45 protein-coding genes are annotated in these 57,405 nt (G+C 67.6%); 32 read left to right on the top strand and 13 right to left on the bottom strand.

Annotated elements, in window-relative coordinates:
• Positions 1-239: 239 nt before the first annotated feature.
• Complete coding sequence (locus ACVOME_RS13075; protein WP_053518946.1) at positions 240-788, bottom strand: Dps family protein; 549 nt, start codon at positions 786-788, stop codon at positions 240-242.
• Between the two features lie 87 nt (positions 789-875).
• Between ACVOME_RS13075 and hrpA the strand changes: the two genes are divergently transcribed.
• Positions 876-4,958 (top strand): ATP-dependent RNA helicase HrpA, encoded by a 4,083-nt coding sequence (hrpA, locus tag ACVOME_RS13070; RefSeq protein ID WP_481505166.1) that lies wholly within the window; start codon positions 876-878, stop codon positions 4,956-4,958.
• Positions 4,959-5,004: 46 nt separating this feature from the next.
• On the opposite strand, the gene ACVOME_RS13065 is transcribed toward hrpA, so the two are convergent.
• The gene (locus tag ACVOME_RS13065; protein ID WP_065174777.1) at positions 5,005-5,541 is read right to left on the bottom strand and encodes a hypothetical protein; all 537 of its coding nucleotides are present in this window, start codon (positions 5,539-5,541) and stop codon (positions 5,005-5,007) included.
• A gap of 129 nt (positions 5,542-5,670) precedes the next feature.
• On the opposite strand from ACVOME_RS13065, the gene ACVOME_RS13060 reads away from it, so the two are divergent.
• The 8 genes from ACVOME_RS13060 to tsaB all read left to right on the top strand — a co-directional run bounded on the left by ACVOME_RS13060 (position 5,671) and on the right by tsaB (position 17,452).
• The gene (locus tag ACVOME_RS13060; protein ID WP_053518941.1) at positions 5,671-7,827 is read left to right on the top strand and encodes a bifunctional (p)ppGpp synthetase/guanosine-3',5'-bis(diphosphate) 3'-pyrophosphohydrolase; all 2,157 of its coding nucleotides are present in this window, start codon (positions 5,671-5,673) and stop codon (positions 7,825-7,827) included.
• A gap of 30 nt (positions 7,828-7,857) precedes the next feature.
• Entirely contained in the window at positions 7,858-9,429 is a 1,572-nt protein-coding gene (locus ACVOME_RS13055) for an ATP-binding protein (protein ID WP_481505165.1), read from the top strand.
• Between the two features lie 68 nt (positions 9,430-9,497).
• Positions 9,498-10,490 (top strand): glycosyltransferase, encoded by a 993-nt coding sequence (locus tag ACVOME_RS13050; protein ID WP_277381010.1) that lies wholly within the window; start codon positions 9,498-9,500, stop codon positions 10,488-10,490.
• Positions 10,487-11,431, top strand: a complete 945-nt coding sequence (locus tag ACVOME_RS13045) for a glycosyltransferase family 2 protein (protein WP_262218571.1) — start codon at positions 10,487-10,489, stop codon at positions 11,429-11,431. Before ACVOME_RS13050 ends, ACVOME_RS13045 begins: the two co-directional genes overlap by 4 nt.
• Before the next feature lie 75 nt (positions 11,432-11,506).
• On the top strand, positions 11,507-13,948 hold the full coding sequence (gene mrcB / locus ACVOME_RS13040; RefSeq protein ID WP_065174782.1) for a penicillin-binding protein 1B: 2,442 nt from the start codon (positions 11,507-11,509) through the stop codon (positions 13,946-13,948).
• Positions 13,945-14,484: a hypothetical protein gene (locus ACVOME_RS13035; protein ID WP_128989731.1), complete on the top strand. Its 540-nt coding sequence runs from the start codon at positions 13,945-13,947 to the stop codon at positions 14,482-14,484. Before mrcB ends, ACVOME_RS13035 begins: the two co-directional genes overlap by 4 nt.
• A gap of 202 nt (positions 14,485-14,686) precedes the next feature.
• Positions 14,687-16,729 (top strand): DNA repair helicase YoaA, encoded by a 2,043-nt coding sequence (gene yoaA / locus ACVOME_RS13030; protein WP_481505164.1) that lies wholly within the window; start codon positions 14,687-14,689, stop codon positions 16,727-16,729.
• A 9-nt stretch (positions 16,730-16,738) separates the two neighbouring features.
• Positions 16,739-17,452, top strand: a complete 714-nt coding sequence (gene tsaB / locus ACVOME_RS13025) for a tRNA (adenosine(37)-N6)-threonylcarbamoyltransferase complex dimerization subunit type 1 TsaB (protein WP_065174785.1) — start codon at positions 16,739-16,741, stop codon at positions 17,450-17,452.
• A gap of 150 nt (positions 17,453-17,602) precedes the next feature.
• On the opposite strand, the gene ACVOME_RS13020 is transcribed toward tsaB, so the two are convergent.
• Positions 17,603-18,487, bottom strand: a complete 885-nt coding sequence (locus ACVOME_RS13020) for an energy transducer TonB (RefSeq protein WP_053518928.1) — start codon at positions 18,485-18,487, stop codon at positions 17,603-17,605.
• A complete protein-coding gene (gene gshB, locus ACVOME_RS13015) occupies positions 18,487-19,434 on the bottom strand; it encodes a glutathione synthase (RefSeq protein ID WP_053518927.1) in 948 nt (315 codons plus the stop codon). Before gshB ends, ACVOME_RS13020 begins: the two co-directional genes overlap by 1 nt.
• Before the next feature lie 241 nt (positions 19,435-19,675).
• Here gshB and pilG point away from each other — a divergent pair, with 241 nt between their 5' ends.
• From pilG to ACVOME_RS12980, 7 genes are all read left to right on the top strand, one after another.
• On the top strand, positions 19,676-20,077 hold the full coding sequence (pilG, locus tag ACVOME_RS13010; RefSeq protein ID WP_005418455.1) for a twitching motility response regulator PilG: 402 nt from the start codon (positions 19,676-19,678) through the stop codon (positions 20,075-20,077).
• Positions 20,078-20,095: 18 nt separating this feature from the next.
• Positions 20,096-20,458 carry a response regulator gene (locus tag ACVOME_RS13005; protein ID WP_053518925.1) on the top strand — a complete coding sequence of 121 codons (363 nt, stop codon included), beginning with the start codon at positions 20,096-20,098 and terminating at the stop codon, positions 20,456-20,458.
• Positions 20,458-20,988, top strand: coding sequence for a chemotaxis protein CheW (locus ACVOME_RS13000; RefSeq protein ID WP_053518924.1), 531 nt, complete (start codon positions 20,458-20,460; stop codon positions 20,986-20,988). The genes ACVOME_RS13005 and ACVOME_RS13000 overlap by 1 nt, the downstream gene beginning before the upstream one ends.
• Before the next feature lie 41 nt (positions 20,989-21,029).
• Entirely contained in the window at positions 21,030-23,066 is a 2,037-nt protein-coding gene (locus tag ACVOME_RS12995) for a methyl-accepting chemotaxis protein (RefSeq protein ID WP_053518921.1), read from the top strand.
• A gap of 100 nt (positions 23,067-23,166) precedes the next feature.
• A complete protein-coding gene (locus ACVOME_RS12990) occupies positions 23,167-29,700 on the top strand; it encodes an Hpt domain-containing protein (RefSeq protein WP_481505163.1) in 6,534 nt (2,177 codons plus the stop codon).
• Positions 29,687-31,003 (top strand): chemotaxis protein CheB, encoded by a 1,317-nt coding sequence (locus ACVOME_RS12985; RefSeq protein ID WP_253118626.1) that lies wholly within the window; start codon positions 29,687-29,689, stop codon positions 31,001-31,003. Before ACVOME_RS12990 ends, ACVOME_RS12985 begins: the two co-directional genes overlap by 14 nt.
• The gene (locus ACVOME_RS12980; RefSeq protein WP_053518915.1) at positions 31,000-31,464 is read left to right on the top strand and encodes a chemotaxis protein CheW; all 465 of its coding nucleotides are present in this window, start codon (positions 31,000-31,002) and stop codon (positions 31,462-31,464) included. The genes ACVOME_RS12985 and ACVOME_RS12980 overlap by 4 nt, the downstream gene beginning before the upstream one ends.
• A gap of 69 nt (positions 31,465-31,533) precedes the next feature.
• Here the strand turns inward: ACVOME_RS12980 and ACVOME_RS12975 are convergent, their stop codons facing one another.
• Positions 31,534-32,271 (bottom strand): 16S rRNA (uracil(1498)-N(3))-methyltransferase, encoded by a 738-nt coding sequence (locus tag ACVOME_RS12975; protein ID WP_111186719.1) that lies wholly within the window; start codon positions 32,269-32,271, stop codon positions 31,534-31,536.
• Entirely contained in the window at positions 32,262-33,653 is a 1,392-nt protein-coding gene (bioA, locus tag ACVOME_RS12970; protein WP_481505162.1) for an adenosylmethionine--8-amino-7-oxononanoate transaminase, read from the bottom strand. The genes ACVOME_RS12975 and bioA overlap by 10 nt, the downstream gene beginning before the upstream one ends.
• A 77-nt stretch (positions 33,654-33,730) precedes the next feature.
• Here bioA and nudE point away from each other — a divergent pair, with 77 nt between their 5' ends.
• The 10 genes from nudE (at position 33,731) to ACVOME_RS12920 (ending at position 41,081) form a co-directional block, all read left to right on the top strand.
• Positions 33,731-34,294, top strand: coding sequence for an ADP compounds hydrolase NudE (gene nudE / locus ACVOME_RS12965; RefSeq protein WP_053520252.1), 564 nt, complete (start codon positions 33,731-33,733; stop codon positions 34,292-34,294).
• The gene (gene cysQ, locus ACVOME_RS12960; RefSeq protein ID WP_053520253.1) at positions 34,291-35,094 is read left to right on the top strand and encodes a 3'(2'),5'-bisphosphate nucleotidase CysQ; all 804 of its coding nucleotides are present in this window, start codon (positions 34,291-34,293) and stop codon (positions 35,092-35,094) included. The genes nudE and cysQ overlap by 4 nt, the downstream gene beginning before the upstream one ends.
• Before the next feature lie 12 nt (positions 35,095-35,106).
• On the top strand, positions 35,107-35,946 hold the full coding sequence (gene mazG, locus ACVOME_RS12955; protein WP_053520254.1) for a nucleoside triphosphate pyrophosphohydrolase: 840 nt from the start codon (positions 35,107-35,109) through the stop codon (positions 35,944-35,946).
• A complete protein-coding gene (locus ACVOME_RS12950; protein WP_065182615.1) occupies positions 35,943-36,269 on the top strand; it encodes a YnfA family protein in 327 nt (108 codons plus the stop codon). Before mazG ends, ACVOME_RS12950 begins: the two co-directional genes overlap by 4 nt.
• A 68-nt stretch (positions 36,270-36,337) precedes the next feature.
• The gene (locus tag ACVOME_RS12945) at positions 36,338-36,640 is read left to right on the top strand and encodes an Mpo1-like protein (RefSeq protein WP_065182616.1); all 303 of its coding nucleotides are present in this window, start codon (positions 36,338-36,340) and stop codon (positions 36,638-36,640) included.
• A gap of 66 nt (positions 36,641-36,706) precedes the next feature.
• Positions 36,707-37,666 carry an SPFH domain-containing protein gene (locus tag ACVOME_RS12940; RefSeq protein ID WP_053520257.1) on the top strand — a complete coding sequence of 320 codons (960 nt, stop codon included), beginning with the start codon at positions 36,707-36,709 and terminating at the stop codon, positions 37,664-37,666.
• A gap of 1 nt (position 37,667) precedes the next feature.
• A complete protein-coding gene (locus tag ACVOME_RS12935; protein ID WP_053520258.1) occupies positions 37,668-38,102 on the top strand; it encodes an NfeD family protein in 435 nt (144 codons plus the stop codon).
• Positions 38,103-38,204: 102 nt separating this feature from the next.
• A complete protein-coding gene (gene gcvT, locus ACVOME_RS12930) occupies positions 38,205-39,317 on the top strand; it encodes a glycine cleavage system aminomethyltransferase GcvT (RefSeq protein ID WP_053520259.1) in 1,113 nt (370 codons plus the stop codon).
• A gap of 93 nt (positions 39,318-39,410) precedes the next feature.
• A complete protein-coding gene (gene gcvH, locus ACVOME_RS12925; protein WP_053520260.1) occupies positions 39,411-39,806 on the top strand; it encodes a glycine cleavage system protein GcvH in 396 nt (131 codons plus the stop codon).
• 774 nt (positions 39,807-40,580) lie between these two features.
• A complete protein-coding gene (locus tag ACVOME_RS12920; RefSeq protein ID WP_065174792.1) occupies positions 40,581-41,081 on the top strand; it encodes a histone in 501 nt (166 codons plus the stop codon).
• Positions 41,082-41,221: 140 nt separating this feature from the next.
• Here the strand turns inward: ACVOME_RS12920 and ACVOME_RS12915 are convergent, their stop codons facing one another.
• Positions 41,222-42,622 (bottom strand): serine hydrolase domain-containing protein, encoded by a 1,401-nt coding sequence (locus ACVOME_RS12915; RefSeq protein ID WP_053520262.1) that lies wholly within the window; start codon positions 42,620-42,622, stop codon positions 41,222-41,224.
• 284 nt (positions 42,623-42,906) lie between these two features.
• Between ACVOME_RS12915 and ACVOME_RS12910 the strand changes: the two genes are divergently transcribed.
• Complete coding sequence (locus ACVOME_RS12910) at positions 42,907-44,235, top strand: NTP/NDP exchange transporter (RefSeq protein ID WP_481505161.1); 1,329 nt, start codon at positions 42,907-42,909, stop codon at positions 44,233-44,235.
• Positions 44,236-44,310: 75 nt separating this feature from the next.
• Positions 44,311-44,661 (top strand): DUF1304 domain-containing protein, encoded by a 351-nt coding sequence (locus ACVOME_RS12905; RefSeq protein WP_053520264.1) that lies wholly within the window; start codon positions 44,311-44,313, stop codon positions 44,659-44,661.
• Positions 44,662-45,130: 469 nt separating this feature from the next.
• On the opposite strand, the gene ACVOME_RS12900 is transcribed toward ACVOME_RS12905, so the two are convergent.
• From ACVOME_RS12900 to ACVOME_RS12890, 3 genes are all read right to left on the bottom strand, one after another.
• Positions 45,131-45,598, bottom strand: coding sequence for a hotdog fold domain-containing protein (locus ACVOME_RS12900; RefSeq protein WP_065174794.1), 468 nt, complete (start codon positions 45,596-45,598; stop codon positions 45,131-45,133).
• Between the two features lie 74 nt (positions 45,599-45,672).
• Positions 45,673-48,150, bottom strand: coding sequence for an acyl-CoA dehydrogenase (locus ACVOME_RS12895; RefSeq protein ID WP_065174795.1), 2,478 nt, complete (start codon positions 48,148-48,150; stop codon positions 45,673-45,675).
• Positions 48,147-49,064, bottom strand: a complete 918-nt coding sequence (locus ACVOME_RS12890) for an alpha/beta fold hydrolase (RefSeq protein WP_065174796.1) — start codon at positions 49,062-49,064, stop codon at positions 48,147-48,149. Before ACVOME_RS12890 ends, ACVOME_RS12895 begins: the two co-directional genes overlap by 4 nt.
• Before the next feature lie 141 nt (positions 49,065-49,205).
• Between ACVOME_RS12890 and ACVOME_RS12885 the strand changes: the two genes are divergently transcribed.
• Positions 49,206-49,808, top strand: coding sequence for a TetR/AcrR family transcriptional regulator (locus ACVOME_RS12885; protein WP_053520195.1), 603 nt, complete (start codon positions 49,206-49,208; stop codon positions 49,806-49,808).
• A gap of 139 nt (positions 49,809-49,947) precedes the next feature.
• On the opposite strand, the gene ACVOME_RS12880 is transcribed toward ACVOME_RS12885, so the two are convergent.
• The 3 genes from ACVOME_RS12880 to hslO form a co-directional block, all read right to left on the bottom strand.
• Entirely contained in the window at positions 49,948-52,692 is a 2,745-nt protein-coding gene (locus ACVOME_RS12880; RefSeq protein WP_053520196.1) for a TonB-dependent receptor, read from the bottom strand.
• A gap of 384 nt (positions 52,693-53,076) precedes the next feature.
• A complete protein-coding gene (locus tag ACVOME_RS12875; protein ID WP_414487991.1) occupies positions 53,077-53,925 on the bottom strand; it encodes an XOO1806 family protein in 849 nt (282 codons plus the stop codon).
• A gap of 117 nt (positions 53,926-54,042) precedes the next feature.
• Positions 54,043-54,936 (bottom strand): Hsp33 family molecular chaperone HslO, encoded by an 894-nt coding sequence (gene hslO / locus ACVOME_RS12870; RefSeq protein WP_414487990.1) that lies wholly within the window; start codon positions 54,934-54,936, stop codon positions 54,043-54,045.
• A gap of 77 nt (positions 54,937-55,013) precedes the next feature.
• Here hslO and mtgA point away from each other — a divergent pair, with 77 nt between their 5' ends.
• Genes mtgA through ACVOME_RS12855 form a run of 3 tightly spaced genes read left to right on the top strand, consistent with a single transcriptional unit; the run spans position 55,014 to position 57,219 of the window.
• A complete protein-coding gene (mtgA, locus tag ACVOME_RS12865) occupies positions 55,014-55,763 on the top strand; it encodes a monofunctional biosynthetic peptidoglycan transglycosylase (protein WP_053520199.1) in 750 nt (249 codons plus the stop codon).
• Between the two features lie 45 nt (positions 55,764-55,808).
• The gene (locus tag ACVOME_RS12860) at positions 55,809-56,828 is read left to right on the top strand and encodes a glycosyltransferase family 2 protein (protein WP_065174800.1); all 1,020 of its coding nucleotides are present in this window, start codon (positions 55,809-55,811) and stop codon (positions 56,826-56,828) included.
• Complete coding sequence (locus ACVOME_RS12855) at positions 56,788-57,219, top strand: CBS domain-containing protein (RefSeq protein WP_053520201.1); 432 nt, start codon at positions 56,788-56,790, stop codon at positions 57,217-57,219. The genes ACVOME_RS12860 and ACVOME_RS12855 overlap by 41 nt, the downstream gene beginning before the upstream one ends.
• The last annotated feature ends 186 nt before the right edge of the window (positions 57,220-57,405 follow it).

Raw genomic sequence — 57,405 nt, 5'->3', positions numbered from 1 at the left:
TCTGACCCCAAGCGCATTTCCGACAGATCGTGGAAAACTGTCGAAGGCGGGGTGGGTCCGGTTGCGGGGGCGTGAGCGCCAAGGATGGCGCGACCGAGCCTACAGGGACGTACTTGCGGCGTCCCCCGCAACCGGACCCACCCCGCCAACCCACAGGAAACCCGCTTTTGCTCCGGCCGTTGCCGTTGCAGTTGCCTCTGCGGGTGCAGGGCGCAGCCCTGCCGAACACCCCCCAACCCTTACTGGAGCAGGGAGCGCAGCATCCACGCATACTTCTCGTGGGTCTGCAGGCGCTGGGTCATCAGATCCTCGGTCGGGGCATCATCGCCCTTGGCCGCCACCTCCAGCACTTCACGCGCCGTACGGCAGACCGCTTCGTTGGCGACCACCAACTGGCGTACCATTTCCCGCCAGTCCGCACTGTCGGTCAGGCCTGGCTCCTCGGCGATCGAGGTCAGCGCAGCGAACTCCCGGTAGGAGCCCGGGGCATTGAAGCCCAGCGCGCGGATGCGCTCGGCCACATCGTCCAGGGCCGCCCATTGCTCGGTGTACTGTGTTTCAAACATGGTGTGCAGCGAGTTGAACATCGACCCGGTCACGTTCCAGTGGAAGTTGTGCGTCTTCAGGTAGAGCGTGAACGCGTCAGCCTGGAAGCGCGACAGACCGTCGGCGATCTTCTTGCGGTCGCCCTGGGTGATCCCGATATCGATATTGGGGGCCGACGGCGCCGCAGCGGCAAGCTTCTGCTTGCCGGTCTTGGCCTTGGTCGGGCTCTTGGTCTTCGCCATGGGGTTCCTCCTTTGTGGAATCGTTGGTCTTCACAATAAATCAGTCTTGACGACTGTTTGCTTTCAAAGTTTTAAACGAACCGATTGATGAACGCTATCGACAAAATGCCGCAGTCCCGCCTGCGCCAACAGCGCGCCGCCATCGACGGCGCAATGAGCCGCGACCGGGGCCGTTTGCTGGGGATGCTCTCGCGTTGCCAGGCCAAGCCACAGGATGCGGCACTGGCTGCTACCTTCGAGCAGGCCTTGCAGGCGTCGGTGCAGCGCCGGCAGAAACGGGCGCAGCAGCAACCAGCCATTACTCTGGACCCCCAGCTGCCGATTGCGCGTGAAGCCGATGCCATCATCGCGCTGATCCGGGATCACCAGGTGGTGGTGATCGCGGGCGAAACGGGCTCGGGCAAGACCACCCAGCTGCCCAAGCTGTGCCTGGCCGCCGGCCGTGGCCAGGCCGGCATGATCGGTTGCACCCAGCCGCGCCGGATCGCCGCACGCGCGGTGGCCAGCCGCGTGGCACAGGAGCTGCACAGTGAGCTGGGCCAGCTGGTCGGCTACCAGGTGCGCTTCAACGACAAGGTCAGCGAGGACAGCCGCATCAAGTTCATGACCGACGGCATCCTGCTGGCGGAGATCGCCAGCGACCGCTGGCTGTCGAACTACGACACGATCATCGTCGATGAAGCGCATGAACGCAGCCTCAACATCGACTTCCTGCTCGGCTATCTGAAGCAGCTGCTGCGCAAGCGGCCGGACCTGAAACTGATCGTCACCTCGGCCACCATCGACACCGACCGTTTCGCCCAGCATTTCGACGACGCGCCGGTGATCAGCGTAGAGGGCCGTACCTATCCGGTCGAGGTGCGCTACCGCGCGCTGGAAGGCGAGGGCGAGCAGGAGGGCGAACGCACCGTCAACGATGCGATCGTGTCGGCGATCGACGAGATCACGCGCCTGGACGCGCGGGGCGATGTGCTGATCTTCCTGCCGGGTGAACGTGAGATCCGCGACGCCCACCAGTCGCTGGAGCGACGCCGGTACCGCAATACCGAGGTGCTGCCGTTGTATGCACGGCTGTCCAACCAGGACCAGGACCGGGTGTTCAACCCCGGGCCGAGCCGGCGCATCGTGTTGGCCACCAACGTGGCCGAGACCTCGCTGACGGTGCCGCGTATCCGTTATGTGGTCGATCCGGGCTTCGCCCGCGTCAAGCGTTACAGCCCGCGCAACAAGCTTGACCGCTTGCACATCGAGCCGATCTCGCAGGCCAGCGCCAACCAGCGCAAGGGCCGCTGCGGCCGTATCGCCGAGGGCATCTGCTACCGCCTGTATGCGGAGGCCGATTTCCAGGCCCGGCCGGAGTTCACCGATCCGGAAATCCGCCGCTCCAGCCTGGCCGGGGTGATCCTGCGCATGCTGCAGTTGGGTCTGGGCCGCATCGAGGATTTTCCTTTCCTGGAAGCACCGGACGAACGTGCGGTGGCCGATGGCTGGCAGCAGCTGACCGAGCTGGGCGCGATCGACAGCGAGCGGCGCATGACCGCGATCGGCAAGCAGATGGCGCGCCTGCCGGTGGATGTGAAGCTGGCACGCATGCTGGTGGCGGCACAGGCGGCCGGCTGCCTGCGGCCGATGCTGGTGATCGCCTCGTTCCTGGGCATCCAGGACCCGCGCGAGCGACCGGCCGAGGCACGGGGGGCCGCCGACACCGCGCATGCCCAGTTCGCCGACGGCCGCTCCGAGTTCGTCGGCGTGCTGCGCCTGTGGGATGCCTACCGGCAGGCCCATGAAGACCTGACCCAGTCCAAGCTGCGCGACTGGTGCGGGCGGCATTTCCTTGGATTCCTGCGTATGCGCGAGTGGCGCGAGCTGCATCGCCAACTACGCCTGCTGTGCGAGGAGCTGGGCTGGAAGGAAGAGCCCGTGGAAGCATCGATGGCACCGTTGCTGGCGGGCAGCAGTGCGCCGGCGGCCGCACGTGATGACGCGGCAGCGGTGAAAGCCACGCGGGGCCAGCTGCACCGCGCTGCCCGCCTGGCCCGCGAGGGCAAGGCAGAGGCTCTGCCGGCGCCGGTGGCGGCGCGGGCGCAGAAAGAGCAGGCGCCTGCCGGCGGCGGCTTCAGTGAACGCGTGCGGGCTTCGGCCTATCAGACGCTGCATCGTGCACTGGTGGCGGGCCTGCCTACGCAGATCGGCCATCGCACCGAGAAGGGGGATTTCCTCGCGCCGCGCCAGCGCCGCTTCCTGCCGTTCCCCGGTTCCGTGCTGTCCAAGCGGCCACCCCCCTGGTTGCTGGTGGCCAACCTGCTCGACACGCAGAAGGTGTGGGGCATGACCCTGGCGGCGATCGAGCCGGACTGGGTGATTGCCGAGCTGCCGCACCTGCTTCTGCGCAAGCACTTCGACCCGCATTGGTCGCGTGCGCAGGGCCAGGTGCTGGCATCGGAACAGATCAGCCTGTTCGGTCTGGTGCTGGCGCCGAAGAAGCCGGTGCATTACGGACGCATCGCACCCGGCGAGGCGCACGACATCTTCGTGCGGCAGGCGCTGGTGACCGGCGAGATCAACACCCGCGCCAGTTTCGTGGCAGACAACCAGAAGGTGCTGGAGGTGGCGCGCGAGGAAGAAGCGAAGCTGCGCCGGGCTGGCATCGTTGCCGATGAAAACTGGCAGGCGCGCTGGTATCTGGACCGGGTTCCCCCCCACATCCATTCGGCATCCGGCCTGGACGCGTGGTGGAAGGAACTGCCGCCCGCACAGCGCAAGGGGCTGCACTGGACGCTGGCGGACCTGCTGCCGGGCGAAGGCAGCGAACAGGAGCGTTATCCGAAGTATCTGCCGCTGGGCCAGGCAAGGCTGCCGCTGCACTACCGTTTCGAGCCGGGTGCCGAAGATGATGGTGTCACCCTGGAGGTGCCGCTGCACCTGCTCAACGCGCTCGATCCAGTGCAGTTGGGCTGGCTGGCGCCAGGCTTCGTCGCCGACAAGGCGGCAGCGCTGATCCGCAGCCTGCCCAAGGCGATGCGCCGCAATTATGTGCCGGCCCCGGATTTCGGCCGTGCGTTCCATGAGGCGTTCCCCAATGCCAGTGCCGATGCGATCACCGGCGAACTGGCACGCTTCCTGTCGCGCGCAACCGGCGCCCCGGTCGCGGCGACTGATTTCGAGCCGGATTCCATCGAGCCGCATCTGCACATGAATCTGCGACTGCGCGACGAGCAGGGCAAGGTGCTGGCCACCTCACGCGACCTCGACGCGTTGCGGGCGCGATTCGGCGGCCGAGCCGGTGATGCCTTTGCCGCGCGTGCCGGTCGCGAGATGGCGGCCGATGGGCTGCGCACCTTCCCGGCTGCGCCGATTCCACTGCAGGTACCCGGTGAGGCGGGCGTGCCCGCCTATCCAGCGCTGCTGGACGAGGGTGACAGTGTGGCCCTGCGCATCTTCGCCGACCGCCAGCAGGCCGAGGAGGCCCACCCACTGGGCGTGCGCCGCCTACTGGAGATCGCGCTGGCCGACAAGGTCAAGCAGGCCCGCAAGCAGCTGCCGGTCGGTGCCAAGACGGGCCTGTTGTATGCGGCGATCGAATCGCAGGAGCGCCTGCGAGGCGATCTGGTGGATGCGGCGATGAACGCCGTGCTGGCCGAAGGACTGGAAGACATTCGCGATGCGGCGGCCTTCGAACAGCGCCGCGAGCATGCAGCCAAGGCCCTGTTTGGCGAGGCGATGTCGCGGCTGAAGCTGGCCGAGACCATCCTGGCGCTGGTGGCGGAACTGAAGCCGATGCTGGAAGCGCCGTTGATGGGCTGGGCACGGGGCAACCTGGACGACATGGAAGCGCAGCTGGCGGGACTGATCCACCCCGGCTTCCTGCGCGACACACCGGCTGATGCGCTGGCCCAGTATCCCCGTTACCTGAAGGCGATGATCCTTCGCACCGAACGTGCCAAGCGTGACCCGCCACGTGACCAGGCGCGCATGCTGGAACTGCATCCGTTCCTGGAGGCGCTGGCTGCCGGTGAACAGCAGGGCCTGCGCGAGCGGCCACAGTGGCAGGCGCTGCGCTGGGATCTGGAGGAGCTGCGGGTTTCGCTGTTCGCCCAGGAACTGGGGGCGCGCACCGGCATCTCGGCCAAGAAGCTGGCACAGCGGGTGGCGGCACTGCGCCAGGCATGAAGCGTGCAGCCGGGCAGTGCCCGGCTGCATTCGGACGGGTTGCGCGTTACTTGGTGCGACGGACCTTGGGCTGGGTATTGACGCCCTCGACCTTCAGGTACCACACACCCATCACGCCCGGGGTGATGCTGACCTTGGGCGATTGCCTGCGGACACCGGAAATTGACGTCGTGTCGGTCTGTTCCCATTGCTGGCCGTTGTCCAGCGAATAGACGCGGCCCTTGCCGAAGCCGCGGAACTCGCCCTGCAGCACACCGGTGATCGGCTCATTGCTGCCGAAGTCGAAGAAGCCACGGTTCTTGCGGATCACTTCCTGTCGCCCCTCCTCGCGCGCTTCCTCGCGCACGGCGGCGACCGCCTCGGTGGCAGCGGCTTCGACCTTGCCCTGCAGCCAGCGGTTGAGCGAGGCCAGTTCGGCGGCGCTGAGCTTGTCCAGGCCGGCGGCCTTGAACTCGGCCGGTGACATCTGCTGCTGCAGATCGCCCTCCACCACGCGCTGCGCCAGGGCGGGCGCGGACAGGGACAACAGCACGGCGGCACAGGCCAGCAGCCGTGGACGGGCGCGCAGGACAATGGAAGGCATGACAGGTCTCTCCGGGGTTTGCCCGCGAGTGTAGCGGCATGTGCTCATGCCCGGCGATGCAGCGGTGGCGATTGTCCCTGAACGGTGCCGGCGCTAGTGTAGGGGCCTCTGTCTTGCCTGCTCGATGCTGTGAACCGCGCTTCCGTCCCCGGCCTGGATGCCTTGTTGAACCGTCCCTCGGCAGCGGTGCTGCCCGCTCCGCTGCGCCAGGCCCTGCGCGAGTACTGGGAAGCTGCCGGGACTGACACGCAGATGCGCGCCAGCTGGTCGGTGCTGGGCGACACCCTCGATGCCCTGTCAATGCTCTCGGCGGACGAAGGCGCGGTGGTCGCGGCCCTGCTGTTCGACCTGCCCGGCCTGCGCGCCCACCTGGAGCAGTTGCCGCTTGGCAGCCACCGGGCGGCGGTGATCGGCCTGCTCGACGGCCAGGACGCAGCCGACCCGGTATGGGCGCTGCACGCCGGTCGCGAGGCCGGACGCAACAGTGAGGGCCTGCGCCGGCTGCTGTTGGCGATCATCCGCGACCTGCGGGTGGTGCCGATCCTGCTGGCGCGGCAGCTGGCGCGCATGCGCGCGGCCGACAGGCTGGAGGAGGAGCAGCGCCGCGCGCTGGCCCAGCTGACCCGCGACATCCATGCCCCGCTGGCCAACCGCCTGGGCATCTGGCAGCTGAAGTGGGAGCTGGAAGACCTGGCGTTCCGCCATCTGGAGCCGGACACCTACCGACGCATCGCCCGCGAGGTGGATGAAACGCGCATCGCCCGCGAGCGTTACGTCGAGAACGTCAAGAAGGTGCTCTCGCGCGAACTGTCGGCCCAGGGCATCAAGGCCGAGGTCAGCGGGCGGCCGAAGCACATCTACAGCATCTGGCGGAAGATGCAGAAGAAGCGGCTGGCGTTCGACCAGCTGTATGACATCCGTGCGGTGCGGGTGATGGTCGACGACGTTGCGGCCTGCTACGCCGTGCTGGGCGTGGTGCACGCGCTGTGGGCGCCGGTGCCGAGCGAGTTCGATGATTACATCGCCCGACCCAAGGCCAACGACTACCGTTCGCTGCACACCGCCGTCGTCGGCCCGGAAGGGCGCACAATCGAAGTGCAGATCCGCACCCACGAGATGCATGCGCAGGCCGAACTGGGCGTGGCTGCGCACTGGAAGTACAAGGAAGGTGGCAAGGGCGCCGAAAAGTCCTTCGACCGCAAGATCACCTGGATGCGCCAGCTGCTGGAGCAGGCGCAGGACGGGCAGGGCAATGAACTGGCCGGGGCACTGGATGCGGAGCTCACCGAAGACCGCGTCTATGCGCTGAGCCCGAAGGACGAAGTGCTGGATCTGCCGCAGGGGGCCACGCCACTGGACTTCGCCTACCAGGTGCACACCATGGTGGGACACCGCTGCCGCGGCGCCAAGGTGAACGGCCGCATCGTGCCGTTGACCTACCGCCTGCGCAGCGGCGACCGGGTGGAGATCCTTACCGGCAAGGAGGCCGATCCGCGCCGCGACTGGCTGATACCGGCCAACGGCTTCCTGGCCAGCAACCGCTCGCGCGAGAAGGTACGCAGCTGGTTCCACAAGCTTGACCGCGCGCGCAACGTGCAGGCCGGCCGCGAACTGCTGGAGCGCGAGCTCAAGCGGCTCGGGCTGCAGCATTCGGATCTGGCGGCCGCGGCGAAGAAGTTCCATGCCGACAGCGTCGACGACCTGTACATCCAGGTCGCGCTGGGCGATACCGGCCCCAACCAGATCAGCCGCGCGCTGCTGGAGGCCGAACGTGCGGCCAGCCAGCCAGCGCCGCCGCCGACCCTGCCACGCCCGACCGCACGGCGCGAGAACCTGGGCAAGTCCAAGTTCACCGTGCAGGGCGTGGGCAACCTGCTGGTGCAGCTGGCACGCTGCTGCCAGCCGGTGGCGGGCGAACCCATCGTCGGCTACCTGACCCGTAGCCGGGGTGTCACGGTGCATCGCGCAGACTGTGCAGCGCTGGCCCGCCTTGCCGCGGCCAGCCCGCAACGCATCCTGCCGGTGGAATGGGGGCAGGCGGGCGGCGGTTACGAAGTGGACGTGGTGGTCGATGCGGTCGATCGCCGCTGGCTGCTGAAGGACATCACCAACCTGATCGCCCAGGAAGACGCCTACGTGCTCGACATCCACAGCGACAACGTGCGCAACAGCGGCCGCGCCCACCTGCGCCTGCGGCTGAAGGTGAGCGATTACGGACAGCTGTCGACGCTGCTGGGCAAGCTCGATGCCTTGCCCGGTGTCAGCGAGGCACGTCGCCTCGGCTGAGCTTCACGCCACGCCGGCTACCCTGCACGCATGGAACGCGAGCCTCCGCATCGCCCTCACGGCGCCGAACATCCTGCGCTGGACCGCGTCCGCCGTGAAGGCCGTTGGTGGTGGCTGCAGGCGCGGCATGCGCGCCGGGTCTGGCGCTGGGCGCTGGTGGCGGCGATGGCGGTGTTCGTGCTGCTGGTGCTGCTGCGCAAGCCGCTGGCGGACTGGTTCTGGGACGAACCGCAGATCGAACAGCTGCTGGCCGAAGGTGATCGTGCGCTGGCGGCGGGACGGCTGAGCGCCATCGATGGCAGTGGTGCGCGCGAGCGCTACCAGGCCGCGCTTGCGCTCGACGGCGATCGCCCGCAGGCGCGCGAGGGCCTGGCACGGACCGGTGCCGCTGCGTTGCAGCAGGCGCGCGACCGGCTGCAGGCCGGGGATCTGGACGCCAGTGCGCAGGCCTTGGCGCTGGCACGCGAGCTGCAGGTGCCGCAGAGCCAGACCGATGCGCTGGCGCGCCAGCTGCAGGCACGTCGCACGGCCGGGGCAGGGATTGGCGCGATGCTTGCGCAGGCGCGCAACGCACTCGCCGCCGGGCGCCTGGATGACGGCGACAGCAGCGCCCTGCCGATGTTCCAGCGCATTCTGGCCCTGCAGCCGGACAACCTATCGGCGCTGGAAGGTCGCGAGGATGCACTGAGTGACCTGCTGCAGCAGGCGCGTGCCCTGGCCGCGCGAGGTGATCTGGCCGACGCGGCCGCGGTGGTGCAGCGGGCACGTCAGTTCGATGCCGGGCACGCCGACCTGCCGGCCAGCCAGGAAGCATTGGCGCAGGCGATGGATCAGCGATTGCGGCAGGCGCAGCGTGCGTTGAAACGACAGCAGCTGGAAGCGGCGGCGGCGGGCTTCCAGGCGGTCCTGGCGGTGGCGGCCGACGATCCCAGTGCCCAGCGCGGCCGGGAGCAGACACTGCAGGCGGTCCTCGCACGCAGCCAGAAGCGGGCCGATGACTTCCAGTTCGAGGCGGCACAGCGCGATGCCGCATTGGCAGCGTCGCTGGGTGCCTCGGCAGCGGCTAGGCAGCAGCTCGAGCAGCGCCTGCAGCGTGCACGGCAGGCGCAGCAGGCCCTGCAGCAGCCGTCGATCAGCAACAGCCAGCGTGAGCGACAGCTGCGTGATCACCTGCGCCAGGTCGAACGCGCCGAGCGTGCAGGGCAATGGATCAGTCCGCCCGGGCACAGTGCCTTCGATGCGCTGCGCGAAGCGCAGTCGCTGGCCCCACGGGACACCCGCGTGAAAGCGGCTGCCACGCGGCTGCTGCCGGCCAGCCGCCAGTGCTTCGACGACAACCTGCGCCAGAACCGGGTGCAGGCCGCCGGCGCCTGTCTGCAGGCGTGGCAGACGCTGGCGCCGACCGACGCCGGGTTGCCGACCGCACGGCTGCGCCTGGCCCAGCGCTGGCTGGCGATCGGCAGCGAACGGCTCGGCAGCGGCGATCTGGCATTTGCCGCGCATGCCGCCGAGCAGGCGCGGCGGCTGCAACCGGACCTGGCCGAACTGCCGCCATTCGAGGAACGGCTGCGGCGCGCAGGTGGCGAGCCGCAGCCGCGCTGATGCGACGACCATTCGTGCCGGGGGTGCCAGTCGGGTATAGTCCAGCCGCTCCGGCCGCTCCCCAGAACATGTCCAGCGTCGCACCCACCGTCTCCGTTGCCTTGTGTACCTGGCAGGGTGAGCGCCATGTCGCCGCCCAACTGCGCAGCATCGCCGCGCAGAGCGTACTGCCGACACAGGTGGTGGTGGTCGACGATGCTTCTGCCGATGGTACGTGGGCCGTGCTCCTGCACGAGGCTGAAGCGCTGCGTGCGGCCGGCATCGAGGTGGTGCTGCGGCAGCAGGAGCAGAACGTCGGTTACGTGCGCAATTTCGAAACCGCGTTGTCGGCCTGCAGCGGCGACATCGTCTTCCTGTGCGACCAGGACGATGTGTGGCATGCGGACAAGGTCGCCACCTTCCTGCAGGCGTTCGCCGTGCGGCCCACGGTACAACTGCTGCACAGCGATGCACGGCTGGTCGATGCGCAGGGCCGGCCGCTGCCGGCGACCCTGTTCCAGGCGCTGTCGATCAGCCGCCGCGACCTGGACCGGGAACACCGCGGTGAAGGCTTCGAGCTGCTGATGGGCCGCAATCTGGTGACCGGCGCCGTGACCGCGCTGCGGCGTGGCCTGATCACGCAGGCGCTGCCGGTGGCCAAGGGCTGGATCCACGACGAATGGCTGGCGCTGGTGGCGGCGGCAAGCGGTGGCCTGGACAGCATCGAAGCGATCACCACCGACTACCGGCAGCATGGCGACAACCAGGTGGGCGCGCGCCAGCGCGGGCTGCTGGAGCGGGCCGTGGGCAGTGGTTCCGCGCGCCGCACCTACCTCGCGGCGGCGTTGGCCCGCCTGCGCTCGTTGCAGGAGCAGGCGCGGCTGGGCCGGCCGGCACTGGATGCCGCACAGTTGGCGACACTGGACCAGCGCCTGCGCCATGCCGAGGCACGGGCCTGCGCGCCAGCCCGGCTGCCGTCCCGCATGCTGCACATCGCCCGTGAGCTGGGCAGCGGCCGCTATCATCGTTTTTCCAACGGCCTGCGTTCGGCGGCCAGCGACCTCGTGCAGGGAATCCAATGACTTCGCAGATGCCGGCAGCCCGCGCTGCCTTCGACGCGCACCGCGTCTGCGCCGTGATCGTCACCTATGGCCCCGATCCGGAGCTGCTGCGGCGGGTGGTCGACAGCGTGCTGCAGCAGGTCGGGCATCTGGTGGTGTTCGACAACGGCAGCCGTGGCGTGGATGTGCAAGCGCTGCTGGGCGCGGCGCCCGGCATCAGCCTGCTGGCTTCGCCGCACAACGTCGGGCTCGGCAGTGCGCTGAACCGGTCGTATGAGCAGGCGCAGTCATTGGGGTTCGACTACGTGCTGCTGATGGATCAGGACAGTGTGCTGGAGCCAGGCATGGTCGACGTGCTGGGCACCGCGCTGGTCGAGCTGGCGGTCAATGAGCGGATCGCTGCGGTGGGACCGCAGTTCCGCGACGCACGCAGCGGCATGCTGGCCCCGTTCGTCCGCTTCGGCTTCCCCTTCAACCACAAGCTGCGTGGCGGCCCGGGCCAGCGCATCTCCTGCGACTTCCTCATCACGTCCGGATCGCTGGTGCCGATGTCGGCGCTGCGTGACATCGGTGCGATGGACGAAAGCCTGTTCATCGACAACCTGGACATGGACTGGTGCTTCCGCGCCAAACGCAGTGGCCACGCGCTGTACGGAATCTGCGATGCGCAGATGAGCCACAGCATCGGCGAGGAACTGCTGCCGTCGCGGGCGAAGCCGGACGGCGTGATCGTGCACAAGCCGTTCCGCCTGTATTTCATCATGCGCAACCGCGTGCTGCTCTACGGGCGCGCCTATACGCCGCGGGTCTGGATCGCGCAGGACGTGCCACGCCTGCTGCTGAAGCTGGTGGGCAACGGGCTGTTCCTGGCGCCGCGCTGGATTCGGTTGCGGTTCATGTTGAAGGGGCTGTGGGACGGCATCCGCGGCCGGGCCGGTCCGCTGCCGCCGGGCCATCGCTGAACGGACGACCGATCGAACCTGTCTTGGGGAAAGGGCTGGGGTAGACTCCGCTGACGCCCCTGCCATGCTTTTCCCGTGCCCCGACGCTACGATTCCGACGACCACGACGATTTCGACGACGACGACCAGGAGGGCGGCAGCTCGCCCTGGCGACGCAGGCTGATCACCTGGAGCATGGCAGCGGTCGCACTGGGACTGGGTTTCCTGATCCCGTACACCCTGTACCTCAACCAGCAGGTGACCCAGCGTTTCGGAGAGCTGCGCTGGCAGATCCCGACCCGTGTCTACGCCCGCCCGCTGGTGCTGACGCCCGGCAAGGCGATGGATGCGGCGACCCTGAAGACCGAACTGGCCGCGTCCGCCTACCGCGATGACGGCGAAGGCAGGGAGCCGGCCACCTACGCGGTGAAGGGTGGCCGCTTCGTCATTGCCAGCCGTGGCTACGCCGACGTCGATGGCCGGGTGGCCGCACGTCGCGTCGAGCTGTCGCTCGCTGGCGGCACCGTCGCGTCGCTGCGCGATGCCGACAGCCGCAAGGCGCTCAAGGCCGCCCGCCTGGATCCGGCACGCATCGCCACGCTGTACGGCCAGAAGCAGGAAGAGCGTCGCCTGATCCGCATGGACGAGGCGCCGGACCTGCTGGTGACCGGCCTGCAGGCGGTGGAGGACAAGGACTTCAACCGCCATCACGGCATCGACCTGTCGGGCATCGCCCGTGCGGTCTGGGTGACCGTCCGTTCCGGCGGGCAGAGCCGGCAGGGTGCGTCCACGCTGACCCAGCAGCTGGCCCGCAGCGGCCTGCTCGGCATCGGCAAGGAGCAGACCCTCACCCGCAAGTTCAATGAAGTGCTGTACGCGTTGATCATGGAAGCGCGTTACGACAAGCGCACCATTTTCGAGGCGTATCTGAACCAGGTGTACCTGGGCCAGCGCGGCAGCCAGGCGATCCATGGCATGTCCTCCGGCGCCGAATTCTGGTTCGGCCGCGACCTGTCGTCGCTGGAAACCGAGCACATCGCGCTGTTGATCGGCCTGGTCAAGGGCCCGTCCTACTACGACCCGCGACGCAACCCGGAACGCGCGCTGGATCGTCGCAACTTCGTGCTGGGCAAGCTGCGCGAAGCGGCGCTGATCGACGATGCCGAATACCAGCGGGCGCTGAAGGCTCCGCTGGGGGTTCCGAAGACACCGGGCCTGGTCGCCGCCAACCGCTTCCCGGCCTATGTCGATCTGGTCCGTCGCCAGCTCGGCCACGATTATCCCGAGTCCGCACTGCAGGGCGCGGGCCTGAGCGTCATGACCGGCATGTCGCCGTCCGCGCAGGCCTACGCCGAAGGCGCTGTGACCCGTACCATCAAGTCGCTGGAGAGCAAGCGCCGTCCCGAGCTGCAGGCCGGCATGGTGCTGACCGATGTGCATAACGGCGACGTGCTGGCAGTGATCGGCAGCCGCGAGGTCTCCGAGGTCGGCTTCAACCGCGCCATCGAGGCGCAGCGACCGGTCGGCTCGCTGCTCAAGCCGTTCGTGTACCTGCTGGCGCTGGCCCAGCCAGACCGCTACTCGCTGGCGAGCTGGGTTGACGATTCGCCGGTGACCGTCCAGTTGAGCCGTGGCCGCAACTGGAGCCCGGGCAATGCGGACAACCGCAGCCATGGCACCGTGCGGCTGATCGATGCGCTGGCCAATTCCTACAACCAGGCCACGGTGCGGGTCGGCATGCAGGTCGGTCCAGAGCGTGTGACCCAGCTGATCCACGTGCTGGCCGGCATCAAGGCCGAACCGAATCCGGCCGTGATTCTCGGCTCGACCGACCAGAGCCCGTATGCGATGGCGCAGCTGTACCAGTTCCTGGCCTCGGGCGGCGAGATCCAGCCGTTGCACGCGGTGCGTGGCGTGCTTGATCCGCAGGGCAAGCTGCTCAAGCGCTATGACAAGTCGCCTGCGCCGGCACAGGAAGGCGATTCGATCGCGGCCAACCTGATCAGCATCGGCCTGCAGCAGGTGGTTGCCAGCGGCACCGCGCAGCGCCTCAACGCAGACGGCCTGGGCCGCCTGCAGCCGGCCGGCAAGACCGGTACCACCAATGATGGCCGCGACAGCTGGTATGCCGGCTACACCGGCGACCACCTGGCGGTGATCTGGATGGGCAACGACCAGAACGAGCAGGCCGGGCTGTATGGCGCCACCGGTGCGATGCGCGTGTGGTCGGGCATCTTCCAGCGCCTGCCGAGCGCGCCGCTGCGGGTCAGCAACAAGGGGCTGGACTGGCAGCCGATCGCCGCCAGCGGCACCAACAGTACCGATGAGGGCTGTCCGGGCGCGCGGCGCTTCCCGTTCGTGGTCGGCTATGCGCCGGCATATGCGCCCTGCGCGCCGGCGGTTTCGCCCGAAGCCCAGGACGGCGCCGGCAGCGAAGGCGGTGGCTGGCGCAGCTGGTTCGGCCTGGATCGCAAGCCGGAACCGGCGGAAGAACCCGCAGCCGCGCCGGCGGCGACCACTCCTCCTCCGAGTCGATGAATCCGATGACGCTTCGAACTTTCCTGCATCCGCTCACCCTGGCCGGCCTCACTGTGGTGCTGGCCGCCTGTGTCAGCAGCGCGCCGCCGGTGGTCAGGCCGGTCGCCGCTACCACCACGCCGGTGCAGCGCCTGGCTGCGGTCGAAGCGGCGGCGGGACCGGATGACAAGGAACTGTCGGTGCAGCCGCTGCGCGATCCACAGGTTGAGGATCTGCGCCAGACCGCGCTGACGCAGCGCCAGGCCAACGATCTGCCGGCCGCCGCCGCCAGCCTGGACCAGGCGCTGCAGATCGTCGCCGCAGACCCCGCAGTGCTGCAGGAGCGGGCCGAAATCGCCCTGCTGCAGGGCAAGTGGTCGGAGGCGGAGACGTTCGCGCGCAAGGCCATCGATCTGGGGTCGAAGACCGGGCCGCTGTGCCGGCGCCACTGGGCGACGATCGAGCAGTCACGGCTGGCGCGCGGGGAGAAGGAGAACGCGGTGTCGGCGCATGCACAGCTGGAAGGGTGCACGGTACCGGGCATCAAGCGGTACTGAGGTATTCCCCTCCATCGGGCGCGTCACACGCCGCGCGGGCCGCGGGCGAGAACAGAAAGATCAGAAGCCGGTCGCGCGCTCGCGATGGGGTCAGAGCTGTTTTCCGAAAGGAAACGGCTCTGACCCCTTCCAGTTCAGTCGAGCAAGCTCGACGCTACAAACGGGTGCCGGGCAGCGCCCGGCCCGGTATCCTTTCCGTCTGATGTCCGACCTTGTCCACGCCAGCCGCGAAGCACTCAGCGCAGGCGGCGCGCTTGCCTCGCACCTGGATGCCTTCGTCCCGCGTCCGGCACAACTGCGCCTGACCGAGGCCATCGCCGATGCGCTGCAGCAGCGCGACCTGCTGCTGGCCGAGGCCGGCACCGGCACCGGCAAGACCTTCGCCTACCTGGTGCCGGTGCTGCTGTCCGGCCTGCGTACGATCATTTCCACCGGTACCCGTGCGCTGCAGGACCAGCTCTACCATCGCGACCTGCCACGCGTGCGCCAGGCACTGGGGGTCGGCCTGCGCAGCGCGCTGCTGAAGGGGCGTAGCAATTACCTGTGCCGTTACCGCCTGCAGCAGGCGCGTGGCGAGCCACGCTTCTCCAGCCCGGAGCAGGCGGCGCAGTTCCAGCGCATCCTGGCCTGGTCCGGTCGTTCCGAACATGGCGACATCGCGGAACTGGAAGGCCTGGCCGATGACTCACCCTTGCTGCCAATGGTTACCTCCACCGTCGACAACTGCCTGGGCACCGAGTGTCCGTTCTGGGATGACTGCTTCGTGGTGCGTGCGCGGCAACGCGCTCAGGCTGCGGACGTGGTGGTGGTCAACCATCATCTTCTGCTGGCCGATCTTGCGCTGAAGCAGGAGGGCTTCGGAGAGCTGCTGCCGGGCGCACAGGCCTTCGTCATCGATGAGGCGCACCAGTTGCCTGAACTGGCAGCGCAGTTCTTCGGTGAGGGCTTCGGCATGCGACCCTGGCAGGAGCTGGGCCGGGACTGTCTGGCCGAGGCGCGCGGTGTCGGTGGCGCACAGTCAGCGCTGCAGGCGTCGGTCGATCAGCTGCAGGAGGCACTGCGTGCGCTGCGCTCGGCCATGGATGGCCTGCCATCCCGTGGCACGCAGTGGCGCGCACTGGCGATGCCGCAGGTGCGCGATGGCTTTGATGCGGTGATGACCGGTCTGGTGAATCTGGAGCAGGCGCTGCAGCCGCTGCGCGAAGCCGCCGCAGGCCTCGATGCCTGCCACGCACGTGCGCGCGAGGCGGTATCGCGTCTGGGGCGCTGGCTGGGCGATGACGAACCGGCGCTTGATTTCGATGCCGACCCTGCGCAGGCGGCGAGCGCCGATGTGCTCTGGTACGAACTTACCCCGCGCGGATTCCGCTGCCAGCGCACGCCGATGGATGTGTCCGGTCCGCTGCGTGAGCATCGCGAGCGCAGTCGTGCCGCATGGATCTTCACGTCGGCGACGCTGACCGTCGGTGGTGGCTTCGATCACATCGCCCGCCGGCTCGGCCTGGATGATCCGCAGACACTGGTCCAGTCCAGTCCATTCAACTGGCCCGAGCAGGCACTGTGCTACCTGCCCGAAGGCCTGCCCGATCCCGCCGCGCGGGGGTTCGGCACCTCGCTCATCCAGGTCCTGCGGCCGGTGCTGCAGGCCTCGCAGGGCCGTGCATTCCTGCTGTTCGCCTCGCACCGGGCCCTGCGCGAAGCGGCTGAGGCGCTGCGCGATGGGCCGTGGCCGCTGTTCGTGCAGGGCGAGGCGCCACGCGCCACCTTGCTGCAGCAGTTCCGCGATTCCGGCAACGGCGTGCTGCTGGGCTCGGCCAGTTTCCGCGAAGGGGTGGACGTGGTCGGCGAAGCATTGAGCGTCGTGGTGATCGACAAGCTGCCCTTTGCCGCGCCGGACGATCCGGTCTACGAGGCGCGGCTGGAGGCGATCCGCAGCCAGGGGGGCAATCCGTTCCGCGACGAGCAGCTGCCGCAGGCCGTGATCGCGCTGAAGCAGGGCGTTGGCCGGCTGATCCGCAGTGAGAGCGATCGCGGCGTGCTGGTGCTGTGCGACCCGCGGCTGCTCAACCGTGGCTATGGCCGGATCTTCCTCGACTCGCTGCCACCTTTCCGCCGTACCCGCAGTCTGGCCGATGTGCAGTCCTTCTTTGCGCCACAATGGCACCCCGCGACCGATGCTGGAGCGCCGGACGCCCCTGTGGCGGCCACGCACCCCGCCCCGGGTGGCACGTTCCCCCTGTTCTGATCCGACCCGATGAAATTGCTCGCCTTTGAAACCGCCACCGAAGCCTGTTCCGTTGCCCTGCACGTGGACGGGCAGGTCCTGGAACGCTTCGAGATCGCCCCGCGTCGGCATGCCGAGCTGAGCCTGCCGTGGGCCGACGCGCTGCTGGCCGAGGCCGGTATCAGCCGCCGCCAGCTCGATGGCATCGCACTCAGTCGTGGTCCGGGTGCCTTCACCGGGGTGCGCCTGGCGATCGCCCTTGCCCAGGGCATCGCACTGGCGTTGGACCGTCCGCTGCTGCCGGTATCGACCCTGCAGGTGCTGGCGCTGCGTGCGCCGGCAGAAGAAAGGCAGATCCTGTCGGCGATCGATGCACGGATGGGCGAACTCTACGTCGCGCGTTTCGAGCGCGTGGACGGCCTGCCGATGCCGTGCGATGCAGAGCGGGTGTGCGCACCGGCCGCAGTAGCGTTGCCGGACGATCTGTCGGTGTTCGGTGTCGGCACGGGATTCGGTGCGGCCGAGGGCGCGCTGGTCACGCAGCTGGGGGCGGGCCTGCGGGGGTTCGACGCCGCGGCGCTGCCGCGGGCATCGGACGTGCTGGCGTTGGCGGTGCCGGCCTTGGCACGTGGCGAGGGCATCGCGCCGGAGAGGGTGGAACCGGCCTACCTGCGCGACAACGTGGCCTTGACCCTGGTCGAGCAGCAGGCCGCGCGCGAGGCCAAGGCGAAGGCCAACGGCTGAGCCTGCACAGACGTACCTGCGGCGTCCCCGCCGCCCGGCACCGCCCCGCCAGGCGTCACTACACTGACCGCCGCTTTTGCTGTTGACGTTGCTGTTGCCGTTGCCGTTGCCTTCAGCGGGTCCCGGGCCGCAGGCCCGGGCAACACCCCCCTACCGGTCGTCGCGCAGTTCGCCGCCGGGCAGGAACACCCACGTGCGGGTGACCTGCAGGATGTCGATCCCGTCCTCGGTACGCGGCAGCGGCGGGAACGGCTGTGCCAGCGTCACCACCCGCAGCGCGGCCTCATCCAGCAGCGGTGTTCCGCTTGAACGCAGGATGCGGCTGCTTTCCACACTGCCATCGCGACGCACGCCAACGCTGATGACCACCTGGCCGCCGAGACGGCGTTGCCGTGCCTCGTCCGGATAGTTCAGGTTGCCCACCTGCTCGGCGCGGTCGACCCAGGCGCGCAGGTAATTGGCATAGGCATATTCGCGCGTGCTGGCCGAGACGAATTTGCGGTTCGGTCGCTTGGCGTACTGCGCCGAGCGCAGGTGGACCTCGGCCGCCAGCCGCGCCATCTCCGCATCGCGCTGCTCGCGTGCGGTCATCGGTGCGTCCGGCACCGGTTCCAGTGGCGTTGGCTGGGCCTGCGCACGTGCCACCGTGTCCTGGCCATTGCGGCTGCTGACCACGCGGGCCTGCGGCGGTGGCACGGGCGCTGCGGATTGCTGCTGCTGTGGCACCGGGCTGACCCCGGCCTGGGCCTGCGGCACGATCCCGGCCTGGTTGTCGCGCGGACGCTGCGCGCGGTCGTGGTCACCGCCGCCTTCCTGGCTGGCGGCGGCCAGGAAGTCCGCCTGCTTCGGCGTCAGCGCGGTGCGGGTCTGGCTGAAGATCACTTCCAGCGTGGGCACCAGTGGGGCCTCGCCCTTCACGGCGAAACCTACCCCCAGTATCAGCAGGACGTGGACCAGCACCGACAGGGTGAGGGTGGCACCCAGCCGCTGCGCTTCGCGCGGCGGCGGTGGCAGGACGGCGGGTGCGGCGGGCATCAGCGCAGGCCGGCCTCGAGCGCGTCGAACAGCGTGCCGGCGATGTTCAGGCCGTACTGCGCGTCCAGTTCGCGCACGCAGGTGGGGCTGGTGACGTTGACTTCGGTCAGGTAGTCGCCGATCACATCCAGGCCGACGAAGCGCATGCCGCGGCGCTTCATTTCCGGTCCCACCTGCGCAGCGATCCAGCGGTCGCGCTCGCTCAGCGGACGGCCTTCGCCGCGCCCGCCAGCGGCCAGGTTGCCGCGGAACTCGTCGCCCTGCGGAATGCGCGCCAGGCAGTAGTCGACCGGCTCGCCGTCAATCAGCAGGATGCGCTTGTCGCCAGCACTGATGTCCGGGATGAACTTCTGTGCCAGCGCCAGCCTGCGTCCGCCGTCGGTCAACGTTTCCAGAATCACGTTCAGGTTCGGGTCGCCCTGGCCGCTGCGGAAGATCGAGCGCCCTCCCATGCCATCCAGGGGCTTCAGCACGGCCTGCCCATGTTCCAGTGCGAAGGCCTTCAAGGCCTTGGCGTCGCGGCTGACCAGGGTCGGCGGACAGCACTGCGGGAACAGCAGCGCGGCCAGTTTCTCGTTGTAGTCGCGCAGGCCCTGCGGATTGTTGACCACGCAGGCGCCGGCCGCAGCGGCCACGTCCAGCACCTGGGTGTCGTAGACGTATTCGGCATCGACCGGCGGATCCTTGCGCATCAGCACGATCTGGCCGGGACCGAACTCGGTCCGGCTGAACCCGCCCAGCTCGTACCAGCCGGCGGGGTCGTCGCGGACCCGCAGCGGGGCGGTCTGGGCCACCGCCACGCCACCTTCCAGGGCCAGTCCGCCCGGCCGCACGTAGTGCAGGGCATGGCCGCGGCGCTGGGCTTCCAGCAGCATGGCGAAGGTGGTGTCCTTGGCGATCTTGATGTGGGCGATGGGGTCCATCACCACGATGACGTTCAACGGCATGGGCGCACCTGTCAGGCAAGGCGTTGATGGTAGCGGCAACGCCCGCCGTGCGCCTCCCCGCGGCGATGCAACGCTGCGTCCGTCCCCCGGGCCGCGCACCGTATGCGAACCCCGTCACGTTCAGCCCGGTAGCACGGCCCGCGTGATGGGCCGGCCTTGAAGCGGGCGCGGAAAGTGCGATATAGATACGCTTTCGTAGCGGCCCCCGCCTGAGACCGGGCCGTGCGCTTGGGGATAGGCAATGACTGAAAACACGACTGCGGGCGGGGAACTCGCAGGACTCCGGGTGATGGTCATCGATGATTCGAAGACCATCCGCAGGACTGCGGAAACGCTGCTCAAGCGCGAAGGCTGCGAGGTGGTCACCGCCACCGACGGCTTTGAAGCGCTGGCGAAGATTGCCGACCAGCAGCCGCAGATCATCTTCGTCGACATCATGATGCCGCGTCTGGATGGCTATCAGACCTGCGCGCTGATCAAGGGAAACCAGCTGTTCAAGGCGACCCCGGTGATCATGCTGTCGTCCAAGGACGGCCTGTTCGACAAGGCGCGGGGGCGCATCGTCGGGTCGGAGCAGTACCTGACCAAGCCTTTTACGCGCGAAGAACTGCTGGGTGCCATCCGCACATACGTCAACGCCTGACCAGGGGGGAAAGGCACAATGGCTCGTATCGTCCTGATCGAGGATTCACCGACCGACCGCGCGGTGTTCACCCAGTGGCTGCGCCGTGCCGGCCACGAGGTGCTGGAAGCGGACAACGCCGAGGATGGCCTGCAGCTTGTCCGCGACCAGGTGCCGCAGCTGGTGCTGATGGACGTGGTCCTGCCGGGCATGAGCGGTTTCCAGGCCACCCGGGCGATGGCCCGCGACGCCGCGACCCGGCACATCCCGGTCATCATCGTCAGTACCAAGGCGATGGAGACCGACAAGGCGTGGGGGCTGCGCCAGGGTGCGGCCGACTACATCGTCAAGCCGCCGCGCGAGGATGAACTGATCGCGCGGATCAACGAACTGGTGGCCTGATGCGCTCGCCTTTCGACATTCTCGAAGCCTACGAACGGCGCAGCCTGGCCCATGCGGTGCAGCTGCCGGGCCGGCAATTCGTCCAGGACCTGTGGCGAGGCGTCGGCTACCGCGTCGGCCAGCGCCGGCTGGTGTCCGATTTCCGCGAAGTGGTGGAGATCGTGCCGATGCCGCCGGTCACGCCCGTGCCCTGCGCGCAGCCCTGGCTGCTGGGCGTGGGCAACCTGCGCGGCAACCTGTTCCCGGTGGTCGACCTGAAGTACTTCCTGGAAGGCACACGCACCGTGCAGCAGGAAGGGCAGCGCGTGCTGATCATGCGCCAGGCCGGCGGTGACGTCGCACTGACCATCGACGAACTGTTCGGCCAGCGCAGCTTCGAAGCCGACCAGCAGATCGAGGCCGGCAGCCTGGCCGAGGGTCGTTACGGGCACTTCGTCGAGCGCGGTTTCCATGCTGACGGCCAGGACTGGGGCGTGTTCTCGCTCTCGCTGCTGTCGCGCACTCCTGAATTCCGGCAAGCCGCGGCCTGAGGCCGGGCATCGCCCCCTGCACTGAAGATCGAGGTTGAACGATGAGTACTGCTTCGGACGCCACCAAGACCGGCAAGCTTCGGCTGGGCGGCAGCAACCTCTGGCTGGCCCTGCTGCTGGCATCGATGATCCTGTTCGGCGTCAATACCGGCGTGGCGACCTGGCAGGGCAGCCGCCTGGCCGATGCCGGTTCCAAGGCCGCGGACCTGCAGGTGCTGTCGCAGCAGCTGGCCAACCAGGGGCGTGACGCGGTGGGCGGCAATGCCCAGGCATTCACTGCCTTCAAGGCCACCCGCAACGCGATCGAACAGAATGTCTCGACGCTGCAGGGGCGCTACGGCAAGGAACCGGGCGTGTCGCGGGCGATCTCGACGCTGGGTGAAACCTGGGCGCCGCTGGGCAAGCAGGCCGGGCAGCTGGTTGCCAGCGAGCCGGCGGTGCTGGCCCTGGCCGGCAATGCCAACAACTTCACTGGCGCGGTGCCGGGGCTGCAGGCGCAGCTGAACGAGGTGGTGCGCGCGATGTCGGCTTCGGGTGCGCCGGCCGCGCAGGTATACAGCGCGCTGCAGCAGGTCGTGGTGGCCGGCTCGATGGCCCGACGGGTCACCGAAATGCGTGCGGGCGGCTCTTCGGCGGCCGCCGCGGGCGACGCACTGGCGCGTGACATCACCGTGTTCTCGCAGGTGCTCGACGGCCTGCGCAACGGCAACGAGGAACTGGGCATCACCGCAGTGCGTGGCCCGGCCGCCGTGGCCGCGCTGGAGCAGTCGCACACCCAGTGGCAGGCGATGAAGGCCGATGCCGATGCGATCCTGGCCAGCTCGCGCCAGCTGTTCGCCGCGCAGTCGGCGGCCACCGCGCTGGGCCAGGGCTCGGCGCACATGCTGGATGACAGCCGCAAGCTGTTCGAAGCCTTCTCTTCGTTCGGCTCGGTGTCCGATACCCGCCTGTTCCCGAACTTCTGGATCGGTGTAGCGTCCGGTGCGCTGTCGCTGATCGCGATCATCGGTTTCGTCTCCACCAACGTGCGCAGCCGCTCGCGTGAGCAGGAGCTGCGCTACCAGACCCAGGTGGAGTTCAACAGCCGCAACCAGCAGGCGATCATGCGCCTGCTGGACGAAATCTCCTCGCTGGGCGAGGGCGACCTGACCGTCAAGGCGTCGGTGACCGAGGACATGACCGGCGCCATCGCCGACGCGATCAACTACGCCGTCGACGAGCTGCGCCACCTGGTGACGACCATCAACGACACCTCGGCCAAGGTCGCGCTGTCCACCCAGGAAACCCAGGCGACGGCCATGCAGCTGGCAGAAGCAGCCGGCCACCAGGCCAACCAGATCACCTCGGCCTCGGACCGCATCGGCGAAATCGCAGCGAGCATCGAGCAGGTTTCGCGCAACTCGGCCGAATCGGCCGACGTGGCACAGCGCTCGGTGGTGATTGCCGCAGAGGGTGCCGGCGTGGTCCGCGAGACCATCCAGGGCATGGACCAGATCCGCGACCAGATCCAGGAAACCTCCAAGCGCATCAAGCGCCTGGGTGAGTCGTCGCAGGAGATCGGCTCGATCGTGGAACTGATCAACGACATTTCCGAACAGACCAACATCCTGGCATTGAATGCAGCGGTGCAGGCCGCGTCGGCGGGCGAAGCGGGCCGCGGCTTCGCGGTCGTGGCCGACGAAGTGCAGCGCCTGGCAGAGCGCACATCGGGCGCCACGCGCCGTATCGAGAACCTGGTGCAGGCCATCCAGGCCGACACCAACGAGGCCGTCACCTCGATGGAACAGACCACCGCCGAAGTGGTGTCCGGTGCACGTCTGGCCGAAGACGCCGGTACGGCACTGACCGAGATCGAGCGCGTGTCCAATGCACTGAACACCCTCATCAAGAACATCTCCATCGCGGCCCAGCAGCAGTCCGCAGCCGCGTCGGACATCACCCGCACGATGGGCGTGATCCGCCAGATCACCGGCCAGACCTCACAGGGTGCCGGACAGACCGCGGAGTCGATCGGCCACCTCGCGCAGCTGGCTGCCGACCTGCGTCGTTCGGTCGCCGACTTCAAGCTGCCGGCGTGACGCGGGCAGGGCGAAGAGCAAGGAACCCGTCGATGAAGCATTTCCATTCCCCACGCCAGATCCAGCGCGGCCTTCGCGCGGCGGCGACCGGAGCCTGTCAATGAGCACTCTGCGCGATGCGATGAGCCACGCAGCGCTGGGTTGGGTCAAGCCCGAGCTGGACGAGACCCTGCGCCAGGTGCGCAACGAGGTCGAGTACTACGCCGAGGATCCGTCCGATGCCAGCCGCATGCGTATCTGCGCCGGCCACCTGCACCAGGTGCAGGGCACCCTGCGCATGGTCGAACTGTACGCCCCGGCAATGGTGGCCGAGGAGCTGGAGCAGCTCGCGAATGCGATCGGCAGCGGCCAGGCGTCTGATCGTGACGAGGCCTGCGCCACGCTGATGCGCGGCAGCGTGCTGCTGCCCGACTATCTGGAGCGCCTGCAGAACGGCCACCGCGACATTCCGATCGTGCTGCTGCCGCTGCTCAATGACATCCGCGCCGCGCGCGGTGCGGCCGGCATCAACGAGAGCGTCCTGTTCGCGTTCGCTCCCGACAGCGTCACCGCCACCGAAGCCGAGCTCGACCATGCGCGCGGCAGCCTGAGCGGGCGCAACCGCGAACTGCTCGATACGGTCGGCAGCGCGGTGAAGGAAGAGCTGCTGCGCATCAAGGATGCGCTGGACCTGCATCTGCGCACCGGCGGTGCAGCAGAACAGCTGCAGACGCAGGCCGACGAACTGGGGGCCGTGGCCGATACGCTGGGCATGATGGGCCTGGGCGTGGCCCGCGGCGTGGTCGTGCAGCAGCGCGACGCGCTGCGCGGCGTGGTCGAGGGCCGCCAGCAGATCGACGAGAACCTGTTGCTGGACATCGCCGGCGCGCTGCTCTACGTCGATGCGTCGCTGGATGACCAGGTTGCCCATCTGGGTGCGGATGGCAGCGGCGAGGATGACCCTGCCGCCGTGGAAAACCGCCGTACCGTCGAGGTGCTGGCACACGAGGCCATCGCCAATTTCGCTGCGGCCCGCGAGCACTTTGTCGCGTTCATCGAAACCAGCTGGAACCACGCGGAACTGCAGGACGTGCCGCGCCTGCTCGGCGACGTCGCCGGTGCACTGCGGATGCTCGACCTGGGGACTGCCGCCGACTACCTGCGCGGCGTCCAGCAGTACATCGACGCCGAGCTGATCGGTCGCCAGCGTGTGCCCAGCGGGCGCCAGCTGGATACGCTCGCCGACGCCATGGCCAGCCTGGAGTACTACCTCGAAGCCCTGCGTGATCGTCGTCCGGGCCGTGAGGACATTCTGGAGATCACCCGCAGCAGCCTGGAAGCGCTGCGCTACTGGCCGCTGCCGGAGCGCGCCGCGATCGACGAGGCGCCGCAGGGCGTGCAAGCGGTCGAGCGCGAGGCGGTAGACCTGCAGGTGATGCCATTGCAGCCCGGCCACGTCGACATCGATGTGAGCACGGCCGCGCCCGCCGCCGGCAGTGTGGCTGCCGCCCTGCCGGACTTCGTCTTCGATCCGCCGCTGGCACCGCCAGTGACCGACAACGGGCTGATGTTCGGTGGGTTGTCGGTACCGGTCGCGGTACCCGGGACGACGCCCGATGCCGGTAGCTCGCTGGTGTTCGCCGCGTCCAGTGCACCGGCCCCGGCCGTGCCGCAATGGGACCTGGCTGCTGTGGAGGTCGGTGCCGGGTACGCGGATGATGCACATGCGCCGGCCTTGGCCAGCGACGAAACGATCGATCCGGTACCGGCCGAGGTGCCGCAGTGGACGCTGTCCCAGGTGGACGACATGGCGGATGCACCGTCGGTGTCCGGCGACGACACGGTGGCGTTCGCGTCCGCCGGTACACCGGACATTACGTCGGCGCCGGTATTCGATCCGGTGGCCGCCGAGCATGGCGCCGCGGATGTGGCGGCTGATGAAGTCGTATTCCGTTTCGACGCCGATGCACTGGACAACGCCGACGACGTGCTGTCCTTGCATGCGATGGAAACGCTGGTGCTGGAAGACGACGCAGACCTGCATCCGGTGCTGGACAGCGTTGATGCGGAGCCAACGGATCCGGTCACCCTCGCCGCGGACGCGTCGCCTGCCGCAGATGCAGCACCGGCGGTGGCCCTGATCGAGATCGACACCATCGCACCGATCGATTTCAGCGAGGCCGATGCCCGGTTCTTCGCTGAACTGAGTGCCGCCGCGGAGGACTTCAACCCGCGGGCGATGCCATCGGCCGCCGACGCGCCGGTCGCGATCACGCCCGCGTCCGAAGCGGGCTTCGATGCCGGCTTCGACGATGATGCGGAGAACATCGACGAGGACATCCGCGAGGTGTTCCTGGAAGAGTTCGACGACGAGCGTGCCAACCTCGGTACGCTGCTGCCGGCATGGCACGCGCAGCCGGACAATCTGGACCGGCTGCGGCCGATCCGCCGCATCTTCCACACCCTCAAGGGCAGCGGCCGCCTGGTCGGTGCGCGGACGCTGGGCGAGTTCGCGTGGAAGATCGAAGGCATGCTCAACCGCGTGCTTGACGGCAGCCGTCCGGCCACGCCGGCTGTGCTGGCCATGGTTGATCACGCGCACGCCGCCTTGCCACAGCTGAGCGACGCACTGCGTCATGGCCAGCGCATCAGTGTCGATCTGCAGGCGATGCAGGCCATTGCCGATCGCGTGGGTGCCGGCGAAGAGACGTTCTACGTGCCGCTGCCGGCTGCGGCGCCCGCACCGGTGGCGCCGGCGGCGGAAGAGGGCGAGGACGAGATCAGCCGCATTCTCGAAGCGGAAGCGGCGACGACAGCCGACGCCGGGAACGCGACCGCGGTCGAGGGGACTCCGGCCAATATCGACAGCGTGCTGCGCGAGATCCTCGAAGCCGAGGTGGAGGTCCACCAGGCAACCCTGCAGGCGTGGCTGCGCTCGGCGCAGCAGGCACCACAGCCGGTGAGCGATGCGCTGCTGCGCGCCGTGCACACCATGAATGGGGCCTTCGCGATGACCGAGGTGCCGGAGATCACGGCGGTCACGGGCGGCGCCGAATCCTATATCAAGCGGGCCCTGGCCGCCGATGTGGTGCCGGGCGACGAGGGTGTCGCTGCGCTCGACGCGACCGCGCAGGCCATTACCGCGACCATGGAAGCACTGCAGGCGGAGCAGCCGCGCATTGCGCCTCAGCCTGCGCTGGTGCAGCGCCTGCAGGCCCTGGCCGGAGAGCTGCCGGAAGCGCGCTGGCCGCTGGTGGGGCTGGATGACGAAGAGGCGCTCGCGACCGATGGAGAACCTTCGCACAAGGTGGACGGGCAGGCTCCTGCCGATGCGCAGAGCGACATCGGCGCCGGAATCAATGCCGGGATCGACAGTGCACCTGCTGACACCGATGGCGTGGCCACAGCCGATCCGGCGAAGGACGGCCTGGACGTGGCCGAGCTCACGGCCAGTGATGACCTTTCGCGCTACTTCGACGCCGGTTGGCCGTCGCTGGGAGCTACCGGGCAGGAGGCGGCGGCCACGCTGCCACCGGTCGCTGCCGCTGCCGATGAATCCGCAGCGGTCGTGTCGCCGGTGGTCGCCGATGCGCTCCCCGGGCTGGCCGAAGACGCTGCGCTGACAGGCGCGGACGACCTGTCGCCGTACCTGGACGCCAGCGCGCTGCCGGTCGACGACCGTGATGCGGATGAGGCGGCGGACGCCGCCGCGTTCACAGAAACGATCGACCTGAATACGTCATGGGATGACGTGGAAGGGTTCGATGCGAGTGATGACGCTGCTGCACTGCCACTCGACAGCACGCTGTCGAGCCTGCAGGATGACATGGCTGCGCCGGGTTTTGCGGAACCGGTCACATTGGAAGCTGCGCTCGAAGCCGGCCTGCATGTGATCGACGAAGAGCAGACTCCGGCCGACGACGGGCAGTGGTCCGTGCTCGGCCTGCAGGCCAGCGAACTCGCGCCGGGCGAGGCAGAGGCCTTTGCCGAGGATGCGGACGTCGGCGGGGAGACGGCGGTCGGTGAAGGAGAGAGCGCCGACCCGCCGTCCCCGGCGACGGTGAATGCCGGGGAGTCCCTTGCAGAGCCTGCGGTCGATCCGCAGCCGGCAGCCGCGCCGCCGTCGCCGTTCTTCGAGATGGAAGACGCGCCGGGCCAGGGCAGCGGCGCTGCCGGACCGGGCGGTTCCACGCCGGTCGAGGGTTCGGTTGCCGAAGATGACGTGCCGGCACACGAGCCGATCGAGCCGATGCCGGAACCGGAACCGGAACCGGAAGGCAGCGTGGGCGAGGAGCCTGCCGATCTGCTTGACTTCACTGTGTATGACCGCGAGCTGGTCGACATCTTCGTCGAAGAAGGCAAGGACCTGCTTGATCACTGCGATGGCCTGATCAGCGAGCTGCGCGATGCGCCGCAGGACCGCGAAGTGCTCGCCGGCCTGCAGCGTGACCTGCATACGCTGAAGGGCGGCGCACGCATGGCCGGCATCAACGCCATCGGCGACCTCGGCCACAGCATCGAATCGCTGCTGGAGGTGGTCGCGGCGGGGCGCACCGAGATCGAGCGCCGCGACGTGCAGCTGCTCGAGCGCGGTTTCGATCGCCTGCACCAGCTGCTGACTCGTACCGGCGAGCATCGTGTGGTGGAACCGGCGCAGGATCTGGTCGATGCTTTCGAGGCACGTACCGCCACCGATCCGGCAGCGGCTGCCGCCGTCGGCACGGCTGGCCCGGTGGAGACTGAAACCACCGTCGTACCCGCGACCGTTGCCCTGGTCGATGCACCGCTGTCCGCGCCGTTGCCGGTCGAAAGCACGGTCGAGGACGATCCGCTGGCACGTCCCCAGCAGGAGCAGGTGCGCGTCCGCGCAGATCTGCTCGACCGGCTGGTCAATCACGCAGGTGAGGTGGCGATCTACCGGTCGCGCCTGGAGCAGCAGCTCGGTGCCTTCCGCGGCGCGATGGGCGAGCTCGAACGTACCAACGCGCGTCTGCGCGACCAGCTGCGTCGCCTCGACCTGGAGACCGAAGCGCAGATCGTTGCCCGCTACCAGCGTGAGCAGGACCAGGCCGACCAGAAGTTCGATCCGCTGGAACTGGACCGCTTCTCCACCCTGCAGCAGCTCAGCCGTGCGCTGAACGAGTCCGCCGCCGACCTGGGCGGCCTGCAGGGCGTGCTGGACGATCTCTCGCGGCAGTACGATGCCCTGCTGCAGCAGCAGTCGCGCGTAAGTTCGGAACTGCAGGATGGCCTGATGCGTGCACGGATGGTGCCGTTCGACGGCCTGGTGCCGCGTCTGCGCCGCGTGGTGCGCCAGGCCGGCATCGACACCGGCAAGCAGGTCCACCTGACCCTGGAAGGCACCCATGGCGAACTGGACCGCAACGTCCTCGACCGCATGGTCGCGCCACTGGAGCACATGCTGCGCAACTCGGTGGCCCATGGCCTGGAGGCGCCGGAGCAGCGCCGTGCCGCCGGCAAGCCGGAAGAGGGCGAGATTGCCATCCGCCTGCATCGCGAAGGCTCGGAAATCGTGCTGGACGTGGCCGATGACGGCGCCGGTCTGGATCGGGAGGCGATCCGTCGCCGCGCGATCGACCGTGGCCTGCTGGCCGCCGACGCGCAGCCTGCCGATCACGAACTGGACAATCTGATCTTCGCATCGGGCTTCTCCACCGCCGACCAGGTCAGCCAGCTGGCAGGCCGCGGCGTGGGCATGGACGTGGTGCGCAATGAAGTGCGCCAGCTGGGTGGCTCGGTCGATATCCAGTCGGTGCGTGGCCAGGGCGTGCGTTTCACCCTGCGCCTGCCGCAGACGCTGGCCGTCACCCAGGCCGTGTTCGTGCAGATCGGCGAAACCACCTTTGCCGTGCCGGTGGCTTCGGTCAGCGGTATCGGCCGCCTCTCGCGCGAGCGCTTCGAGGCCGCCGACAGCAGCTATCGCTACAGCGGCGAAGACTATCCGCTGTACGACCTGGGCAGCCTGGTCGGCCAGGCACCGGCACGTGCCGAGGGCCAGGCGCAGGTGCCGCTGCTGCTGGTCCGCGCCGGCGACCTGCGAGCTGCCGTGGCGATCGACCAGGTGCTGGGCAACCGCGAAATCGTGGTCAAGCCGGTCGGCCTGCAGATCGCATCGGTGCCGGGCATCTACGGTGCCACCATCACCGGCGATGGCCGTGTGGTGGTGATCCTGGACGTGGCGCCGCTGGTGCGTCGTTACCTGGCCAACCCGACGCCGCCGGTGCTGGTCAATGCGCCGCGTCAGGAACGGCAGGTGCCGCTGGTGATGGTGGTCGACGACTCGCTGACCATGCGCAAGGTCACCGGCCGCATCCTGGAGCGCCACAACTTCGAGGTCAGCGTCGCCCGCGATGGCGTGGAGGCGCTGGAGCGGCTGGAGGAGCGTGTTCCCGACCTGATGCTGCTGGATATCGAGATGCCGCGCATGGACGGCTACGAGCTGGCCACCGCGATGCGCGCCGACCCGCGTTACAGGGACGTTCCGATCGTGATGATCACCTCGCGCAGCGGCGACAAGCACCGGCAGCGCGCTTTCGAGATCGGCGTCCAGCGCTACCTGGGCAAGCCTTATCAGGAGCTGGACCTGATGCGTAACGTGTACGACCTGCTGGGGATCGCCCGTGTCCGAGAGTGAAGCCAACCCGGCCGTCGCCCTGCTGGCCCGGCCTGGCGCGGCGCGTGAGCGCCTGCGCGAAGCACTGGCGCACGCCGACGTGCAGATCGTGCTGGAAGACGACCCGAATGGCCTTGAACCGCAGGCGCTGCATGACGCGCGGCCGCAGTTCGTGGTGATCGCACTGGAAGCGGCGATCGAGGACGCACTGGAACGCCTGGAGCCCGTGCTGTCGGCCCCCGGCCTGACCCTGGTGTTCGACGAAGCCGAGCTGGCCGCGCGCCGGAACGGCTGGGAGGCGCAGCGCTGGGGGCGTCACCTGGCCGCCAAGCTGCATGGACACCAGCAGGTGCTGCCGCCGGGCGCCGAGGACGAACCGGCCCTGCAGCTGGAGCCCGGTCGTCCTGCGCCGCCACCTGCACCGCAGGAGGCAGCGCTGCAGACGCACCTGCAACAGGCACACCGCTGGGCCGACGACGTGCCAGCCGATGGCCTGTACGCACCGCCGGCGCAGCTGCATGAACCGGTCGCGTTCGAACACGCTCTGGCCGCGCTGCAGCCGATCGTGCCCGAACCGCCGGAAGCGCCGGTCGCACGGACAGCCCCCCCCGCGGCACCGTCGGTGACGTTCGATCACACCGCGTGGTCGCTGGTGGACGAGTCGGCCGATGCCGCCACCCCGGCGTACGCCGCAGCGGAGGTCGAGGCGCGCTCATCGTCGTTCGATACCGACCACCTGAGCCTGGTCGACCTGGATGCGGCCGCCCCGCCCGGCGCACGCGCGGGCGCGCTGCTGGTGCTGGCCGGGATCGGTGGCCCTGATGCGTTGCGTCGCCTGCTGGGCGCGCTGCCTTCGGCATTGGCGGTGCCGGTGCTGGTGCACATGCGCCTGGATGGGGGCCGCTACGGCAATCTCGTCAAGCAGATGGCGCGTGTCTCGCCGCTGCCGGTGCAGCTGGCCGAAGCCGGCCAGCGCGCCACGCCCGGGCAGGTGCATGTGCTGGCCGATGACATCGGCGTCCGCGCGGCCAGCGACGGTCTGCATTTCCTGACCGACGCGCAGGGCATCTCGATTGCCGCGTTGCCGGCCCAGTACACCGCACTGGTACTGCTCAGCGGTGCCGATCTGGGCCATGTCGGGCCGGCACTGGACCTGGCTGCCGCGGGCGCGTGGGTGGCCGGGCAGGTGGGGGAGGGATGCTACGACCCGGCCGCCGCCACCGCCGTGGTCGCCGCCGGCATGGCCGCTGGCGAACCGCAGGAACTGGCGCAGATCATCGCCGCGCGCTGGGGCGAGGGTGACCACAACGGAGAAGCTCCATGAGTTACGCCAGCAACGATGAAATCCGTGGTGTCCTGATCCAGGCTGGCAACGAACGCGTGCTGCTGCCCAATGCCACGGTGGCCGAAATGATGTCGCGGGTGCCGGTGCAGCCGGTGGCCGACGCCCCCCGCTGGCTGGTCGGCGAGATCGCCTGGCATGGCTGGCAGGTGCCGCTGGTGTCATTCGCACGGCTTTCGGGGCTGGGGGACGAGGCAGCCGGTGTCCACAACAAGGTGGTGGTACTGAAGGCGCTCAGCGGCGATCAGCAGCGGCCGTATTACGCGTTGCTGACCCAGAACTTCCCGCAGTTGATCTCGGTGCCGCGCGATGGCCTGCTGGCCGATGCGTCGGAGGAGACCCTGCCGCAGATCGTGCACATGCGCGTACTGCTGGGTGAGCAGAGCGCGCTGCTGCCGAATCTGGACGCACTGGAAAGCGCGCTGGCTTCACTGGCGGCCTGAGGCCGCCCCCGGACACAGGCCGCCGGGCATGGCCCGGCGCTGCCGTTGGCGTGCAGGTTGTCGGTGGACCTAACCGAGATCACCCAGCCGCGCCTGCAACGCGGCGATCGCGGCCAGCCCGGCGGTTTCCGTGCGCAGGATGCGCGGGCCCAGCTGCAGGCCCTGGAAGCCGGCGGCGGCCAGCTGCTCGCGGTCGCGTGGCGACCAGCCGCCCTCCGGACCGATCGCGATCACGATGCCGCCCGCGGGCGCCGCTGCCAATGTCGACAGCCGGTGCGAACCCATCGGGTCCAGGGTCAACCGCAGCGTATCGGCGGGCAGTGCGGCGGTCGCCTGCGCCAGCGACAGCGGGGCACCCACCCGTGGAATGCGCGCGCGCCCGGACTGGCCACAGGCCGACTGCACGACGTTGTTCCAGTGCGCCACGCGCTTTTCCGCGCGGGCCGCGTCCAGCTTCACCTCGGTGCGTTCCGCGTTCACCGGCAGGATGCTGCTGACGCCGAGTTCGGTGGCCTTCTGCAGGATCAGGTCCATCTTTTCGCCGCGCGCGATGCCCTGCATCAGGGTGATGGCCAGCGGCGATTCGATGTCGATGGCCTGCACGCTGTCGATGCGTGCCTGCACTTCGCGCTTGCCGACCACGGTCAGCGTCGCAGCGTAGTCATGGCCATCGCCGTTGAACAGGACGCAGCCATCGCCTTCGCGCAGGCGCATCACCCGCACCAGGTGGTTGGCGGTCTCCTCGGGCAGGGTCACGGTCTGGCCGCTGTGCAGCGGCAGGTCGATGGGACAGCGGGTCACGCGCATGCAATCGCCTCGTCGATGGCGGCCAGCGTGGTATGCGCCAGCAGATCCAGTTGTTCGTCGTCCACGCAGTACGGTGGCATCCAGTACAGCACATCGCCCAGCGGGCGAAGGACCACGCCGCGCTTCAGTGCTGCCTTGTACGCGTGCAGGCCGAGCCGCAGTCCGGGGTCGAAGGGCGTGCGCCTGTCGCCGCCGTGCGACAGTTCGAATGCCACCACCATGCCGGCCTGGCGCACATCGGCCACATGCGGGTGGTCGGCAAACGGTGCCGCGAGGGTGCCCATCACCGATGCGGTGCCGCGGTTGCGCGCGATCACATCGTCGCTGCCGAAGATGTCCAGCGTCGCCAGCGCCGCAGCGCACGCCAGCGGATTGCCGGTATAGCTGTGCGAGTGCAGGAACGCACGCTCGCGGGAGTCGTCGAGAAAGGCGTCGTACAGGGCCTGCGTGGCCAGGACCGCGGCCAGCGGCAGGAACCCGCCGGTCAGGCCCTTGGACAGGCACATCAGGTCCGGCATCACCCCGGCCTGTTCGCAGGCGAACATCGTACCGGTGCGACCGAAGCCGGTGGCGATCTCGTCGGCGATCATGAACGCACCGTGCGCGTCGCACAGCTCACGCACGCGCTGCAGGTACACCGGATCATGCATGCGCATGCCACCGGCGCACTGCAGGCGGGGTTCCAGGATCACCGCGCATACTTCACCGGGGTGCTGGTCGAACAGCGTCGCCAGGCCATCGGCGGCCTGGCGCGCACGCTCGGCGGCGCTCTGCCCTGGCTCGGCCAGGTAGGCGTCGGGCGAGGGTGCGAACAGCCCTTCGGCCAGCAACGGCGCGTACACCCGCCGGTACAGTGGGATGTCGCCCAGCGCCAGCGCACCGAGCGTTTCACCGTGGTAGCCGTTTTCCAGCGCGATGAAACGCGTACGCCGGGTCTCGCCGCGGTTATGGAAGTAATGGAAGGCCATTTTCAGTGCCACTTCCACCCCGGCCGAGCCGTTGTCGGCGTAGAACACCTTGGCCAGCGGATCGCGCCCGGCCTGCCGCGGGGCCAGTGCCAGCAGGCGTTCGGCCAGGGTGATCGCCGGCTCATGGCTGAAGCCGGCCAGCATCACCTGTTCCAGCTGGCCGGCCTGGGCCGCGATGGCGGCGCCGATGCGGGGCTCGGCGTGGCCGAACAGATTCGTCCACCAGCTGCTGACGGCATCCAGATAGCGGTTGCCGTCATGGTCGATCAGCCACGCACCCTCGCCGCGCGCGATCGGCACCAGCGGCAGGGTGTCGGGATGCTCGCGCATCTGTGTGCACGGATGCCACAGCACCTGCAGGTCGCGTTGCCGCCAGTGCAGGGCCAGCGGGGAGGGGGTTGGGTCTGCTAGCATTTCGGGCTCATGAACATGTTGCTGCCTGCACATTCTATCGGCCCCGGCGCCCGCGTCGGCCGCCGCGGAGATTCCGCATGAACGATGACCGTGCCAGCCGTCGCCTGCCGATCATCCATCGGATCACCGATGAAGAGAACGGTCCCTTCCAGCGCCAGCATCTGGATCTGGAATTCTCCAATGGTGAACGCCGCCGCTTCGAGCGCCTGGTCAGTCGTGGCCACGGTGCGGTGGTGGTGGTGCCCATGCTCGACGACGAGACGGTGCTGCTGGTGCGTGAATACGCGGCCGGGGTACATCGGTACGAGCTTGGCCTGGTCAAGGGCCGGATCGATGCCGGCGAGACCCCCGAGCAGGCCGCCGATCGCGAACTGAAGGAAGAGGCCGGCTATGGCGCGCATCGGGTCGATGTGCTGCGCGCCATGACGCTGGCGCCGACGTACATGAGCCACCAGTCGTGGCTGGTGGTGGCGCGCGACCTGTATCCGGAAAAGCTGATCGGTGACGAGCCCGAGGAGCTGGAGGTGGTGCCCTGGAAGCTGTCCGAGCTGGACCGGTTGATGCTGCGCGAGGACTTTTCCGAGGGCCGCTCGCTGGCGGCGTTGTTCATCGCCCGCCAGTGGCTGCAGGGAGCCCGATGATCAAGCTGACCACGGATCTGCGCGAGACCGCGATCGCCATCGCGCAGGAAGCCGGCCAGGCCATCATGCAGGTCTACGCCGAAGGATTCGACGTGCGGATCAAGGACGACAACAGTCCGGTGACCGCCGCTGACCTGGCCGCCAACCAGGTCATTGAGCAGGGTCTGCGGCAACTGACCCCGGATCTGCCCATCCTGTCTGAAGAGTCGGCCCAGGTGCCCTGGGAACTGCGCCGCCATTGGGGCGCCTACTGGCTGGTCGATCCGCTGGACGGTACCCGCGAGTTCGTCAAGCGCAACGGCGAATTCAGCGTCAACATCGCCCTGATCTACCAGGGTGCCCCGGCGTTTGGCGTCGTGCTGGCGCCGGTCACCGGCATTCTGTGGCACGCCATGCGCGGCGAACTGGCGTACCGCCGGCAGGGACTGCACGACACCGTGCTGCGCACGCGCAGCCCGGCGACCGCTCCGCTGCGGGTGGCGGCAAGCCGCTCCCACCGCTCGCCGGAAACCGAAGCGCTGCTGGCGCGCATGGGCCGCATCGAGACCATCGCCCAGGGCTCGTCGCTGAAGTTCTGCCGCATTGCCGAGGCGGGCCTGGATGTGTACCCGCGGCTCGGCCCGACCTCCGAATGGGATACCGCCGCCGGCCAGTGCGTGCTGCACGCGGCGGGCGGCGCGGTCCTCTCGGCGGCGACCGGCAAGCCCTTCCGCTACAACCGCCGCGAGACGCTGTTGAACGGCGATTTCATCGCCCTTGGCGATACCAGCCTGCCGTGGCGCGACTGGTTGTCCGACTGACCTGGAGGCCGCATGAGCGCGCACGACACCCCCACCGCCGGCAGTGCCGCCAGCACCGAACTGGAACGCCTGCTGGCGATCATGGCCCGCCTGCGTGATCCGCAGGGCGGCTGCCCATGGGACCTGGAGCAGGACTTTGCGACCATTGCCCCGTACACCATCGAGGAAGCCTACGAAGTCGCCGATGCGATCGATCGTGGCGACCTCGATGATCTCTGCGACGAGCTCGGCGACCTGCTGCTGCAGGTGGTATTCCATGCTCGCATGGCCGAAGAGCAGGGGGCGTTCGCTTTCGCAGAGGTTGCCCGCGCGATCAGCGACAAGATGCAGCGCCGCCATCCGCATGTCTTCGCCGATGTCAGCGTCGATGATGCCGATGGGGTCATGCGCAACTGGGATGCGATCAAGCGCGCGGAGCGGGCAGCCAAGGGCGAACAGGACCATTCCGCCCTGGCTGGAATCTCGCGGGGCCTGCCGGAGTGGCAACGCGCGGTGAAGCTGCAGTCGCGCGCGGCCAAGGTGGGCTTCGACTGGCCGGGCCCGCTGCCGGTCCTGGACAAGGCAGCCGAGGAACTGCAGGAACTGCGCGAGGAGTTCGAGCGCGGCGACATCGCCGGCAACAAGGCGCGGCTGCAGGAGGAACTGGGCGACCTGTTGTTCGTCTGCGCCAACCTGGCGCGCCACGCCGACATCGACCTGGGCGCCGCGCTGCGCGGTGCCAACCACAAGTTCGAGCGTCGCTTCCGGGCGATGGAGGCACAGGCCGAGGCACAGGGCACATCCCTCGCCTCGCTGGACCTGGACGCGCAGGAAGCGCTCTGGCAGCACGCCAAGGCCGCCGAGAAGGAATGAAGACACTCGGCCTGTTCCTGCTGACCGCGCTGGCCGAGATCGTCGGCTGCTACCTGCCGTGGCTGTGGCTGCGCAAAGGAGGCAGCGTCTGGCTGCTGCTGCCGGCGGCGGCCAGTCTGGCCCTGTTCGCCTGGCTGCTGACCCTGCATCCGACCGCCAGTGGCCGCGTCTATGCCGCCTACGGTGGCGTGTACATCGGCACCGCGCTGTTCTGGCTGTGGCTGGTCGATGGCGTCCGGCCCAGCCGCTGGGATCTGCTGGGTGCTGCACTGTGCCTGGCGGGCATGGCGGTGATCATGTTCGGGCCGCGCCAGCCGGGCTGACCGCCGGCAGTGCCAGGCCCGCCGGAAAGGGGCATGATGGGGTGGATCGTGGCGTTGGGAGTGCGCACATGTCCCGTTTCTCCAGCTTCCGTGACTTCTATCCGTTCTATCTCAGCGAGCACCGCCATCCGGTGTCGCGGCGCCTGCACTTCATCGGCAGCTGCGGCGTACTGCTGCTGGTCGCTGCGGCGATCCTGCGCGGCCAGCCGCTGCTGCTGTTGACGGCATTGGCCTGTGGGTACGGGTTCGCGTGGGTGGGGCACTTCTTCTTCGAGAAGAACCGCCCGGCCACGTTCCGCCACCCGCTGTACTCGTTCCTGGGCGACTGGGTGATGTTCATCGACATCCTGCGCGGGCGGGTGCGGTGGTGAGAACGTGTGCACGCCGCATTCACACGCTATGCTCGGGGTTGGACGTCTACCGATAAGGAAAGCCTGATGTTCCCGACCATGTTCTTTACCGTGGTACTGGCCTTCGTGGCCGTGGTCATCCTGTTCAAGGCCGTGCGCATGGTGCCGCAGGGATATGAATGGACTGTCGAGCGGTTCGGCCGCTACACCCACACCATGACCCCCGGCCTGCACTTCCTGATCCCCATCGTGTACGGCGTGGGGCGCAAGGTGAACATGATGGAGCAGGTGCTGGATGTACCCAGCCAGGAAGTGATCACCAAGGACAACGCCGCCGTGCGCGTCGACGGGGTGGTGTTCTTCCAGGTGCTGGACGCCGCCAAGGCCGCCTATGAGGTGGCCAACCTGGAAGTGGCCATGATCGCTCTGGTCCAGACCAACATCCGTACCGTGATCGGCTCGATGGACCTGGACGAATCGCTGAGCCAGCGCGAGGTGATCAATGCCCAGCTGCTCAGCGTGGTCGACCATGCCACCAACCCGTGGGGCGTGAAGGTGAACCGCATCGAGATCCGCGACATCCAGCCGCCCCGCGATCTGCTCGACGCGATGGCGCGGCAGATGAAGGCCGAGCGCGAGAAGCGTGCGCAGATCCTGGAGGCGGAAGGCTCGCGGCAGTCGGAGATCCTGCGCGCCGATGGCGAGAAGCAGGCCACGGTGCTGGAGGCGGAAGGGCGGCGCGAGGCAGCGTTCCGCGATGCGGAGGCACGCGAGCGCCTGGCGGAAGCCGAAGCGATGGCGACCAAGGTGGTGTCGGCGGCGATCGCCGAGGGCGATGTGCAGGCGATCAACTACTTCGTCGCCCAGAAGTACGTGGAAGCGTTCAAGGAACTGGCCAGCTCGCCGAACCAGAAGCTGGTGCTGATGCCGATGGAGGCCAGTGGGGTGATCGGCTCCATCGCCGGCGTGGCCGAGCTGGCCAAGCAGGCACTGGCCAGCCAGGACAACAAGGCGGCCGGCAAGCGACCGCCGCCGATCGGAGGCTGACATGCGCTGGGACGTCGTCGCCTGGGGGGCGCTGGCCCTGCTCCTGTTCGCTGCGGAGGCTCTGCTGCCCGGCGCGTTCATGCTGTGGATCGGCATCGGCGCTGCAGCGGTGTTCGTGCTGGTGGCGATCTTTGCCGGCATCCCGCTGCTGTGGCAGGTGGTCGCCTTCGTCGTGCTGAGCGTGCTTTCGATCCAGTGCTACCGGCGCTGGGGCAGGTCGCGGGCACGCGCCAGCGACAAGCCGTTGCTGAACCGCCGCGCCGAGCAGCTGATCGGTCGGGTGGTGCCATTGCAGCAGGGCATCACGGACGGGCAGGGTCGGGTCAGCATCGACGATGCGTACTGGCAGGTCAGCGGTCCGGAACTGCCGGCCGGGGCACGGGTGCGGGTGGTCGCGGTGCAGGGCAGCACGCTGGTGGTTGAAGCGGCCAGCTGAGCCTGCGGGCGGTACGTGCGCGAACCGCTGCGGTGCGGCACGCCCGTGGGCGATCGATCTGGGATAATGGGGGTTCTTGTTTCCTCTGCTGCCGGAACGGTCATGACCCAGAAGACGCTGCTCAACGATACCCACCGCGCCCTCGGCGCCAAGATGGTCGATTTCGGGGGTTGGGACATGCCCATCCACTACGGCTCGCAGCTGGATGAGCACCATCTGGTGCGTCGCGAGGCCGGCGTGTTCGACGTCAGCCACATGACCGTGGTGGACCTGCGCGGCGAGCAGGTCAAGCCGTTCCTGCGCCGCCTGCTGGCCAATTCCATCGACAAGCTGAAGGTGCCGGGCAAGGCGCTGTACTCGTGCATGCTCAATGCCGAAGGCGGCGTCATCGATGACCTCATCGTCTATTACCTGGGCGAGGACTTCTTCCGCATGGTGGTCAACGCCTCCACCCGCGAGAAGGATCTGGCCTGGCTGCGTACGCAGGCCGCTCCGTTCAACGTGTCCGTTGAACAGCGTCCTGACCTGGCCATCCTCGCCGTGCAGGGGCCGCAGGCGCGCGAGCTCGTCATTGGTCTGGTCGGCGCCGCCGACCGCGAGGCGCTGGGCAAACTCGGCCGCTTCGCCGCGCTGCAGGTGCGGTCCGATGAGGGCGTCGAACTGTTCGTTGCCCGTACCGGTTACACCGGTGAGGACGGTTTCGAGATCCTGCTGCCGCAGGAGGCCGTGGTCGGGTTCTGGAACCGCCTGCTGTCTGCAGGCGTGAAGCCGGCTGGCCTCGGTGCCCGCGACACCCTGCGCCTGGAGGCCGGCATGAATCTGTACGGCCAGGACATGGACGAAGCCATCAGCCCGTACGAAGCCGCACTGGCCTGGACGGTGTCGCTGGACGAAGGCCGTGACTTCATCGGTCGCGACGTGCTGGAAGCGCAGAAGGCCGCCGGCAATGCGCGGCAGATGATCGGCCTGGTGATGGACGAGAAGGGTGTCCTGCGCCACGGCCAGGTGGTCACCACGGCCGGCGGCCAGGGCGAAATCCTGTCCGGCACCTTCTCGCCGACGCTGGCCAAGGGCATCGCCTTTGCCCGCGTGCCGGCAGGTGACCTCGGCCAGGTCACGGTCGATATCCGTGGCCGGCAGGTGCCGGTGCGCGTGGTCAAGTTCCCCTTCGTGCGCGAAGGCCAGGCCCAGCCCGGCGTGCTCGCCGACGCCTGATCCGAACGTGCCGGACGTCACTGACAGCAGTGGCGGCCGGTTGGTTACACTAGCCCCGTTTTTTCCACCCCCTGCAAATCCTGGAGCAGTCCCATGAGCGAGATCCCCGGCGACCTCAAGTTCCTCAAGTCCCACGAGTGGGCCCGTGTCGAAGGCAATGGCCGCGTTACCGTCGGTATTTCCGACCACGCCCAGGGCCTGCTGGGTGACCTGGTCTACGTCGAACTGCCGGAGGTCGGCGCCGACGCCAAGGCCGGCGAGCAGATCGCTGTCGTCGAGTCGGTGAAGGCGGCCTCGGACGTCTACAGCCCGATCAGCGGCAAGGTCGTCGAGGTCAACTCGGCGCTGTCCGACAAGCCGGAAACCATCAACGAAGATGCCTACGGCGAAGGCTGGATGTTCGTGGTCGAGCTGTCCAACGCCGAAGAGATCAACGAGCTGCTGGACCCGGACGCTTACGCCGAAGTCCTTGAGAACGACGACCACTGAGTCGTTGTTTCCTGGTTTGAAAACGGCCACCTTCGGGTGGCCGTTTTCGTTCCGGCGACCGCGCCGGACTCATGACGCCCGGTTCGCTGCACACCCACGACGCGGCATCAGGCGCTTCGGAAGGGTGTCTTCGGACGCGCGCAGTTTTGCGCAAATCCGCGTTTCCACCCCGCGCCGGCGCGTTCGAATGTGAAAACTTTTTCTGCCTCGTTGCGGCCCCGTTGTGGTGGCGCGGCAGGCCGCTGCGATACGTAGCCCGGGTGCGCGCGCGAGGTGGCGCAGGAATGGCACGCATCTACGCAGAGTGCTTATTTCAAGTGTTTTTTCTTGAGCGCGCGCGCACGCAGTGGTGCGCGTGGCGGTCGTGTTGTGCACGCCAGCGGTGTCTGCGGAAGCGAAACGAGGACGCTGGAGGCGGTGTCCGGGACGGCGCCAATGTGAAAATTTTTCGCGGGGGTTGTTGACAGTAAAAAAAAGCGTGATTAGGTTTCGCCTCAGCAGACCTTGCCTGCCCAACCGAGTGCGCAGAATCAATCGTCCGATGCGAAGCAGCCCCTCGAAAGCCACCGCGATCCCCAAGACGGTGGACATGGCCCCGCTTCCCCCGGAGAAATGCAAGGCAACTCCCGTTCCGATGCCTGCTCCGCCGATCGAGGCAGGCATTGCCGCATCCGTAACGGCGCGCCTGACGCGCCGGCGGTCCCCGCACGCAGCATCCGCGGGTTTGATCCACCTGGGCGTTTCAACTCCCTATCACTGACGAGGAGCCATCCCATGGCAACCAAGAAAGCTGCGAAGAAAAAGCCCGCCGCCAAGAAGGCGGTGAAGAAGGTCGCTAAGAAGGCCGCTGCCAAGAAGGCAGTGAAGAAGGTCGCAAAGAAGGCGACCGCCAAGAAGGCGGTGAAGAAGGCTGCGAAGAAGGTCGCCAAGAAGACCACTGCGAAGAAGGCAGTGAAGAAGGCGGCAAAGAAGGTAGCCAAGAAGCCGGCGAAGAAGACCGCGAAGAAGGCAGTGAAGAAGGTCGCCAAGAAGGCAGCGAAGAAGACTGCAAAGAAGGCCGCCAAGAAGACCACTGCCCGCAAGCCGGCCAAGAAGGTCGCCAAGAAGGCGACCAAGAAGGCCGTAAAGAAGGTTGCGAAGAAGGCGGCCAAGAAGGCGACCAAGAAGGCTGCCCCGAAGAAGGCAGCGAAGAAGGTCGCCAAGCGCAAGCCGGCCGCCCGCAAGAAGAAGGCCGCTCCGGTCGCTCTGCCGGCAACCCCGGCGCCGCTGATCTAAGTACTTCCCGATAGCCGTACCCTGAAACCCCTTCCTCGGCTGCCCAGCGAGGAGGGGGTTTTTTTATCCCCTGCCTGCAGCCCGCAAGAAAAAAGGGCGACCGATGGGCCGCCCTTCCGGTGATGCCAGGGAGTGCCGGTTCAGCGCGGCGAGGCGACCGCGCGGTTGCTGGATGCACCCTTGCCCTTGCGCTTGTCCTGCTGCGCCGGGCTTGCGCCCTCGGCCATCAGGTTGTCGCTGCCGAAGTCGGTATCCACGTCCAGCCAACGTTGCGAGGGAAGGCCAAGCGCGGAGTCGAGCACGGTCGGCAGCAGGCCGCTGGGCAGGCCGCTTTCGCCGTTCCACATGATCGCGATGCCGAGATCACGCTCCGGGACCAGAGCGACAAGGCCACGGTAGCCCTGCACGGCGCCGGCGTGGAACACCACGTCATGACCGGCGTAATCGAAGGTGCGCCAGCCGAGCGCGTAGCCGGCCGAATGCAGACGCTCGCGGCGCCAGCCCGACCGCATTTCGCCCGGCGTGTTGATCAGGCTCGAATGCAGGGTGGCCAGCAGCGGTGCCGGCAGCACGTCGGGGCGATGACCGGTGTGGGCCAGCAGCCACTGTGCCATGTCGCTGGCACTGGCGTTGACGCCGGCCGCCGGCGCGACCCGGTAGTAGGTCGGTTTCGGCGTCAGCGACACCCAGCCATTACGGCTGCGCACATGCGGACGTGCCCACCGCGAACTGGCCTGGATGCCGGCCAGGCCGAGGCTGGCATCGTTCATGCCCAGCGGCTTGAAGATGCGGCGCTCGACCGCCTGCTCGTAGAAGCTGCCGGAGGCGGCGTAGACGACGTCGCCGATCAGGCTGAAGGCCACGTTCTGGTAGGCGTAGCAGTCGCCTGGCAGGCACTTGAGGCTGGTGTTGGCCAGCTTCTGGGTCAGTGCGTAGTACTCGGCGTTGCCTTCGATGTCACGGTCGTAGGCGTTGTAGGGCAGGCCGACGCGGTGGCTGAGCACGTCGGCGACGGTCAGACGCTCGGTGGCTTCCGGCGAGTTGAGGCGGAAGCCGGGCACATAGTCGGTGACCTTGCTGTCCCAGCGCAGCGTGCCGTCATTGACCAGCAGGCCGGCCATGGTGCCCGCGAAGGCCTTGGACAGCGAGGCCAGCCGGAACACGGTATGGGCATCGACCGGCAGCGGATTGTTGACGTCGGTGACGCCGTAACCGCGCGCACTCAGCACGCGTCCGCCCTGCACGATCGCCACCGCCATGCCCGGCACGCGCTCGCCATAGGTGAGCTGCTGCGCCATCGATTCGATGTTGGCAACGTTGAAGCCGGGGGCGGGTGCCTGCACCTGCGGCATCAGGCCGGTACGGTAAGCGGCCGGCTGGGTATGAGCGACGGCCGGCGCGGCCGCGGTCTCGATGTTGGCCGGCATCGGCGGCAAGGCCGGCGGGGTCTGCGCGGTGGTGGACAAGGCAACGGGCATCAGCATGCCCAGCAAACCGGTGGCCGCCGAACGGATCGGACGACGCAGGCTGTTCTTTTTCATCGGTTGGACCCGTGCGCGACTGCTGATGGCGATTCTAGCGCCGCTTTTCGCCTGTGCACAAACAAAGCGAAGATGAATGCGCATCTCGTTGAAAAAGTTGGAATTTTGACGCTGCCGGATTGTGTATCCGAACGTGTCGGCGGTCGCCCGTGCGAGTCCCCTGCGGTGCCACCTGCGTGCCGCGCTGGCGATGTTGCAGTGCATTGGCTAACGTACGCGCTTTGCCGCCCCCCGGAGCCTGCCATGCCGCTGTCCAACCGCTGCCTGCTGGCGTGGGGCGCCGCATGAGTTCGGTGCAGGACGGGAGGCCGTTGCGCGGGCTGCTGGCAGCGCTGCGCGAGTCCCCGGCACTGTGGTGGTCGTTCCTCTACTTCTTCTGCCTGCTGAGCGGCTACTACGTGCTGCGACCGGTACGCGAGGCGATGGCGGCTTCGGCCGACCTGGAGACGGTGTTCCCGCCGGTGCTGATCGCCTGGTTCGCCAGCCACGGCATCGCACTGAAGGATTTCGTCCTGCAGTTCCTGTTTTCCTGCGTGTTCGTGATCATGCTGGTGCTGCAGCCGGTCTATGGCTGGCTGGTCAGCCGCTTTCCGCGGCGGGTATTCCTGCCGGCCCTGTATGGCTTCTTCATCGCGACCCTGCTGGGCTTCTACGCACTGTTCGACAGTGGCGTGCCGGGGCGGGGCATGGCCTTCTTCTTCTGGGTCATGGTGTTCAACCTGTTCGCCGTCGCCGTGTTCTGGAGCTTCATGGCGGATGTGTTCTCCAACGTGCAGGCCCGTGCGTACTACGGCTACATCGGCGCGGCCGGCACGCTCGGCGCGTTCCTCGGCCCGATCATCACCAGTGCGCTGGTGCAGCGGGTGGGTATCGCCAACCTGATGCTGGTCTCGGCCGGCTTCCTGATCGTGTGCCTGCTGTGCATCTGGCGCTTGCGGCACTGGGCGGTGCTGCGTGAACGCGAGCAGCAACTGGTCTCCGGCGAGCAGCCGATGGGCGGCAGCGTGCTTGATGGCCTGAAGCTGATCGCGCGCGAGCCCCTGCTGCGCTGGCTGGCCATCATGGTGGTGTTTGGCGTCGGCGTGGGAACGCTGCTGTACAACCAGCAGGCCAGCATCGTGCGCGCGTCGTTCACCGACCCTGCGGCGAGCACCGCATTTTTCTCGCGCATCGATCTGGCGGTGAACGCGCTGGCCCTGCTGATGCAGCTGGGCCTGACCCGCTGGCTGCTGTCGCGCCACGGCATCGCTCCGGCGCTGTTGATTCCCGGCTTCGCGATCCTGATCGGCTTCTCGGTGCTGGCGGCGTCGCCGATGCCGCTGATGGTGGCGGTGGTGCAGGTGATGACCCGGGCCAGCGAGTTCGCCCTGGCCAAGCCGGCACGCGAGACGATCTATACCCGTGTCGACCGTCAATGGCGCTACAAGGCCGGTGCGGCCATCGACACGGTGGTCTATCGTGGGGCCGACCTGAGCTTCACCTGGGTGCACAAGGGACTGGCATTGTTCGGTTCGCACGTGGTGTTCATCGGAGGCGTCGCGGTGGCCGCGTTCATGACGCTGGCCGCGTTCGGCGTGCTGCGCGAAGAGAAGAAGCTGCCCCGCGACCGCTGATTTTCCGGGGTCAGATCCTTTTCCGGCAGGAAAGGGATCTGACCCCATTCTCCATCCCTGTTCAAGGAACCGCCCATGTACTGGATCGCACTCGCCCTGACTCTGCTGGTCGCCCTGCTGCACGTCTACTTCCTGGTGCTGGAGATGTTCCTGTGGACGCGGCCACTGGGGCTGAAGACGTTCCGCAACACGCCGGAGAAGGCGCAGACCACACAGGTGCTGGCGGCCAACCAGGGGCTGTACAACGGCTTCCTGGCGGCCGGCATCGTGGCGGGGCTGGTGATGGCACAGCCGGTGCTGGTGACGTTCTCGCTGGCCTGCGTGGTCGTGGCGGGGTGCTATGGCGCGTACAGCGTGAGCCGCCGGATCTTCATGATCCAGGCGCTGCCGGCGATCCTGGCGCTGGTGCTGCGCGCGCTGGTGTGAGAGTTCCGGCCAACGGCGCAGCCCCTCGTGGGTTGGCCGCGGCATGCGGCTTGGCGGTTGGGCCGGATGGGTCGAGCCAGGCGGGGACGCCGTGAACCCATCCCTGGGGGCTTAGCCGCGCCATCCATGGCGCGGATACCCCGCCCGGCTCGACCCATCCGGCCTCCGACGGATCTCTGCGGCGTCCATCCACGCAAAAGAAGAAAGAAGAGCAGAAGCAAAAAGCGGCCCATAGGCCGCTTTTTGCTGTCGCTGTTGCTTTTCTTTTTTTTCTCCGTGGGCTGGACGCCCGCGGAAACTGTCAGAGGCCGGGCGGGTTGGGTTCGCGGGGGTGTCCGCGGCATGGATGCCGCGGCCAAGCCTACAAGGACGTACTTGCGGCGTCCCCCGCGAACCCAACCTGCCTGGCCAAACCCATGACACGCTCTACGCGACCAACCCACGAGGGGCTGCGCCGTTGGCCGGAACCTCACTTGGCCGGCGACATCCACATGTCGATGACCGCGCTGAACACTTCGGTCCCTGCACGGTCGCGCACGCTCACCGTCACTGGCAGCGCATAGCCCTGGGCCGCGACCACGATCGGCTGCGCCGGCAGTGCCACCGCCTGCAGCGTGCCGCGTGCCTTGGCCAGGTACTGCACCTGCATGCCCTTGGGGATCCAGCGCATGCCCTTCGGCAGTGATGCATCAACCATCAGCCCGGCCGTCAGTTCGGCCAGATTGCACATCGCGATCGCGTGCACTGTGCCGATGTGGTTGCGCACCCTGCGCCGGTCCACCAGCGTACCTTCGCAGCGGCCGTTTTCCAGGCGGGTGATGCGCGGCGCGATGCTGGCGAAGTAGGGCGCCTTGAAGCACACCGCGCGCGAGAACAGCCAGGTGCCGGCAGGCCAGCGCTGCAGGCGGTTGTAGAGCGAGAGCAGGGGCGTGGACATGGTGGGATTCCGTTGGGCGGATAAAGCGACGGCGGGCCGAGGCCCGCCGTCGAGGCAACGCGTGTCGCGGACGATCAGGCGGCCTGCGAGTGCGGGTCCTTGTGCTGGCGGTCGTAGTAGCTGGCCGCGCGCAGTTCGTGGGTGTCGAAGTCGTCCACGGTGATGGTGTCCAGGGTCAGCGTGCGCAGCTCTTCCAGCAGCGTGCGCTCGTCCTGGGTGATCACACCTTCGGCCACGGCTTCGTCCAGCTGGCTCTGGAAGTCCAGCGCCTCGATGCCCTTGCTCTTCAGCGCCTTCAGGAACTTGCGCTCCACCGGCTCGGCCATGATGGCCTTGGCCAGATAGCTGTTGATGCGGCCGCCCGGGTTGTTCTCGCACGGGGTCAGGAACACACCCTGTGCCAGGCGGTCGCGCGCTTCGTTCGGCGCCATCAGCAGAGCGGCGACGCGACGGCTCAGGCGATCACCCGGTGCTTCGGCGCGGCGGCCCAGCGGGAAGATCAGTGCCCACATCAGCCAGCCGATCGGACGGATCGGGAAGTTGCGCAGGGCGGCCGACAGCGATTCTTCGATCTTGTGCACGCTGTCATGGAAGGCCCACGCCAGCAGCGGCTGGTCGGCCTGCGGTGCGCCCTCATCGTGGTAGCGCTTGAGCATGGCGCTGGTCATGTAGATGTGGCTCAGCACATCGCCCAGGCGGCCGGACAGCGATTCCTTGAACTTCAGCTTGCCGCCGAGCGTCATCATCGAGATGTCGGCCATCAGCGCCAGATTGGCCGAATAGCGGTCCAGCTTGCGGAAATAACGGCGGGTGTAGGCATCGCCCGGGGCGGCACCGAAGCGGGCGCCGGTCAGGCCGAACCAGAACGAGCGCACGGCGTTGGAAATGCCGTAGCGGATGTGGCCGAACAGGCTGCGGTCGAATTCCTGCAGGCCGGCACGGGTATCCGGATCCTGTGCAGCCTTCATCTCCTTCAGCACCCACGGGTGGCAGAGAATCGCACCCTGGCCGAAGATCAGCAGGCTGCGGGTCATGATGTTGGCGCCTTCCACGGTGATCGCGATCGGCGCAGCCTGCCAGCTGCGGCCGGCGAAGTTGCGCGGGCCGAGGATGATGCCCTTGCCGCCGATGACATCCATCACGTCCGAGATCACCTCGCGGCTCATGCTGGTGCAGTGGTACTTGGCGATCGCCGACGGTACCGATGGCACGTCGCCGCGGTCGACGGCGGCAGCCGTGGCCTGCGACAGCGCGCTGATCTTGTAGGCCTTGCCGCCGATACGGGCCAGTGCTTCCTCCACGCCTTCAAAGCGGCCGACCGACAGGCCGAACTGCTTGCGGATGCGCGCGTAGGCGCCGGTCACCGCAGCGCCGGCCTTGGCGCCACCGCTGGCGGTGGACGGCAGCGTGATCGAACGGCCCACGGCCAGGCATTCGTTGAGCATGTTCCAGCCCTTGCCGGCCATGGCAGCGCCGCCGATGAGCTGGGTCAGCGGGATGAACACGTCCTTGCCGCGAATCGGGCCGTTCTGGAAGGTCGAGTTCAGCGGGAAGTGGCGGCGGCCGATCTCGACGCCGGCGGTATCGCGCGGCAGCAGGCCCAGAGTGATGCCGATGTCGCGGGTCTCGCCGATCAGGCCATCCGGGTCGTACATGCGGAAGGCCAGACCGATCAGCGATGCGACCGGAGCCAGGGTGATGTAACGCTTGTCGAACGTCAGCCTGACGCCCAGCACCTGCTCGCCATTCCATTCGCCCCGGCAGACGATGCCGTAGTCGGGAATCGAGGTGGCATCGGAGCCGGCAAACGGGCCGGTCAGGCCGAAGCAGGGCACTTCACGGCCGTCGGCCAGACGCGGCAGGTACTGGTCCTTCTGCTCCTGGGTGCCGTAATGCACCAGCAGTTCGCCCGGACCCAGCGAGTTCGGCACGCCGACGGTCGAGCTGACCACCGAGGATACCGAGGCCAGCTTCTGGATCACCTTGTGGTGGGCCAGCGCAGAGAAGCCCAGGCCGCCGTATTCCTTCGGGATGATCATGCCGAAGAACTTGTTCTTCTTGATGAAGGCCCACAGCTCCGGCGGCAGGTCGGCGTGGACGTGGGTGATCTCCCAGTCGTTGACCATCCGGCACAGCTCTTCCACCGGGCCGTCGAGGAAGGCCTGCTCCTCGGCGGTCAACTGCGGCTTGGGATAGTTGAGCAGGATGTTCCAGTCCGGATCGCCGGTGAACAGCTCGCCCTCGAAACCGACCGAGCCGGTTTCCAGTGCGATGCGCTCGGTCTGCGACAGCGGCGGCAGCACCTTGCGGAACACCTTCATCATCGGACCGGTCAGCAGCGGCTTGCGGATGAACGGCAGCAGCAGCGGTACGGCGATCACGGCCAGCACGGCGGCGGCGACGATCGTGGCGGTCTGGTTGACGTAGGGGATGAACCAGCAGGCGACCAGCAGCGCGGCGCTGATCAGCGTCCAGGTGACCAGCCGCATGCGGTGGTAGGCGGCGAATGCACCTGCCAGCAGCAGGGCAAGGAAGGGAAGAACGATGCTCATGAGCGTGCTCCGGTGACGTGCTCGTTTGTGACGGACGAAGCTGCGGCGTCCACCGCAGGCAACACGTCCAGATAGTCCAACACAGTAGCGGTAAAGGCGTCGTTGTCGTCGCCGGCGACCATGTGCGTGGCCTGCGGCAACTGCACGTGGCGCGCGTGCGGGGCCAGCGCCAGGAATTCGGCCACGGTCTGCGGCGTGACCAGGTCACTGCGACCCCCACTGACCAGCAGCATCGGGCACTTCACCTGGCGCGCGGCATCGGCCAGCGCATCCTGGTGCTGCTCGCTGTCGCGGGCCAGCTCGGCGACCAGGCGCGGATCCCAGTGCCAGCGCCAGCGGCCGTGACCATCCTCGCGCAGCAGCGCGCGCAGCGACTGCTCGGATTTGCGAGGCCGGTGCGGCATGTAGGCGGAAATCACGTCGGCGGCCTGGGCCAGCGAGGCGAAGCCATCGGGATGGGCGGTCATGAACGCGAGGATGCGCTCCACGCCCGCGGTATCCCAGCGCGGGGTGATGTCCACCAGCACCATCGCCGAGAACAGGCCCGGCCAGCGCGATTCGGCCAGCAGGCCGAACAGGCCGCCCATCGAGGCGGCGACCAGCACCGGCGGGCGCGGCTGTTCGCCGGCCAGCACGATCAGGTCGTCGGCAAACTGCTCGCCGTGATAGGGCAGGTCGGCGGCATTCCAGTCCGAATCGCCGTGACCGCGGGCGTCGTAGGCCAGCGTCTGCAGGCCGGCAGCAGACAGCGCGCGGGCCGTGGCGTTCCAGGCATGCCGGGTCTGCCCGAAACCGTGGGCGAACAGCACCCGGCCGCGGCGGCCGTGATCGCTGGCCGTGGCGGCCAGCCGTGTGCCGTGCGCGGCTTCCAGACGCAGGTCGTGGAACGCAACGGGTGTGGGGGAAGTAACCATACTTGCTAGTATGGATCGGTTGCGGGGGATGTCAATACTGCATGGTATGGTGCGGCGCGTCAGGTGGCCGGTCTGCATAGCGGAGCCCTTCGGCTGCATCCGCGTACTGCAACGAACCCCGCCGTATGGTTAAATCACTCCATGAATCAACCTGACGCTTCTGCCGGCGAACCGCGCGCCGGCCGCAACAGCCGCCTGAGCGCCGAAGACTGGGCCCAGGCGGCCCTCGATCTGATTGCTGAACAAGGCGTGGGTGCCGTCGCGGTGGAACCGCTGGCGCGGCGCCTCGGCGTCACCAAGGGCAGCTTCTACTGGCATTTCCCCTCGCGCGACGCCCTGCTGCAGGCGGCGTTGGAGCGGTGGGAGCTGTTCGAGCAGGAGCAGGTGTTCGGCAGCCTGGAAGACGTGCCGGATCCGCGCGCGCGCCTGCGTCAGCTGTTCCAGATGGTGGCGCACGAAGTGCAGCCGCACATCATCTACAGCGAACTGCTGAAGGCGCTGGACCATCCGATGGTGCGGCCGGTGATCGACCGCGTTTCGCAGCGTCGCCTCGATTACCTCATCGCCTCGTTCCGCCAGGCAGGCCTGAGCTCCACCGACGCACGCCATCGTGCGCGCCTGGCCTATGCGGCCTATGTGGGCTTCCTGCAGCTGTCGCTGCAGCTGCAGCAGCCGAAGCAGGCGCGGGAGGATTTCGAGGCCTATGTCGAACACCTGATCGAGACGCTCATTCCGAACGGCTGACGGTTTCCGTTGCCCACGAAAAAGCCGCGACCTGATCGCGGCTTTTTTGTTGCCGGTGCAGGGTGGTACGCGCCGGCAGTGCAGAAAGAACAACGGCCCCTTGCGGGGCCGTTGCTGCAGTCATCGATCGATCAACCGATCAGAACTTCTGCTTGTACTGCATGTACATGTAGCGGCCCGGCAGGTCGTACTGCGGGTCGAACATGTTGTAGGACACCGTGTACGAGACCGGCGGATCCTTGTCCCACGCGTTGTTCAGGCCCAGCATGATGGTGCCCTTCCACGGGGTGTTGTAGCGCACCTGGATGTCGTGGTACGTGGTGGCACCAATGTGGTTCTTGCGACCTTCCGGATCCGAGCAGTAGGCACGGGTGGATGCGCCCAGCAGGCAGTCTTCGGTCATGCCCGACTTGTAGCGCAGGCCGTAGTTGACACCGAAGTCACCGTAGGACCAGTCGACGTACAGGTTGGAACGGACGCGCCAGTACGGATCCTGGTCCAGATAGCGGCCCTGACGGCCATCAACCGGAGCATCTTCGGTCGACTTGGTCTCCCACTTGCTCAGGTAGGTGCCGTCCAGGCTGACGGTGAACTGGCCGAACGAGGTTTCCGGCAGCTTGTACAGCACGCCCAGATCCCAGCCCTCCACCTTGTACGACGCCAGGTTCATCAGCGGCATGTCGACGTTGGTGATGGTGTAGCGCTCGTTGATGGTGCCGTAGTTCGGGTCACGCGTGATCAGACCGCAGTAGGCTGCCTGCTGCTGCGCGGTACCACCGTAGCAACGATCCATGATGTCGCCGATCGCCGGACGGGTGATGGCGTCTTCGATCTTGATCTGCCACCAGTCCAGGGTCACGTTCAGGCCGGAGACGAAGCTCGGGCTCCACACCAGGCCCAGCGTCTTGCTGGTCGAGGTTTCCGGCTTCAGATCCGGGTTCGACTTCCAGGTGAACGGCTCGACGGTCTGCAGCGGGCCAGACTCGCCATCGGTGTTCGGCTGGACGAAGTTCGCCGGAACGCCCTGGGCGATACACTGCGCCAGCACTGCGCCGGTCGGGTTGTTGGCCCGGGCACACGGGTCGGCGTAGGTCTCGAACGAATCGGTGTCGCCGCGGTACAGGTTGTTGATGCTCGGAGCGCGGAAGCCTTCGGAATAGTTACCACGCACCATCAGGTCTTCGATCGGCTTCCAGCGGAAACCGAACTTGTTGTTGGTGGTGTTGCCGAAGTTGCTGTAGTCCGAATAACGGGTGGCAACGCTGAAGTCCAGCAGCTGGGCGCCCGGCAGATCGGCCAGGACCGGGATCGACAGTTCCAGGTAGAACTCGTCCAGGTCGTAAGCACCCTTGGTCGGCGCAGCGCCGTTACCGGTGCTCAGGCCCGCTGCGATGAAGGCGTCGGGGTCGAACTGGCCGCTTTCCTTGCGGTTCTCATAACCAGCAGCGAAGCCCAGCGCACCGGCCGGCAGCTGCACGATCTCACCGGAGATGTTGGCGTAGTAGCTCTTCGACACCAGGCTGGCCGAATCGTGCGCGGTGAACGAGGTGTAGTCGAGTGCCGCCTGCGAGATCGAACCTTCGCCACCCAGCGGATTGATCGGTGCGCAGCCCGGAATGACGGCTCCGCCTGCGGTCAGACAGACAGCCTGGCCATCGCGGAGCGCCGACGGACCATACGCCTCATCCAGACGCTGGATGTTGAACAGGCCGTAGGTCAGGTCGTTCTGGTCGGTCTTGTCGTAGCGGTAGCCGACATCCCAGTCGAAGTTGCGGTCGGCGAACTCGAAGAAGCCTTCAAAGCCACCGTAGAAGTGCCAGTTCTTGACGTTCTGGTTGAACGAACGGCCGCCGGTTTCATTGAAACGACGGTTCACGCCGGTCAGGTCCTGGCCGTACGGGTTGTACATGCTGTCCGCGCTGAGCGTCATGCCCGTCACCGGCATGGCCGCCAGCAGCTGCTCGGACTTGCGCTCGTTGTACATCGCCTCGGTGCGGAAGGAGATGTTGTCCGTGATGTTGTACGAACCCACAGCGAACAGCGAGGTGCGCTCGTTCGGGGTCAGCAGGTAGTTGTCCGGCGCGGTGTTGTAGCCGTGCACGTTGCTGACGAACGGGGTTTCCACGCCATTGATGATGACGTAGCGCTGATCATTGCGGACGTAGGAGCCCGGGATGCCGGTGCCGCTCTGGCCGCTGAAGAACGGCGGGCCGCCAGCGGAGATCTTGCGATTGCCGGCCATGACCTCCTTCTCGTTCACGTAGGACGCACCCAGCACCAGCGACGCACGGTCGGTGGTGGTGCCGATGGTGAAGTCATAGGCTTCACGATCGCCATCGCCCTGGCTGTACTGGCCCTTGTAGAAGTTTGCCTCGGCGCCGTCGAAGTTCTGCTTGGTGATGATGTTCACCACGCCGGCGATGGCATCCGAGCCGTAGATGGTCGAAGCGCCGTCCTTCAGGACGTCGATGCGCTCGATCATCGCGGTCGGGATGGTGTTCAGGTCGACGCTGCCGTCCAGACCGGTGGTCCAGCGACGGCCGTTGACCAGCACCAGGGTGCGCTCGGCGCCGAGGTTGCGCAGGCTGACGCCGGCCGAACCGTCACCACCGTTGTTGAAGGTGCGGTTCAGTGCGGCACCGTTGGCGGCGACGCGCTGCAGGATATCGGCAACCGAGGTCACACCCTGCTTTTCGATGTCGGCGCGGGTCAGGCTCAGGACCGGCTGCGAGGTTTCGATGTCGGTGCTCTTGATGCGCGAACCGGTCACCGAAATGCGATCCAGGTTGGTCGCTTCCTGCGCCTGGGCGGTTACGGACGTGGCCGCACCCGCGATCAGCGCGACGACAACAGCGTCACGCAGCTTGTTGGACTGGAAATTCATTGGCTCTCTCTCTCCAAGAAATCTTGGCTGGGGTTATGCCCGGCGGGGAAGCGAAAGTGCGCTTCCAAATCGCGAGGCTGAGCCGATAGTAGCGGGCGCCTGCAAAGAATTAAAGCTGTGTTAATCAAAGCTGTGATTTGTGTAAATTCATGGAATGTCAATACTTTTCAACGGCTTGCAGTAGGGTTTGTGGCATGGTGCCTCGTTTGTTAAAAAAAAATGATGAAAAAAGTTTCCATTGATATGTATCGAAACATGTCGCGGCGGCGAGAAACGCACACATTGCGACAACGCCGGAGGGGCGCAGAGGGAGTGCGGCACACGCAAACGCAACGGGCGCCTTCCGGCGCCCGCGATGTCACTGCATGAGGGAGGTGCGAGCGGTCAGAGATCCTGCTCGTAACGCACATACGGCACGGTGCCGTCGTCGTTGCTCTCGTTGCGTGGAGAGAAGGGGTTCTTGCCGCGGCTGATCACGTTCTCGGCGCCGACGGTGAGCTGGCCGGACCACGGCGTCCGCCAGGTCAGGCCGATGCCCAGACCTTCCCACTTGCCAGGGCGGCCGGGCACGTCGACCACGCGGCCGATGATGCTGCCGGTGAAGTTGCCGTAACCGGCGCCGAGGCTGAGGCTCTTGCTGTCCCAGCGATCGACCAGGGCCGGCGAGGCATCGGCCAGCGGAACCAGGCGTGCCTTGGCGTAGGTGCCGGCGATGGACACGAATCCTTCGCGGCCGATGTTCTTCTGCGCGAACACGGTCAGGTCGTTCTGCTCGGCACGCAGCGACGGCGTCTTGTTCGGGCCGGCCAGCCAGGCGGGCAGTGTTTCGCGACCGGTACCGGCGGTGATGCCCAGGCGGCTGCTGCCCCGGTTCAGGGCAGCCGTGCCGGTGAAGCGGCGGCTGCTGAGGTCATCGTCGTCGCCCAGGCTGGCCAGCATGCAGTGGCTGGCCAGACCGCTGATGCTGGTACTGCTGCTGTTGCTGCAGAGCAGGCCCAGCGAGTCGCCCGACGACAGGCCAAAGGCCGCGTCCAGCGAATTGCGGCCGAAATGCCAGCGGGCGCCAGCGGCCTGCTCACCGGTGGGTTCCAGGTAGAGCAGGGCTTCGACCTTGCCGCTGCCCTTGTTCCACACCGGCAGCACCGTGCGGGTGTCCTTGCTCTGCGCATGCGCGCCCGCGACCGCGCCAAGGGCGATCAGCAGGGCCAGCAGTAGACGCAGATAGGTACGCATCGGACCAGTTCAGACAGGGACAGACAACGGAAGTTCCCGCAGGGGCGGGGACTCGATCCTAGGGTGTTTATGATTTCTTAACAAGCCTTGATCCTCCCCAGGTGCAAGACCCGCCGCTTACTGAAGGCGTTCAGGTGCCGGAACAGCCCCCTCGGCACCGTGGAACAGTATGCCGAACTCCGTCAACGGGAAGTGATACTCCCGTCCGCAGAATTCGCAGCGGACTTCGACCTCGCCGGTGGCTTCGGCCGCCGCCCGCGCCTCGTCCTCGCCCAGCGACTGCAACATCGAGGCGACCCGCTCGCGCGAGCAGGAGCAGGCAAAGGACAGTGGCTTGCTGCCCATCAGCTCCGGGTTCTCCTCATGGAACAAGCGGTGCAGCAGCTGCTCGGCGGGAGTAGCGAGCAGTTCGGCCCTGCCCAGGGTCTCGAACAGGGCACTGGCGCGTGACCAGCCATCTTCGTCGCCCTCGTCGCCGGGTAGTTTCTGCAGCAGAAGGCCGCTGGCCCCCGTGCGGTCGGCGGCCAGCAGCAGTCGCGTCGGCAACTGCTCGGACTGCCGGAAGTAGTCCTCGAAGGCCTCGTCCAGTTCCGCGGCGCTGAGCCCGACCAGGCTCTGGTAGCGCTGCGGTTCGCGCGGGTCCAGCCCGGGGTTCTCGATGGTGATGGCGAGGAGGGCGTCATCGCCCAGGCTGGACAGGTCGCGCGGCGCGTCGGCGCCCTCGCTGAGCTGGGCGATGCCGCGCAGGGTGCCGGCGGCGGTGCATTCGGCGAACAGCGTGCGCAGCGTGGTGCTGCTGCGCAGCTGGATGGACAGGCGGCCGTCGACCTTGGTGTGGCCGGTGAACAGCGCCGAGGCCACGCAGGCTTCGCCGAGCAGCTCGGCTGCGGCGTCCGGGTAATGGGCATGGGACAGGATTTCCTGCCAGGTGGCCTGCAGGCGCACGTGTACGCCGCGGACACCCGCGTCGGGAAGCAGGAAGCGGATCAGGGAATCAGGTTGGGCGGTCATCGGCTCACATCGCGCGGAAACAGGGGTGGTTGCCGGATAATGCGCCGACAGCCAGGCAGAAGAAGGATGCACCACTAATGGGGGCAGGGGGAGAGCAGGACAAGGTGAAGGTGGCCGGTGACGTTCCGCGCCGCCGGCGTTGGCACTGGAAGCGGCTGCTGTGGCTGCCGGTGCTGTTCGTGGCCTTCAGCTGCCTGCAGGTGCTGGTGCTGCGCTTCGTGGATCCGCCCATTTCCAGCGTGATGCTGTGGCGCTACGGGGAGGCGCTGGGTGCGGGCGACTGGGCCTACCGGCTGCACTACCAGTGGCGGGATCTGGACCAGATGGCGCCGAGCCTGCCGATTTCGCTGGTGGCGGCCGAGGACCAGCGTTTCCCCGAACACAGTGGGTTCGATCTGCAGGCCATCGAGAAGGCGCGTGACCACAACGCGCGGGGCGGCCGGCTGCGCGGGGCCAGCACCATCAGCCAGCAGGTGGCCAAGAACCTGTTCCTCTGGCAGGGCCGCAGCTGGATCCGCAAGGGCCTGGAGGTCTGGTACACGGTGCTGATCGAAACGCTGTGGCCCAAGCAGCGGATCCTGGAGATGTACGCGAACATCGCCGAGTTCGGTGACGGCGTGTACGGTGCGCAGGCGGCGGCCAAGACCTTCTGGGGCAAGGACGCCGCGCGCCTCAGCCCGGCCGAGAGCGCACGGTTGGCGGCCGTGTTGCCGGCACCGCGGCGCTACAGCGCGGCCTCGCCCGGTCCCTACGTACAGCGTCGCGCCGCGTGGATCCAGCGCCAGGCCCGGCAGCTGGGCGGCGCTGCGTACCTGGCCGAGGACTGAGGCGGGCGTCTGCGCCGCTCCGCACTGGCGACGTACAATCCGGGCATGATCCGTGAACGCCTCACCGTCGTCATTGCCGCCTGCAACGAAGCTCTGGCGCTGCCGGTACTGCACCCGCGCCTGTGCGCGGTACTGGATGCGATGCCGGACATCGATGGCCACATCCTTTACGTTGACGACGGCAGCCAGGACGGAACCTGGGAGGTGATCGCCGCGCTGGCGCAGTCCGAGCCACGCGTGTCGGCGCTGAAGCTGTCGCGCAATTTCGGCAAGGAGGCCGCGCTGACCGCCGGGCTGGATCTCGTCCGCGAGGGTGCGGCGATGATTCTCGATGCCGACGGCCAGGATCCACCGGAGCTGCTGCCGCAGTTCGTGGCGCGGTGGCGCGAGGGTTATGACAACGTCTATGGCACGCGCCGGGCGCGCGCGGGCGAGAGCTGGGTCAAGCGTGCGACCGCGGCGATGTTCTACCGGGTGATCGGCCGCCTGTCGCGCACGCCGATTCCCGCCGATACCGGCGACTTCCGCCTGCTGTCGCCACGCGCGCTGAGCGCGTTGCGTGAAATGCGTGAGCGTCACCGTTTCATGAAGGGGCTTTTCAGCTGGGTTGGCTTCCGCCGGGTGGCGGTGCCGTACCAGCGCCACCCGCGGGTGGCCGGCAGCAGCAAGTTCAGCCTGTGGCGGCTGTGGAACTTCGCGCTGGAAGGCATCACCGGTTTCTCCACCGTGCCGCTGCGCGCGGCCACCTATCTGGGCCTGGCCACTGCGGCGGTGGCCTTCGTGTTCGGTGTCTGGGTGATCGTGAAGGCCGCGATGTACGGCGACCGCGTGGCGGGCTGGCCGACGATGATGGCGGTGATCCTGTTCCTGGGCGGCGTGCAGCTGATCGCGCTGGGCCTGATCGGCGAGTACCTGGGGCGCCTGTATGAGGAGTCCAAGCAGCGTCCCCTGTACCTGGTTGACGCCTGGCTAGCATCGTCCGTGGCAGACTCCGTCGTGCAACCCACCCTGGGAGGGCAGGCAGATGACGTCGGTACGGCAACTGTTGGACGGCAAGTCCCCTGAAGTGCATGCGGTCGCGCCCGGCGCGGCGGTGATCGATGCGATCCGGCTGATGGCCGAGAAGGGCATCGGTGCGGTGCTGGTGATGGAAGGGCCGCGACTGGTCGGCATCCTGTCCGAACGTGATTACGCCCGCAAGATTGTCCTGCGCGATCGTTCCTCACGCGATACGGCGGTAGCCGAGATCATGACTGCGAAGGTGGTGACGGTGGCGCCCGGCGAACAGGTCGAACATTGCCTGCAGCTGGTCACCGATTACCGTATCCGCCATCTGCCGGTGGTGGAGGGGGGACAAGTGCTGGGCGTGATTTCCATCGGCGATCTGGTGAAGTCGGTGATCGATGCACAGCGCCGCGAGCTGGACCAGCTGCAGCAGTACATCGTGGCGGGATGAGTTTTCGCTGGCGGGCCTGCGGCCCGCCGGCCCGCTGTTCGGAGCCGAAGCCGAAGCCAAAGCCAAAGCCAAAGCAAAAGCGGCGCCTTGCTGATGGGCCGGAAGGGGGGGGGGGGGGGGCGGGGGGCGGACCCCGCAAGAAAACCACACAAGCCCGGCGGGGCCCCCACCCCCCCCCCCGCCCCC

This window comes from Stenotrophomonas sp. STEN008 (assembly GCF_056760435.1).
This window is presented reverse-complemented; position numbering and strand designations above follow the sequence as displayed.

What these genes read in the sequence shown, in the direction of transcription:
- bioA (WP_481505162.1), bottom strand. Translation starts at nt 33,653, where the DNA reads ATGCTAGCAGACCCAACCCCCTCCCCGCTGGCCCTGCACTGGCGGCAA.
- ACVOME_RS12905 (WP_053520264.1), top strand. Translation starts at nt 44,311, where the DNA reads ATGTACTGGATCGCACTCGCCCTGACTCTGCTGGTCGCCCTGCTGCAC.
- ACVOME_RS13075 (WP_053518946.1), bottom strand. Translation starts at nt 788, where the DNA reads ATGGCGAAGACCAAGAGCCCGACCAAGGCCAAGACCGGCAAGCAGAAG.
- ACVOME_RS12895 (WP_065174795.1), bottom strand. Translation starts at nt 48,150, where the DNA reads ATGAGCATCGTTCTTCCCTTCCTTGCCCTGCTGCTGGCAGGTGCATTC.
- ACVOME_RS12920 (WP_065174792.1), top strand. Translation starts at nt 40,581, where the DNA reads ATGGCAACCAAGAAAGCTGCGAAGAAAAAGCCCGCCGCCAAGAAGGCG.
- ACVOME_RS12880 (WP_053520196.1), bottom strand. Translation starts at nt 52,692, where the DNA reads ATGAATTTCCAGTCCAACAAGCTGCGTGACGCTGTTGTCGTCGCGCTG.
- pilG (WP_005418455.1), top strand. Translation starts at nt 19,676, where the DNA reads ATGACTGAAAACACGACTGCGGGCGGGGAACTCGCAGGACTCCGGGTG.
- ACVOME_RS13045 (WP_262218571.1), top strand. Translation starts at nt 10,487, where the DNA reads ATGACTTCGCAGATGCCGGCAGCCCGCGCTGCCTTCGACGCGCACCGC.
- mtgA (WP_053520199.1), top strand. Translation starts at nt 55,014, where the DNA reads ATGGGGGCAGGGGGAGAGCAGGACAAGGTGAAGGTGGCCGGTGACGTT.
- ACVOME_RS13055 (WP_481505165.1), top strand. Translation starts at nt 7,858, where the DNA reads ATGGAACGCGAGCCTCCGCATCGCCCTCACGGCGCCGAACATCCTGCG.
- ACVOME_RS12990 (WP_481505163.1), top strand. Translation starts at nt 23,167, where the DNA reads ATGAGCACTCTGCGCGATGCGATGAGCCACGCAGCGCTGGGTTGGGTC.
- ACVOME_RS12875 (WP_414487991.1), bottom strand. Translation starts at nt 53,925, where the DNA reads ATGCGTACCTATCTGCGTCTACTGCTGGCCCTGCTGATCGCCCTTGGC.
- mazG (WP_053520254.1), top strand. Translation starts at nt 35,107, where the DNA reads ATGAGCGCGCACGACACCCCCACCGCCGGCAGTGCCGCCAGCACCGAA.
- ACVOME_RS12915 (WP_053520262.1), bottom strand. Translation starts at nt 42,622, where the DNA reads ATGAAAAAGAACAGCCTGCGTCGTCCGATCCGTTCGGCGGCCACCGGT.
- nudE (WP_053520252.1), top strand. Translation starts at nt 33,731, where the DNA reads ATGAACGATGACCGTGCCAGCCGTCGCCTGCCGATCATCCATCGGATC.
- yoaA (WP_481505164.1), top strand. Translation starts at nt 14,687, where the DNA reads ATGTCCGACCTTGTCCACGCCAGCCGCGAAGCACTCAGCGCAGGCGGC.
- ACVOME_RS13000 (WP_053518924.1), top strand. Translation starts at nt 20,458, where the DNA reads ATGCGCTCGCCTTTCGACATTCTCGAAGCCTACGAACGGCGCAGCCTG.
- ACVOME_RS12945 (WP_065182616.1), top strand. Translation starts at nt 36,338, where the DNA reads ATGTCCCGTTTCTCCAGCTTCCGTGACTTCTATCCGTTCTATCTCAGC.
- ACVOME_RS12860 (WP_065174800.1), top strand. Translation starts at nt 55,809, where the DNA reads ATGATCCGTGAACGCCTCACCGTCGTCATTGCCGCCTGCAACGAAGCT.
- ACVOME_RS13050 (WP_277381010.1), top strand. Translation starts at nt 9,498, where the DNA reads ATGTCCAGCGTCGCACCCACCGTCTCCGTTGCCTTGTGTACCTGGCAG.
- hslO (WP_414487990.1), bottom strand. Translation starts at nt 54,936, where the DNA reads ATGACCGCCCAACCTGATTCCCTGATCCGCTTCCTGCTTCCCGACGCG.
- ACVOME_RS13020 (WP_053518928.1), bottom strand. Translation starts at nt 18,487, where the DNA reads ATGCCCGCCGCACCCGCCGTCCTGCCACCGCCGCCGCGCGAAGCGCAG.
- ACVOME_RS12855 (WP_053520201.1), top strand. Translation starts at nt 56,788, where the DNA reads ATGACGTCGGTACGGCAACTGTTGGACGGCAAGTCCCCTGAAGTGCAT.
- ACVOME_RS12885 (WP_053520195.1), top strand. Translation starts at nt 49,206, where the DNA reads ATGAATCAACCTGACGCTTCTGCCGGCGAACCGCGCGCCGGCCGCAAC.
- ACVOME_RS12935 (WP_053520258.1), top strand. Translation starts at nt 37,668, where the DNA reads ATGCGCTGGGACGTCGTCGCCTGGGGGGCGCTGGCCCTGCTCCTGTTC.
- ACVOME_RS13065 (WP_065174777.1), bottom strand. Translation starts at nt 5,541, where the DNA reads ATGCCTTCCATTGTCCTGCGCGCCCGTCCACGGCTGCTGGCCTGTGCC.
- cysQ (WP_053520253.1), top strand. Translation starts at nt 34,291, where the DNA reads ATGATCAAGCTGACCACGGATCTGCGCGAGACCGCGATCGCCATCGCG.
- ACVOME_RS13035 (WP_128989731.1), top strand. Translation starts at nt 13,945, where the DNA reads ATGAATCCGATGACGCTTCGAACTTTCCTGCATCCGCTCACCCTGGCC.
- ACVOME_RS13005 (WP_053518925.1), top strand. Translation starts at nt 20,096, where the DNA reads ATGGCTCGTATCGTCCTGATCGAGGATTCACCGACCGACCGCGCGGTG.
- gshB (WP_053518927.1), bottom strand. Translation starts at nt 19,434, where the DNA reads ATGCCGTTGAACGTCATCGTGGTGATGGACCCCATCGCCCACATCAAG.
- hrpA (WP_481505166.1), top strand. Translation starts at nt 876, where the DNA reads ATGAACGCTATCGACAAAATGCCGCAGTCCCGCCTGCGCCAACAGCGC.
- ACVOME_RS12975 (WP_111186719.1), bottom strand. Translation starts at nt 32,271, where the DNA reads ATGCGCGTGACCCGCTGTCCCATCGACCTGCCGCTGCACAGCGGCCAG.
- ACVOME_RS12995 (WP_053518921.1), top strand. Translation starts at nt 21,030, where the DNA reads ATGAGTACTGCTTCGGACGCCACCAAGACCGGCAAGCTTCGGCTGGGC.
- ACVOME_RS12980 (WP_053518915.1), top strand. Translation starts at nt 31,000, where the DNA reads ATGAGTTACGCCAGCAACGATGAAATCCGTGGTGTCCTGATCCAGGCT.
- ACVOME_RS12950 (WP_065182615.1), top strand. Translation starts at nt 35,943, where the DNA reads ATGAAGACACTCGGCCTGTTCCTGCTGACCGCGCTGGCCGAGATCGTC.
- ACVOME_RS12940 (WP_053520257.1), top strand. Translation starts at nt 36,707, where the DNA reads ATGTTCCCGACCATGTTCTTTACCGTGGTACTGGCCTTCGTGGCCGTG.
- ACVOME_RS12890 (WP_065174796.1), bottom strand. Translation starts at nt 49,064, where the DNA reads ATGGTTACTTCCCCCACACCCGTTGCGTTCCACGACCTGCGTCTGGAA.
- ACVOME_RS12900 (WP_065174794.1), bottom strand. Translation starts at nt 45,598, where the DNA reads ATGTCCACGCCCCTGCTCTCGCTCTACAACCGCCTGCAGCGCTGGCCT.
- gcvT (WP_053520259.1), top strand. Translation starts at nt 38,205, where the DNA reads ATGACCCAGAAGACGCTGCTCAACGATACCCACCGCGCCCTCGGCGCC.
- gcvH (WP_053520260.1), top strand. Translation starts at nt 39,411, where the DNA reads ATGAGCGAGATCCCCGGCGACCTCAAGTTCCTCAAGTCCCACGAGTGG.
- ACVOME_RS12910 (WP_481505161.1), top strand. Translation starts at nt 42,907, where the DNA reads ATGAGTTCGGTGCAGGACGGGAGGCCGTTGCGCGGGCTGCTGGCAGCG.
- tsaB (WP_065174785.1), top strand. Translation starts at nt 16,739, where the DNA reads ATGAAATTGCTCGCCTTTGAAACCGCCACCGAAGCCTGTTCCGTTGCC.